Origin of the sequence: Kitasatospora sp. NPDC087861, assembly GCF_044742585.1 — a bacterium.
Classification (GTDB): Bacteria; Actinomycetota; Actinomycetes; order Streptomycetales; family Streptomycetaceae; genus Kitasatospora.
Genome location: NZ_JBIUUS010000027.1, coordinates 1 through 57671, shown reverse-complemented (window position 1 = coordinate 57671; position 57671 = coordinate 1). Strand labels below are relative to the sequence as shown.

Below are 57671 nucleotides of genomic sequence, written 5' to 3'. Positions count from 1 at the left end.
TGCCCGAGGGGGACCGGCTGGTCCTGCGTCACCTGGACCACGGCGGCGGCGACCACGAGCCGGCCGAGACCCGGACCTACGAGCTGGACGTCGCCGCCGCGGTCGAGGGCGGCCGGATGGAGCTGTCCTGCGTGCACGCGGGCGGCCGGTTCGACGACGCGGCCGTCACCGCCCTGCTCCAGGGCGTGCACGAGGCCCTGCGGGCGATCATCCGGGCCTGCGGATGACCGGCCGCACCGGTAACCCGGCCCCGCGGGGCCGACGGCAGAAAGGGACCGAGTGAACGACCAACCCTGGCTGGTGATCCCCCGGCCGCGCCCGGAGGCGACCCGGCGGCTGGTCTGCCTGCCGCACGCCGGCGGCAGCGCCGGCTTCTACCGGCCCTGGGCCAACCACCTCTCGGCGGCCGTCGAGCTCCAACTCGTCCAGTACCCGGGGCGGGAGGAGCGGATCGAGGACCCCTTCGTCGACGACGCCGAGACCCTGGTGGCCGAGCTGACGCAGGCGCTGCTGGAGACCGACCGCCCCGGCGTCGAGACGGTCGTCTTCGGCCACAGCATGGGTGCGCTGCTCGCGTACGAGACCGTGCAGTCGCTGCACGCGCACGGCCTCCCGGTGGCCCGGCTGGTGCTCTCCGGGTACCCGCCGCCGCAGGCGCCGAGCGGAACCGGTGACGCGGCGGCCGGGCGGGCGCCCGCCCGGCCGCGCGGCGACGACGACCTGCTCGCCACCGTCGCGGGCCACGGCGGGACCCAGATGTCGATCTTCGACGACCCGGACATCCGGGAGATGGTCCTGCCGATCCTGCGCAACGACTACCTGCTGATCGACTCCTACCGGCCCACCGCGCTGCGCCCGGTGGACTGCGGGGTCGTGGTGTTCACCGGGGACTCCGACGTCACGGTGAGCGTCGAGCGGGCCCGGGGCTGGGAGGCGCTGGCCGGCAAGGAGTTCGCCTTCCACGTGCTGCCCGGCGGGCACTTCTACCTGACCGCGCAGCGGGCCCGGGTGATCTCGCTGCTGCACGACTACCTGCTGGACGGGGACTGAGCGCCGGCCCGTCCGGGCCCGCGCCACCCCGCCGAATTCCGGCGACTTCCGCCGAACAGTTGGCATCCCCGACCATCGGGTGCCAGCTGTTCGGCATGTCGGAAAACTCTCGGCGAAGGCCCGGGCGGCGCTGGAGTGCGTGTTTCCGCTGAGACTTAAAAGCCTGTTTCCGATGGCGCCGCTGTCGGAGGATTTCGAGCCATGGGACAGCCCGGTCCTCCGGGTTGAACGACCGCTGAGAGGGTCAGGAATGCTGGGCAACGTCGTCATCGTCGGTGGTGGGACATCCGGTTGGATGGCCGCCTCGTACCTGCGCGCCGCATTCGGCGATCGCATTTCCGTCACGCTGGTGGAATCCAAGCGAATCAAGTCCATCGGGGTCGGTGAGGCGACCTTCAGTACCGTCCGGCATTTCTTCAACTACCTGGGCCTGCCGGAGCACGTCTGGATGCCCAAGTGCAATGCCACCTACAAGCTGGGCATCCGATTCGAGAACTGGCGGCGCAAGGGCCACTACTTCTACCACCCCTTCGAGCGTCTCCGGGTCGTCGACGGCCTCCCGCTCACCGACTGGTGGCTGAACAGCCGCTCCGGCGACCGCTTCGACCAGGACGTGTTCCTGATGGCCGCGATCTGCGACGCCGAGAAGTCCCCGCGCTACCTCGACGGCACCCTCTTCGAGCAGGACTTCAAGGAGGGCGGCGACTCGGCCGAGCGCGACACCCTCACCGAGCAGGACACCCAGTTCCCGTACGCCTACCAGTTCGACGCCTCGCTGCTGGCCGACTTCCTCTCCGAGTACGCCACCGAGCGCGGCGCCAAGCACATCGAGGACGACGTCGTCGAGGTCGTCCAGGACGAGCGCGGCTGGATCAGCGGCGTCCGCACCAAGGAGCACGGCCTGATCGAGGGCGACCTGTTCCTCGACTGCACCGGCTTCCGCGGCCTGCTGATCAACCAGACCCTGGAGGAGCCGTTCACCTCCTTCCAGGACACCCTGCCCAACAACCGCGCGGTGGCGCTGCGCGTCCCGGTCGACATGGAGAAGCGCGGCCTGCGCCCGTGCACCACCGCCACCGCCTCGGACGCCGGCTGGATCTGGACCATCCCGCTGTTCGGCCGCATCGGCACCGGCTACGTCTACTCCGACGAGTACACGACGCCCGAGCAGGCCGAGGCCACGCTGCGCGCCCAGATCGGCCCGGATGCGGAGGGCCTGGAGGCCAACCACATCAAGATGCGGATCGGCCGCACCCGCAACGCCTGGGTCAACAACTGCGTCGCGATCGGCCTGTCCAGCGGCTTCGTCGAGCCCCTGGAGTCGACCGGCATCTTCTTCATCCAGCAGGGCATCGAGGAGCTGGTCAAGCACTTCCCGGACGCCACCTGGGACCCGGGGCTGCGCCGCTCCTACAACCGCATCGTCGGCAACACCATCGACGGCGTACGGGAGTTCCTCGTCCTGCACTACAAGGCCGCGGCCCGCGAGGACAACGCCTACTGGCGGGACGCCAAGACCCGGGTGATGCCCGACGGCCTGGCCGAGCGGATCGAGCTGTGGAAGGCCAAGCCGCCGACGGAGGCCACCATCTTCCCGCACTTCCACGGGTTCGAGTCCTACTCCTACCTGGCCATGCTGCTCGGTCTCGGCGGCATCGAGCTCAAGGCCCCGCCCGCGCTCGCCCTGCAGGACTCCACCCGCGCGGAGAAGGAGTTCCAGCTGCTGAGCGACCAGTCGGCCGAGCTCCTGAAGCGCCTGCCCAGCCAGTACGAGTACCTCGCCCAGATGCACTGACCCGTCCGCGCCCCGAGAAAGGAGGCACCATGGACAGTCTTCCGTACGTACCGGCCGCGGTGACGCTCGCTCTGCTCGTCCCCGTGGCACTGCTCGGACGCCGCCTGGCCAAGCTGCTGCGACAGCCTGAGATCGTCGGCGAGATCATGGCCTGCCTCCTGCTCGGTGCGCTGCTGGCGAGCCAGTGGCACTGGAAGCCGGCCACCATGGACGGCGGGGCCGTCCTGGAGAAGGCGGGCCACCTCGGCCTCGCGCTCTTCCTGGTGGGCGCCGTCCACGAGATCCGGGCCGGCGGCAGCCGGCTCGGCGGGCGGACCATCGCCCTGACCGCCACCGGTTCGCTGCTGCTGCCGCTCGGCTGCGGCGTGGCGTTCGCCGCGTGGGTCCTGGCCGACGGCTCCCCGGCCCTGCGCGGCGGCGCACCGGCCGGGGTGCTGGTCCTGATGCTGGCGATCGCCCTGGCCGTCACCGCCGTCCCGGTGCTGGCCGGCATCCTGGACGACCGCGGCATGCTCAACACCGCGATCGGCCGGCTCTGCATGGCGGTCGCGGTCTCCATCGACGCCGTCACCTGGTCGCTGCTGGCGATCGCGGTCGGCCTCTCGCACGGTGGCGGGAAGATCACCCCGTACCTGGTGTTCGTCGTCGGCCTGCTGGGCGCGTGGGCGATCCGCCGGGCCGGCGGCCTCCCCGGGCCCCGGGCCTGGGCCGAGCGGATCCCGGTGGCGGTGCCGATCGGGCTGACCACCGCCGCGGCGGTGGCCGCCGCCCTGACCACCTCGCGGCTGGGCCTGACCGACGTGCTCGGGGCCGTCCTGGTCGCACTCGCCCTCCCGGGCGACAGCGGGACCGGGCCCTGGACCAGGGCCGCCAACACCGTCGGCGGCTGGGGCCGGTTCGTGCTGCCGCTGCTGTTCACGGTGACCGGCATGGGCCTCGCCTCGGCGCCGCTCAGCGTGTTCTCCTGGCAGGCCGTCGTCCTGTCGGTCGTGCTCGCGATCTTCGGCAAGCTGGTCGGCAGCTACTTCGGCGCGCGGGCGGCCGGCCGGCCCCGGGTGGAGTGCATGCGGATCGCGGTGTTCCTCAACGCCCGCGGCCTGACCGAGCTCGCCGTCCTCCAGACGGGCTACCAGGCCGGGATCCTCACCCCGGCGCTCTTCCTCGCCCTCGTCGTGATGGCCCTGTTCACGACGGTGCTCAGCGGCCCGCTGCTGTGGGTCATCGACCGGCGCACGGCGGACGCGGACGCGCCCCGGACCGCGTCGCCGGTCCCCTACCCAGTCGAGCGGTGAATCACGTGGAACTCGTCACCTCAACCCCCTCCGACTTCCGGACCTTCATGGCCGGCTTCCCGAGCGGCGTCTCCATCGTCACCTCGCTGGACGACACGGCCCGGCCCTGGGGCATGACCTGCTCCGCACTGTGCAGCGTCACCGTCGAGCCGCCCACGCTGCTGGTCGGCATGCGGGCGGAGAGCCCGACCCTGAAGGCCGTGCTGCAGAGCGGCGCGTTCGCGGTGAACCTGCTGCACGCCGACGGCCGCGGCACCGCCGAACTGTTCGCCTCCGGTGACCCGGACCGGTTCGACACCACCACCTGGCGGCTGCCCCCCGGCGCCGGCGGACCCCACCTGGTCCGCGACGCCCACGCGGTGGCCGACTGCCGGGTCGGCCAGGTGGTCCCGGTCGGCGGCCAGCGGATGGTCTTCGGCGAGGTCGTCCGGATCACCGAGCTCAGCGACGCACCGCCGCTGCTCTACGGGAGGAGACAGTTCAGCACCTGGCCCGCCTGACCGAGCGTCCCCACAAGCCCCCCCAGACCACCGTTGCGGAGGAGAGATGACCGCTCAACCCACTGACGCGGACACACCGCAGGGCATACCCGCCCGCGACCAGGGCATCCAGCGCCACAGCGCGATGCCGGTCCGGAAGTACCGGCCCTACGAGGCGGTCGGCCTGCCCGACCGCGGCTGGCCGGGCCGCCGCGCGGAACAGGCCCCGCTGTGGTGCAGCGTCGACCTGCGCGACGGCAACCAGGCCCTGACGGACCCGATGGACATCGCCCGCAAGCGGCGGATGTTCGACCTGCTGGTCGACATGGGGTTCAAGGAGATCGAGGTCGGCTTCCCCACCGCCTCCCAGGACGACCACGCCTTCCTGCGCCACCTCGTGGACGCCGACGCGATCCCGGACGACGTCGTCGTCCAGGTCATGACGCCGATCCGCGGCGACTTCATCGAACGCACCGTCAAGGCCCTGGAGGGCGTGCCGCGTGCCGTCCTGCAGATCTTCCACCCCACCTCGGAGGTCCAGCGCCGCCTGGTCTTCCGCAAGGACCGCCGGCAGACCACCGCCATGGCGCTCGACGGCGCCGAACAGGCCCTCAAGCTCCAGGACTCGATCCCCGGCACGGAGATCTACCTGCAGTACGCGCCGGAGTCCTACACCCAGACCGAGCCGGACTACGCGCTCGAACTCTGCAACGCCGTCCTCGACTTCTGGGCCCCGCGGGCCGCGCACACGCTGCGGATCAACCTGCCCTCCACCGTCGAGGTGTTCCCGCCGCAGGAGTTCGCCGACCGGATCGAGTACACCCACCGCAACCTGCTGCACCGCGAGCGCACCATCCTCGGCGTGCACCCGCACAACGACCGCGGCAGCGGCGTCGCCGCCGCCGAACTCGCGGTCCTCGCCGGGGCCGACCGGGTCGAGGGCACCCTCTTCGGCAACGGCGAGCGCTCCGGCAACGTCTGCCTGGTCACCCTGGCCATGAACCTGTTCTCCCAGGGCGTCGACCCGATGCTGGACCTGCGCGACATCGACGGCATCCGCCGGATCGTCGAGAGCTGCAACCAACTGCCCGTCCACGCCCGCCACCCGTGGGCCGGCGACTTCGTCTACACCTCCTTCGCCGGCTCCCACCAGGACGCCATCGCCAAGGGCCTGCGCGCCCGCGAGGAGTCCGGCCAGGACGTCTGGGACGTGCCGTACCTGCCCATCGACCCGCGCGACATCGGCCGCGACTACCAGGCGTTGATCCGGATCAACACCCAGTCCGGCAAGGGCGGCATCGCCCACCTGCTGCGCACCGAGCACGGCATCGAACTGCCGCGCCGGCTCCAGATCGACTTCGCCGCCGAGATGCAGGCGGTCTGCGAGGAGCTCGGCGGCGAGATCACCGGCGAGCAGCTGTGGGAGCACTTCGTCGAGCGGTACGTGGCGCTGGGCACCGAGGTCGCGCCCGGCCTGCCGGAGGCGGAGCCACTCGTGGCGACGCCCGGGGCGGCCGCCGGGGCGGTGGCCGGCTACGGGCTCGACGCCGTCGTCCAGGGCCTCGCCGTGGCCCGGGCCGGCGCACCGCTGGACGCCGTCACCGCCGCCCTCGAAGTCGTCGTGGACTCCCGCTCGTACTGGGGGGTCGGCATCGCCGACGAGGAGGGCGAGGCCGTCGGCCGGGCCGTCCGCGCCGCGTGCCTGCGGGCGCTGCTGGACGCCGAGCCGACCGGACTGTCCTAGCACGAGCCGGGGGCGGGGGAGGAGGAGCCAAGCATGCCCTGGAACACCTTGATCGACGTGGCGCGGGAGGACGTGCTCCCGCTGACCGCCCAGATCCGGGACGGCATCAAGCGGGAGATCGCCGAGGGGGCGCTGCACCCCGGCACCCGGCTGCCGTCCAGCCGTCAGCTCGCCGAGGACCTGCGGGTCTCCCGCAGCGTCGTCGTCGAGGCCTACGGGCAGCTCGTCGCCGGCGGCTACCTGGAGGCGACCCGGGGGTCGGGCACCCGGGTCGCCACCCACCTGGACCGGGGCACCCGGATGCCGACCCTGCTCAGCGACGCCCGCCCCGCCCCGGTGGTCCGCTGGGACCTGCGGGCCGGCGGCGCCGACGCCTCCGCCTTCCCGCAGCGCGAGTGGCTGGCCGCCTACCAGCGGGCCGTGCGCCGGCTCGGCCCGCGCGACCTCGGCTACCCGCCGGTGTCCGGGGTCCCGGCACTGCGCGGCGAACTCGCCCGCTACCTCGGGCGGGCGCGCGGCGTGCACACCACCCCCGAGCACGTCATGGTGGTCTCCGGCTTCGCCCAGACGCTCGGCCTGGTCTGCGCCACGCTGCCGCGCACCGGCCTCACCGCGCTCGCGGTCGAGGACCCGTGCCACCCGCAACAGCGCCAGTTCATCGTCGAGTCGGGCCTGGACTGCCCCTCCGTGCCGGTCGACGAGCACGGCATCGACGTGGCCGCGCTGGCCCGCACCGGCGCCCGCGCGGTGCTGGTCACCCCCGCCCACCAGTTCCCCACCGGGGCCGTCCTCAGCGCCGAGCGGCGGGCCGCCCTGGTCCGCTGGGCGGAGGACGTCGACGGCTGGATCATCGAGGACGACTACGACGGCGACCTCTGGCTGGACCACGGCCGCCGGCCCACCGCACTGCAGCGGCTGGCCCCGTCCCGGGTGCTCTACGCGGGCACCGCGAGCAAGTCGCTGGCTCCGGGGATGCGGCTGGGCTGGCTGGTCGCCCCGCCCCGGCTGCGCCGCCGGCTGGAGGAGGTCCGCGCCCAACGGGACCTCGGCTGCGACGTGTTCACCCAGCACGCGTTCGCCGAGGTGCTGGACAGCGGCGAGCTCGACCGGCACCTGCGGCGCCAGCGCGAACGGCTGCGGGCCCGCCGCGAGGTCTTCCACGAGGCCGTCCGCCGCCGGCTGCCCGGGGCCCGGATCATCGGCGCCTTCGCCGGCCTGCACGCCTACGTCCAGCTCCCGCACCGGGTGGACGAGGCCGCGCTGGTGGCCCGGGCGCTGCGCCGCTCGGTGCTGGTGCGCGGCGCCCGCTCGTACCACCACCGGTCCTGGCAGTCCGGGCCGGCCCTGGTGGTGGGCTACGCCGGGGTGCCCCGCAGCGGCGTCGCCGAGGCGGTGCGCGAACTGGGGGAGGCCTACGCCGAGTCGGCGGCGGACGGCTGCCTGCGCAGCGCCTGAGCCGCGGTCCCGGACGGAGCGCGGCCCCGGACGGAGCGCGGCGGAGTGGTCGGAGTGGTTCGAGAGACACCGGAAAGTGAGGACACGTCATGGTGACGACGAGGACGGGGGGCGCCCCCGCGCCGCTCGCGGTCCGGGCGGCGGCCTGGCACCTCCCGGAGCACCGGGTGCCGGTCGGCGAGCTGCCGGAAGTGGAGGGCCTGGACGCCGAGCACAGGACCGTCCTGGCCGGCCTCGGGATCGACACCGTGGCCGTCGACCGCGACCTCGGGCCGACCGGGCTGGCCGAGCGGGCGGCCCGCAGCGCGCTCGCCCGCGCGGGGCTCGCCGCGCAGGACCTGTCCGCCCTGATCGTCGTCGACTCCCGGGCCCCCGAGACCCTGCTCAGCTCCGAGGCGACCCGGCTGCAGGCCCGGCTCGGCGCCGAACAGGCCGTCACCTTCGGGGTGGGCGGCCTGGGCTGCGTCTCGATCGGCCCGGCCCTGCTCGCCGCCCGCGGGCTGCTCGCCGCCGACCCGGACGTCCGGCACGTCCTGGTCGCCCACGCGTCCACCCCGGCCACCCCCGGCCGCTACCGGCACCCGGTCACCGTCAACGGCGACGCCGGGCAGGCCCTGCTACTCGCCCGCACCGGCCCGGCGCGGGTGCTGGACCTGGTCCAGGAGACCAACGGCGCGTACTGGGACCTCTTCCGGGTGGACTACCGGGACCGTCCCTGGGAGAGCTGGCAGGAGGAGTGCCGGGACCTGCCCGGCTACTCCTTCCGGCTCGCGGTGGAGACCAGGAACCGGCTCACCGCGCTCCTGGACCGCCTGCTGAAGCGGCACGGCCTGGACCGCGCCGACATCGCCGGATACGCCAGCCAGAACCTCTCGGCGGGCGGACTCCGCTTCCTGGCGGAGTCGCTGGGCGTCGAACTCCTGCCGGAGTGCCGGGAGAACCTGGCCCGGTACGGCCACCTGGGGCCGAACGACGTCTTCCTCAACCTCTGGACGGCGCTGGCGAACGGGCGGCTGGCCGAGGGCGACCGGGTCGTCCTGGTCAACGTCAGCCCGGTGGCGGCCTGGAACCTGCTGCTGGTGGAAATCGGACCCTGGGAGAGCACCGCGTGACCGACACGGCTATCGAGATACGGGAGTTCCTGACCGTCGCGCTGCGCCGGCCGGTGGCACCGGACGAGGACTACTTCGCGCTGGGGCTCGCGGACTCGCTGTTCGCGCTGGAACTGGTGGTCTTCGTCGAGGAGCGGTTCGACATCCGGATCGAGGTCGACGACCTCGACCTGGACTCCTTCCGCACCGCCGAGCGGATCGCCGCGCTGGTCGAGCGCAAGCGGGCCGGCCTGGCCACCGGCGGGGAGACGGGGGCCGGCCGTGCCACCCGCGGCTAGCGCCACCCGGCCCCCCACCCAGGACGCCCCGGCCGCCGCCCGGGTCGACGCCGCGGCCGAACTCGCCGCCGCCGTCCGGGGCGAGGCCGGCCGCTGGGACGAACACGGCGCGCTCCCGGACGAGGCCGTCCGCGCGGTGGCCGCCGCCGGGCTGCTCGGCCTCGACCTGCCCGCACGCCACGGCGGCGCCGGCGCCACCCCGGCCCAGCTGGGCGAGGCCGTGGCGCACCTGGGTGGCGTCTGCGGCGCCCTGCGCGCGCTGCTCACCGTCCAGGGCATGACGGCCGCGGCGCTGCTGCGCTGGGGCGGGGAGGCGCAGCGTGCCCACTGGCTGCCCGCCCTGGCGTCCGGCGACCGCCTGGCCGGCTTCGCCGCCACCGAACGGGAGGCCGGCAGCGCGCTCGCCGAGGTCGGCACGAGGATCGAGGACGACGGCGAGCAGGTGGTCGTCACCGGCGCCAAGCGGTGGGTGACCTTCGGGCAGAGCGCCGACGTGTTCCTGGTGCTGGGGCGCACCGACGCCGGCCCGACGGCCGTCCTGGTGGAGGGCGACCGGCCCGGGATCGTCCGCGAGCCGGTCACCGGCCAACTGGGCCTGCGCGCCGCGCGGATCGCCCACCTCACCTTCGACCGGGTGCGGGTGCCCCGGGAGAACCTGGTGGCGCCGCCCGGGCTGGGCCTGACCCACACCGCGGCGGTGGCGCTGGACCACGGCAGGTTCACCGTGGCCTGGGGCTGCGTCGGCATGGCCGAGGCCTGTCTGGCGGACGCCGCCGAGCACGCCGCGCGGCGGGTCCAGGGCGGCGCGCCGCTGGCCGACCACCAGCTGGTGCGCTCGCTGCTCGCCCGCTCGGCCGTCGACGCGGCGGGCGCCCGGGCGCTGGCCGAGCGGGCCGCCGAGGCCCGGGCCGGTTCGCCGCTGGGCGCCGCCACCGAGACGGTGGTCGCCAAGTACGCGGCGGCCGGCGCGGCGAAGGCGGTCGCCGACCGGGCCGTCCAGGTCCTCGGCTCGGCGGGCTGCGAACCCGGCAGCCGGGCGGGCCGGTTCTACCGGGACGCCAAGGTGCTGGAGATCATCGAGGGCAGCCCGCAGGTCGCCGAACTGCACATCGCGGAGCGCCTGTTGCGCCAGGGGGTGCGCGGATGACCGGGCCGGACCGGCCGACGGTCAAGATCCTGGTCTGGGACCTCGACGACACCCTCTGGGACGGCACTGTGCTGGAGGGCGACGACCCCGCGCCGTTCCCCGCCGCGACCGCCGCGCTGCGGGCGCTGGACGAGCGCGGCGTCCTGCATGCCGTCGCCAGCCGCAGCGATCCGGCGATCGCCGCCGCCCACCTGGAGCGGCTCGGACTGCACGAGCTGTTCACCGTGCTGGAGATCGGCTGGGGGCCCAAGTCGGGCGCGGTGCGGCGGATCGCCGAGGCCATCGGCATCGGACTGGACACCGTCGCCTTCGTCGACAACGACCCGGTCGAGCGCGCCGAGGTGGCCGCCGCCCACCCGGTGGTGCGCTGCTACCCGGCCGAGGAGGTCGCCGCCCTGGCCGAACGGCCGGAGTTCCGGCCGGAGTTCGTCACGGCCGACGCCCGGCTGCGCCGCCTGCGCTACCGCGGCGAGGCCCGCCGCGGGCAGGCCCGGGAGGAGCACCAGGGCACCCCCGAGGAGTTCCTGGCATCGCTGGGCCTGGAGTTGACGATCCGTCAGGCCGAGCCGGACGACCTCGCCCGGGCCCACGAACTCACCGTCCGCACCCACCAGCTCAACACCACCGGCCGGACCTACGGCCTGGCGGAGCTGCGCGCGCTGTGCGACTCGCCCGACCACCGGGTGCTGGTCGCCGAACTGACCGACCGGTTCGGCGAGTACGGCACCATCGGCCTCGCGCTGAGCGAGCGGACCCGGCACCGGGAGGGCGACGGGCCGGACGGGCCGGCCGAGGTCCTGCGCCTGCTGCTGCTGTCCTGCCGGGTGATGTCCCGGGGCATCGGGCCGGCGCTGATCGGCCACGTCGTGCGCGCCGCCCTCGCCGAAGGACGCCGCCCGCTGGCCGAGTTCGTCCCCACCGACGTCAACCGGGTGATGCTGGTGAACCTCCGGTTCGCCGGGTTCACCGTGGTCGGCCAGGAGGAGGGCGGCCGGCTGCTGCTCGGCTACCCGGCCGCCGCCCCGCCGCCCCCGGCGCCGGGCCACCTTCGGCTACTCACCCCGGGCCCGGGGGCGACCCCCGGCCCCCGCGATCCGCGCACCATGCCGTGACCAGGAAGGACGCCGTGCACCCGCAAGACAGTCAGGGCCCCGAGACCGCCGCGACCCCCTCGACCGCCGGGGCGGCCTCGCCCGACTCGACGGCCGGGGCCGCCGAGCGGATCCCGGTCGGGGTCGTCGGCGCCGGGACGATGGGCACCGCCGTCGCCCAGGTCTTCGCCTCGGCCGGGCACCCCGTGGTGGTGGTCGACCGGCACCGCGCCGCCCTCGACGCCGGTCCCCGCCGGCTGAACGACGGCCTGCGCGCCGCCCGACTGCTCGGCCGCCGACCGGCCCCGGGCGAGGACCGCCCGTCGGCGGAGCGGACGGCCGAACTGATCGACTGGACGGAGGAGTTCGATCGGCTCGCGGAGGTCGGATTCGTCGTCGAGTGCACCTCCGAGCGGCTCGCCGTCAAGGAGCAGGTGCTCGGGGAGCTCGACCGGGTCTGCGCCCCCGCCACGGTGTTCGCCTCCTGCACCTCGGCCATCCCGGTCGCGCGGCTCGCCTCCTACACCGACCGGGCCGACCGGGTGCTCGCCACCCACTTCATGAACCCCGCCTACCTCAAGGAGACCGTCGAGGTCGTCCGCGGCCCCGCCACCACCGCCCGGACCCTGGAGACCACCCTCGCGCTGCTCGCCGGGGTCGGCCGCAGCGCCCACGTCGTCCTCGACGCGCCGGGGTTCGTCTCCAACCGGGTGCTGATGCCGATGGTCAACGACGCGGCCGCCCGGGTGCAGGAGGGCGTCGCCAGCGCGGAGACCGTCGACCTGATCTTCCAGGAGTGCTTCGGCCACGCCATGGGCCCGCTGCGCACCGCCGACCTGATCGGGCTGGACACCATCGTGGACACCCTCGACGTCCTGCTGGAGACCACCGGCGACGAGCGCTACCGGCCCTGCGAGCTGCTGCTCGACCTGGTGCGGCGCGGACACCTCGGCCGCAAGACCGGGCTGGGCTTCCACGCCTACGGGGCGCGCCCGTGACCGCCGGCCGGCCGGCCCCGGACGTGCTCGACCTGATCCGGGAGCGGTTCCGCGCGGTGCCCGACGGGATCGCCGTCGTGGTCGGCGGGGATCGACGGACGTACCGTCAACTCGACGTCGGGAGCCGGGTGCTGGCCGACCGGCTGGCCGCCGCCGGGGCCGCCCCCGGCCAGGTCGTCCTGGTGTACCGGCGCCAGGGCGTGCGCACCGTCGTCGGCATGCTGGCCGCGCTGCGGCTGGGCGCGGCCTGGTGCGTCCTGGAGCCCGAGCGGCCCGCCGCGATGGTCCGCGGGCTGCTGCGCGACAGCGGCTGCGCCGTCCTGGTGTACGACGACGGTGACCCGGCCACCCCGCCCGCCGCCGTCCGGGAGCTCACGGCCGGCTGCGGGCAGCCGGTCACGGCAGTGGCGGAGGCGGCGCAGGCGGGTGCCGTCGCGGTGGCCGGGCGGCCGGACGCCGCGGTGCCCCCGAACGCGCCCGCCTACGCCGTCACCACCTCGGGGACCACCGGGGAGCCCAAGTCCGTCCTGGTCTCCCGGGGCGCGCTGGCCCAGCTGGTCGCCTCCCGCGACGAGGACCCCGCCGCGACCACCTTCACGGCCTCCCGGCTCTCCTGGGACGGGCCGCTGCTGATGCTGTTCCACACCCTCTGCGGCGGCGGCACCGCGGTGCTGCCGGACGAGCGGGCGCTGCCCGACCCGGAGGCGGCCGCCGGGCTGGTCCGGCGCCACCGGGTCGAGGTGGCGGTCTGCCCGCCCTCCTTCCACCGGCTGATGCTGCCGCACCTGGCCGGCGCCGACGCCCACCTGCGCCGGTGGATCCTCGGCGGGGAGGCGCTGCCGGCCGCGCAGGCCGAACGGCACCGGGCTGCCCTGCCGGGCACCCGGCTGCTCAACGAGTACGGCGCCACCGAGACCACCGTGACCGTGGTCGCCCACCCCGTCCCGCCCGCACCGGCCGACCCCGTCCCGATCGGACGGCCCACCGCGGGGGCCCGGATCCACCTGCTGGACGAGCGGCTGGCCCCGGTGCCGCCCGGGCGGGCCGGCGAGCTGTACGTGGCGGGCCCGCAGGTCGCCGAGGGGTACGCCGGGCGCGCAGGGGAGACCGCGCTGCGGTTCGTCCCGGACCCGTTCGCCACCGCCCCCGGCGCCCGGATGTACCGCACCGGCGACCTCGCCGCCGCCGACGCCACCGGGGCCCTGGTGTTCCGGGGCCGGGCCGACGGGCAGCTCAAGGTGCGCGGCGTCCGGGTCGAGCGGGAGGCGGTGGAGGCGGCGCTGGAACGCCACCCCGCCGTCCGGCAGGCCGCCGTGCTCGCCGTCGCCGCGCCGGACGGCGGCACCGCGCTGGCCGCCTTCTGGGCCCCGGCCGATCCCGGCGCGCCCGCTCCGGCCACCGGCGACCTGATCGCGCACTGTGCGGCCCTGGTCGGCGGGCCGGCCGTGCCGGAGCGGTTCGTCCGGGTCGCCGCCTTCCCGCTCGCGCCGTCCGGCAAGGCCGACCTCAGGGCGCTGCGCGCGCTGCTGCCCGAGGAGCCGGCGCCGGTGGCGGCGGCAGGCGACGGCGGCGCCCGGCAGGTGGTGACGGGCTTCTGGACCGAGGTCCTCGGACACGGCGACTTCGGCCCCGAGGACGACTTCTTCGCCGTGGGCGGCAACTCGCACCGGGTGGTCGACCTGCACCTGCGCCTCGAACGCGCCTGGCCCGGCGCCGTCCGGGTCGGCCGGCTCTTCGACCTGCGCACCGTCGCCGACCAGGCCGCGGCCGTCGACACCGCCACCGCCACCGCCCCGACCCCCGGCCCGCCGCACGGCGCCCCCGTGCCCGGCGCCGCGTACGAAGTCTGACGACCGGACGAACGGACGACCGTGCACCGAGCCCGACGAACCGGAGCAGTGACCGTGACCAGGACCCCCGCGACGGAGCCCCGCGACACCGACATCGCCATCGTCGGCATCGGGGCCCGCTTCCCCGACGCCGACGACCTGGCGGCCTTCCGGGCCAACCTGGCGGCCGGGCGCGACTCGGTCGGCGACATGCCTGCCGAGCGGGCCGCCGCCACCGGACTCGACCCGGACGCGCGCTACCTGCCGATGGGCCACCTCGCCGACGTCCACACCTTCGACCACGCCTTCTTCGGCCTCTCCCGGCGCGAGGCCGCCCTGATGGACCCCCAGCAGCGGATCGCGCTGGTCCTCGCCCACCAGGCCGTCGAGGACGCCGGCTACGCGGCGAACGCCCTGCGCGCCCACCCGGTCGCCGTGGTGCTCAGCGCCGCCGCCTCCGGCTACCAGGCCGCCGCCACCGAGCCCGGCCCGCTCAGCGCACTCGGGAACGTCCCCTTCGCGCTGCCTGCCCGGATCGCCCACGTGCTCGGCTTCGAAGGTCCCTGCTACGCCGTCGACACCGGGTGCAACAGCTCGCTCGTCGCCGTCCACCAGGCCTGCCGCGAACTGCGCGACGGCGAGGCCGAGTACGCGCTCGCCGGCGGCTTCAGCGTGCGCCCCGGCGGCCTGCCCGCCCGGCTGACCGAGGGCATGACCGAACTCGTCTCCCCGAGCGGGCGTTGCCGGGCCTTCGACGCCGACGCCGACGGCACCGCCAACGGCGAGGGCGGCGCCGTCCTGCTGCTCACCACCCTCGGCCGGGCCCGCGCGGACGGCGCTCCCGTGCACGCGGTGATCCGTGGCAGCGCCGTCCGGCACAACGGCCGGGCGGCCGCCACCATCAGCACCCCGAGCGCGCCCGCGCACGCGGCGGTGATCGGCGCCGCCTGGCGTGCCGCCGGGCTCGACCCCGCCCTGGCCGGCTACCTGGAGGCGCACGGCTCCGGCACCCGGCTCGGCGACGCGGTCGAACTGGAAGGCCTGGCCCAGGTGTTCGGCCCGCTCGGCTTCGGCGCGCACGGCCGGCGGCTGCCGATCGGTTCGGTGAAGACCAACGTCGGCCACCTCGACCACGCGGCCGGGATCGCCGGCCTGGTGAAGGCCGTCCTCGCGGTCGGCCACGGCGAGCTCTACCCCTCGCTGCACTTCCGCCGCCCCGTCGACGAGGCCGCCCTGGAGCCGGTCGAGGTGGTCACCGGCCTGCGGCCCTGGGAGGGCGAGGAGCGGATCGCCGGGGTCAGCTCGTACAGCCTGGGCGGGATCAACGCTCACTGCGTGGTCCAGCGGCCGCCCGCCCCGCCCGCCCCGCCTGCGCCGGCGGCCGCGACCGCCCCGCGCCCGGCCCGGCTGGTCGGCGTCTCGGCGCGCAGCCGCTCCGCGCTGGCCCGGCTCTGTGCGGACCTGGGCGCCGCGCTGGCCGCCTCGACCGCCGAGCTCGACGACGTGGCGTTCACCCTCAACTCCGGGCGCAACCGCCACGAGCACCGGGTGGCCGTGCCGGCCCGGGACACCGCCGACCTCGGTCGCAAGCTCGCCGAGCGGGCCACCCGGCCGGGCGGGTCGGCCGACGACGCCCCGTACGGCAGCCGGACCAGGCCGCCCGCCGTCTGCCTGCTGCTCTCGCCGGACGCCGCCCCCGACGCCCCCGCCCCGGCGCCGCTGCCCGCCGAACTCCCCGCCGCCGGGCCGCAGGCCGCGCTGCTGGCGGGCCAACTGGCCGTCCATCGAGAGCTGGTGCGCAGCGGCGTCCCGGTCGACACGGTGCTGAGTAGCGGCGTCTCCCGCTACGCGGCCCGGCACCTGCTCGGCACCCTCACCGCCGAGGACAGCCGGGAGCTCGCGGCCGGGGCCGAGGCCGCGCCGCCGGACCGGGAACGGCTCGTCGCGGCCGCCGAGCGGCTCGCCGCCGCCGGACCGGTGGTGTTCGTCGACCCGGGCCCCGACGGCGTCCTCGGGCGGCTGCTCGCCGAGCGGTTCGGCCCGCAGGGGCAGGACGGCGCACGGCTGGTGACGGCGACCGCGTCGGACGGCGGCTTCGCGGCGCTGCTCGGGCGGTTGTACGAGGCCGGCGTCGACCTGGACTGGTCCGCGCTCGGCCCCGCCCCCGGCAGCGCCCGTCGCCTGCGTCTGCCGGGGCACCCGCTGGCCGCGACCCCGTGCTGGATCCGGCCGCCGGCCGTACCGGCGGCGCCCGCCGTACCTGCTGCGCCGACCGCTCCCGCCGGGCCCGTCCCGGCGCCGAGCGGGTCCGGCGGCGACGAGGACCCGGAGCCCTGGCTCGCCGGGGTCCTGGGCGAACTGCTGCACAGCGACCGGCCGTTGGGTCCGGACGCCGACTACTTCGAGCTCGGCGGCAACTCCATCATCGCCCTCCAGCTCGCCGACCGGATCCAGACCCGGTACGGCTTCCGGCCCCGGCTGCTCGACGTCTACGAGCACCCCGCCGTCGGCGCGTTCGCCCGGCTCATCCGCCGCCGGGCCGGAGCCCCGGCGGCGGACGTCCTGCCGCCGATCGTCCCGCGCGGCACCCCCGTCACCTCCTTCGGCCAGGACCGCATCTGGTTCCACCACCAGCTCGACCCGGACACCACGCTCTACAACCTGCCGATGGTCAGCCAGGTCAGCGGCCCGTTCCACGTCGACGCCGTCCGCGGCATGTGGCACGACCTGATAGCGCGCCACGAGGTGCTGCGCTCCAACTTCGCCGAGGAGGACGACGAGCCGGTGCTGCACGTCCGCCCGGAGCCCGGGGACTTCTTCGTCTTCCGGGACGTCTCGGGGGAGCCGGACCCGCTCGCCGCCGCCCGGGAGCTGGTCCGGCAGGCCGCCGAGTACCGCTTCGACCTCGCCCACGACCCCCTGGTGCGGGTGCTCGTGGTCCGGATGGCACCCGAGGAGCACGTGCTCCAGGTGACCATGCACCACGCGGTCAACGACGGCGCCTCGCCGCGGATCTTCGAGCGCGAGCTGCCCGAGCTGTACGCCGCCCGCCGGGAGGGCCGCCCGCACCGCCTCGCGCCGCTGCCGATCCAGTTCGCCGACTACGCGGCCTGGCAGCGCGAGCTGGTGGCCGGCCCGGCCCTGGAGCGCGAACTCGCCTACTGGTGCGAGACCCTGAGCGCCGCCCCGGTGCTGCGACTGCCCACCGACCAGCCGCGCCCGGCCCGCCGGGACTACGCCGGCGACCTGGTGGTGTTCACCGTGGACGCGGCACTGATGCGCGAGCTGCGCCGGCTCGCGGCGGACCACTCGGTGACCCTCTTCGTGGTCCTGCTCGCCGGCTTCTACCTCCTGCTGGCCCGCCGCAGCGGGCAGGACGACCTGGTCGTCGGCACCCCGACCACCGGGCGCAACCGGCCCGAACTGGAGGGCCTGATCGGCTTCTTCAACAGCACCGTGGCGCTGCGCGCCGACCTGTCCGGCGCCCCGTCGGTGGCCGGCTTCCTGCACCGGGTGCGCGCCGTGGTGCTGGAGGCCCTGGAGCACCAGGAGGTGCCCTTCGACCGGGTCGTCCAGGCCCTGACGGACGAGCGCGATCCGGGCCGGAGCCCGCTGTTCGACGTGTTCTACGTGCACCAGGACCTGCCGCCGATCCAGCAGATCCTGGGCACCTCGACCGGGTACTTCGACATCGGGCACAACGCCGGCAACCTGTTCGGCGGACTGCCGGCGGGCACCGCCAAGTTCGACCTCACCCTGATCACCTCCGACCGGATCGGCGACGAGGCCATGGACGCCTGCCTGGAGTTCAGCACCCAGCTGTTCACCGCGGCGACGGCGCGCGGGTTCGTCGAGGAGTACACGGCGCTGCTCCGCGAACTCACCGCCGCCGACGGCGAGTCGCCGCTCTCCCCGCTGTGGGCCGGGGCGCCGGCGGCCGACCCCGCCGACGCGGTTCCGGCCGGTCTCCCCGGTCCGGTCCGGCTCGACATCCCCACCGACCGCCCCCGCCCGGACCGCGCCGACCACACCGAACGCAGCGTCACCGTCCCGGTCGACGAGCCGCTGCGCGCCGCGATCGCCCGGTTCGGCCCGCACCCGGACCGGGTGCTGCGGGCCGGCTGGCTGGTGCTGCTCTCGTGGATCTCCGGACAGGACGAGGTGGCCGTCGGCCTGCCCGGCGGCTCCCTGCTGCGGGCCGACCTCGCCGACGAGCCCGGCTTCGCCGACCTGGTCGGGCGGACCGCCGTCGAGGGGACGACCGGCGCCGCAGCCCAGCTCCCGGTCCGCTCCCGGGGCGCCGACGGCAGCGGGCCGGGCGGGGCCGAACTCGACCTGGGCTGGCGGGAGGGGACCGGCCCCGGCCCCGCCGCCCTGACCGTCCACTACGCCCCGGAACTCTTCGACCCGGCGACCGCGACCGGCTTCGCCACCGGGCTGCGCGAGCTGCTGCGCGGCCTGCTGGCCGAGCCCGACCGCCCGGTCCACGACGTGGCGGCCGAACATGCCGACCCTACGGCCGAGCCGACCGACGCCGACGCGCCCGAGGCCGTGACCCCGCAGACCGACGACGACACCGTGAGGGCCCGATGAGCAGCTCCGCCGCCACCCCGCTCGACGCCGCCCGGCGAGCCGTCCTGCGGGACACCCCGTCCCTGCCCGCCGACTGCGTGGCGCGCCTGGTCCGGTTCGAGGGCCGGGTCGAGCCGGAGCGGCTGCGCCGCGCGGTGGCCGGGTCCCTGGCCGAACGGCCCGGTCTGTACGCCACCTTCCGGGCCTCCGGCGAGGCCGGCCGGCTGCGTCCGGCGGGCGCGGGCCCGGCGCCCGTGGTCGAGGTGCTGGACCTCGGCCCGGAGGAGCCGGACGGCTGGCTCGCGGCCGAACTCGTCCGCCCGCTGGACCTGGTGGGCGGGCCGTTGGTGCGCCACGTGCTGATCCGCGAGCCCGGCGGCGCCCTCGCCTGGTTCCTGCGCCACCACCGGCTGGTCGACGACGACGCGGGCCTGGCCGCGGTGGTCCGCCGGGCCGCGGAGCTGTACGCGGACGGGGGTGACCCCCTCCCGCCGAAGGCCGAGAACCGCACCGCCGAGAACCGCACCGCCGAGAACCGCCCCGCCGACCGTGCCTACTGGCAGGAGGTGGTGGCCGGGCTGTCCGCGCCCGAGCCCGCCGCCGCCCGGCCCGCCGGCGCGCTCGCGCCGCCGGCCGATCTGCCCTGGCTGCCGGTGGCCGGCCCGGCCGCGTTGGCCCGGGTGGCCCGGGCCGGTGGCGCGGGGCCCGGGGCCGTGCTGCTCGGCGCCGCCGCCGTGGCCGCGCACCGGCTGACCGGCGTACCGGAGTTGCTGCTCGGGCACTGGCTGGAGGCGCCCGGCCCCGGCGGCCGCGGTCTGGTCGTGCCGGTGCGCCTCGCCGTGACCCCGGAGCTGACCTTCACCGAGGTGGTCCGGCGGGCCGGCCGCGCGCTGCGCGGGGCCCGTCGGCACGGCCACCGTCCGGACCTGGACCTGCCCTGGTCCGCCGCGTCCGGGTACGGCCTGGTCACCGGCCTCGCCGACAGCGCCGAGCGGGTGGCGTTCGGCGCCGAGGCCGTGGCCGTCCTGGCCCGCGCCTGGGGCGAGCCGGTGGACGGCCGGTTCCTGCGCGCGGACCCGGCCCCGGGGGCGTGGCGGGTCGCCGTCGGCGGCCACGGCGCCGATGCCGCGGAGCACCGCCGGATCGTCCGGCTGCTGGAGCGGCTGGCGGCCCGGCCGGACGAGCCGGTGCACTCCTTCGACGTGGCGGGCCCGGACGAGCTCGCCGTGGTGGGGAAGGCCAACGCCACCGACCGGGCGGTGCCCGAGACCACCGTGCCCGAGGCCTTCGCCGCCCAGCTGGCGCGGACCCCCGACGCCGTCGCGGTGCGTGGCCGTGGCGCGGTGCTGGACTACGCGGCGCTGGACGAACGGTCCGAGCGGATCGCCCGGCGGCTCGCCGGCCTCGGCGTCGGCCGCGAGGACGTCGTCGCGGTGCTGCTGCCCCGCACCCCCACCCTGGTCGCGGCCGTGCTGGGCGTGCTGAAGGCCGGCGCCGCCTACCTGCCGGTGGATCCGGGCCACCCGCAGGGCCGGGTGGCGTTCCTGCTCGCGGACACCCGCCCCCGGGCGGTGCTGACCACGGCGGAGCTCGCCGCCGCCCTCCCGGCGCCGACCGCCGACGGCCCGACCGTCGTCCTGCTCGACGACGAGGGCACGCGGAACGGCACGTTCGCCGAGGCCGCACCCGCCCGCCCGCTGCCCGGCAACGCGGCGTACGTCATCCACACCTCCGGCTCCACCGGGACGCCCAAGGGCGTGGTGGTCACCCACCGCGCCGTGGCCAACCTCGCCGCGTGGGCGGCGGCCGAGCTCGGCCCCGAGGCCTTCTCCCGGGTGCTCGGCGCCACCTCGCTCTCCTTCGACCTGTCCGTCTTCGAGCTCCTGGTGCCGCTGTTCGTCGGTGGCAGCGTCGACCTGGTCGACAACCTGCTGGCGCTGCTGGAACGCCCGGACTGGTCCGGCAGCCTGGTCAACACCGTGCCGTCGGTGTACCAGCAGGTCGCCCGGGCCGAGTGGGTACGCGAGCGGGCGCAGACCTACGTGTTCGCCGGCGAGCCGCTGCCCGCCGCACTGGTCCGCCTGGTGCACGCCCGCAACCCGCAGGCCCGGGTGCTCAACCTCTACGGGCCCACCGAGGCCGTCGTGTACGCCACGGCCGGGGCGTGTCCGCCCGGTGTGCCCGGGGAGCCGTCGATCGGCGTGCCGGTCGGCAACGTGCGGGCCCACGTCCTCGACCCGGCCCTGCGGCCCGCGCCGCTGGGCGTCGCCGGCGAGCTCTACCTGGCCGGCGACTACCTGGCCCGGGGCTACGCCCACCGGCCCGGTGCCACCGCCGTGCGCTTCCTCCCCGATCCGTTCGGCCCGCCCGGCGCCCGGATGTACCGCACCGGGGACCTGGCCCGCTGGAGCGCCGCCGGGGAGCTGGAGTACCTCGGCCGGACCGACCACCAGGTGAAGGTCCGCGGCCACCGGATCGAACTCGGCGAGATCGAGGCCCGGTTGACGGCCCTGGCCGGTGTCCGGCAGGCGGTGGTGGTCGCCACCGACGACGGCGAGGGCGACCGTCGGACCACGGCCTTCCTGGTGGCCGACGAGGGCCACCCGGCCGATCCGGAGGGTGTCCGGGCCGCGTTGCGCGCGGAACTGCCCGCACCGGTCGTGCCGGCCGCACTGGTCTTCCTCGACGCCCTTCCGACCAACACCAGCGGCAAGACCGACCGGACCGCGCTCGCTGCCCTGGCGGCCGCGCCCGAGACCCGGTCGGAGACCCGCGCGGTCGCAGGCGCTACGCGTACCCAGGTGCTGCGTGAGCTCTTCGCCGGCGTGCTCGGCCTGCCCGACGTCGGCCCGGACGACAGCTTCTTCGTCCTCGGCGGCGACAGCATCCGCTCCATCAAGCTGCTCCGCCGGGCCCGCCGGGCCGGGCTGGCGCTCGCCCCGGAGGACGTGTTCGCGCACCCGACCCCGGCCGGACTCGCGGCGGTCGCCACCCCGCTCAACCCGGCCGCCCCCGGCCGGCCCGCCGAAGGCGAGCTGCTCCCGCTGGACGCCGCCGAACGCGCCTGGCTGCAGGCCCGGTTCCCGGGCCACCGGGACGTGCTGCCGCTGACCCCGCTCCAGGAGCGGCTGCTCTTCTCCCCGTACGGCCACGGCCACGGCGGCGGCGACGCCTACGTGATGCGGCTGTGGATGGACCTCGACGGGCGGCTCGACCCGGTGGCACTGCGCGGGGCCGTCGAGGCGTTCTGCCGCCGCCACCCGAACCTGTCGGCCGGGTTCGTCCGCCTCCCCGGCGGCCGCCCGGTCCAGGTCGTGCCGGACCGCCTCCCGCCGTTCACGGAGGTGGACCTCAGCGGTCTGGCGCCGGCCGAACAGGAGGCGGAGACCGAGCGGTTGGCCGCCGAGGACCGCACCACCCGCTTCGACCCGGCCGACCCGCCGCTGATCCGCTTCACCCTGCTGCGGCTCGGACCGGAGCGGTACCGCCTGGTGCTGGTCGCCCACCACACCCTGATCGACGGCTGGTCCAACCAGCTCCTCCTGCCGGAGCTGTTCACGCTGTACCGCGACCCGGCCGGGCTGGCCGAGCCGGTGCCGCTGCGCGACCACCTGGCCTGGCTGGCGGGCCGGGACCACGAGGCCGCCCGCCGCGCGTGGCGCGAAGCCCTGGCCGAGCCGCTCGAACCCACCCTGGTGGTGCCGGCCGGGCTGCCGCCCGCCACCGGCTGGCCGGGCCGCCGCCACCGGCTCCTGGGCGGGCCGCGCACCGAGCGGCTCGGCGCCCTCGCGGCCCGACTGGGTGTCACCCTCAACACCGTGCTGCAGGCCACCTGGGCGCTGATGCTGGCCGAGCGGACCGGCCGCCCCGACGTGGTGTTCGGGATCATCGTCTCCGGCCGCTCGCCCGAGCTACCGGGTTCCGAGTCCGTCATGGGGTTCCTGATCAACACCCTGCCGCTGCGGATCACCCTGCGGGAGGACGAGTCGCTGGCCGGGCTGCTGACCCGGGTCCAGCGCGAGCAGGCCCGGATGATCGCCCACCAGCACCTGGGAATCCCCGAGATCCAGCGGGCGACCGGGCTCGGCGAGATCTTCGACACCGTCATGGTGTACGAGAACTTCCCGCAGTCCGGCGACCAGAGCGACGCGCTCCCGGGGGTGCGGATCTCCGCCTCCGGCAGCGAGACGGCCGCGCACTACCCGCTGACGCTGATGGCGATACCGCGCGACGGCGGGCTGGAGCTCGACGTCCTGCACCGCGAGGACGTCGTCGACGTCGAGGGTGCCGACGCCCTGCTGGCCCGGGCGCTGGAGCTGCTCGACACCCTCACCGCCGAACCCGGCACCGCCGTCGGCGCCCTCGGCCTGCTCAGCCCCTGGCCCGCGGCCGCCGGGCCCGCCCCGGTGCGCACGGCCGACCCCGCCCCGGCGCGCACGGCCGACCCCGCCGAGGCGGCCGACGGCCCGGAGCCCATGCTGGCCCCCCTGCTGGCGCTGCGCTCGACCGGCACCGGGGCACCGCTGTTCTGCGTGCACGCGGCCGCCGGGATCGGCTGGACGTACGGGGCACTGCTGGGGCCGCTCGGCGATCGGCCGCTCTACGCCCTGCAGTCCCGCGGCCTCGACGGCCGGGGCCCGCTGCCGGCCAGCGTGGAGGAGGTGGCCGAGGACTGCCTGCGGGAGATCCGCGCCGTCCAGCCCGAGGGGCCCTACCACCTGCTCGGCTGGTCGTTCGGCGGCCTGGTCGCCTACGCCGTGGCCACCCGGCTGCAGGAGCAGGGTGCGGAGGTGGGGCTGCTCGCCCTGCTCGACAGCTACGTGCTCGCCGACCTGCCCGCCCGGACGGCGGCCGAGGTCCTGGAGGAACAGGGCCAGGTCCGCAACGCCCTGCTGCGGCTGGCCGGCGTCGACCGCCCCGCCGACGCGCCCGCGCCGACCGCCGAGGAGTTCCTCGCACTCGCCGGGAAGTCCGAGTCCCCGCTCTCCGTCTTCTCCGAACGCCACCTGACCGCGCTCGCCGAGGTCTACGACAACAACGTCCGGCTCGGCCGGGCCTACCGTCCCGGCCGGTTCCACGGCGACCTGCTCCTGATCGAGGCCGTCCCCGAGACCAGCGGGCCCGTCCAGGACCCGGAGAGCTGGCTGCCCTACCTGGGCGGGCGGCTGCTGCGGCACCGGACCGACCACGGCCACCAGGACCTCGGCGGCCCGGCCGCCCTGGTCGACCTCGCCCCGGCGCTGCTCGACCGGCTCGGCGATCCGGCCGGGCCGCGCGGCCCGGAAAGGAACTGACGCATGCCCACCCGACGCCACCCGCTCACGGCGCCGCAGACGGGGATCTGGTTCGGCCACGAGGCCGACCCCACCCGGCGGCGGTACACCGCCGGTCAGTACGTCCAGATCCACGGCGCGATCGACGAGGAGCTGTTCGAACGCGCGCTGCGCGGCGTGGTGGCCGGCAGCGAGAGCATGCGGGTGCGCTTCGAGCCCACCGCCGACGGCGCCGTCCAGATCGTCGAGGACGCCGCCGACTGGCCGCTGCACCGGCTCGACCTGCGCCACCACGAGGACCCGGCCGCCGCCGCCCGGGAGTTCACCACCGCCGGGCTCGCCCACGCGTACGACCTGACCGCAGGCCCGCCCTTCGACTTCCACCTCCTGCGGACCGGCGAGGCGGAGTACCTGTGGTACCTGCGGATGCACCACATCCTGTGCGACGGGGTGGGCGCGGCCGGGCTGATGCGCCGGGTGGCGGCCGAGTACACGGCGCTGCGCGCGGGCGAGCCGGCCGGCACCGGCGTGCACGACCCGCTCTCGGCCCTGCTCGACGACGACGCCGCGTACCGGGCCTCCGCCCGGTTCCGCACCGACGCCGAGTTCTGGGCCGAGGAGTTGGCCGGCCTCGCCGACCCGCCCCGCCTCGCGGGCGGGCGCGGCGGCCTGACCGGCTCCGGCGCGACCGGCTCCGGCGCGCGCCCGCCGGTCGCCGTCCGGACGGAGTTGTCCGCCGAGCGCTGGGCCGCCGTCCGGGAACGGGCCGGGGCGGGCTGGACCACGCTGTTCCCGGCCGCGCTGGCCGTCGCGCTGCACGCCGACACCGGCGAGCGCGCGGCGGCGATCGGCCTCGGCGTCCGCGGCCGGGACGCCGCGCTGGCCCGGCGGGCCTTCGGCATGACCGCGAACGTCGTCCCGCTGCGGCTCGCCGTCGACCCGGCCGGCACAGTCGCGGACCTGGTGTCGGCCACGGCGGACCGGGTCCGCGCCGCGCTGCGCCGCCAGCGCTACCGCTTCGAGGACATGCTCCGTGACACCGCCGCCGTCCGGGGTGACCGGCCGCTGGTCGGCCCCACCCTGAACCTGCTGCCCCTCGACCTAGGCCTGCGGTTCGACGGGATCCCGGCCACCGTGCACGAGGTCTCGCCGGGCCTGCCCGAGGACTTCGCCCTCGGCGTCTACGACAACGGCCGGGACACCCTGCCGGTGTTCGCCGACGCCGTCGGCGCGTACGGCGAGGACACCGTCCGGGCCCACCTGGACCGGCTGCTCGACCTCGTCACGGCGCTGGCCGAGGCCCCGGACGGCCTCCCGGTCGGCCGGCTGTGCGCCGGCGGCGGGGGAGCCCTGCCCGTACCCGCACCCGTACCCGTACCCGCGCCCGCCGGGGCCGACCAGGACGGCGACACCCTGGTGTCGCTGTTCGAACGGCAGGCCGCCGCCCGCCCGGACGCGCCCGCCGTGGTGCTAGGCGAGACCGTCCTGAGCTACCGCGAACTCGACCGGCGCGCCGACCGGTTGGCCCGCCGGCTCGCCGCCCGGGGCGTGCGCCGCGGCGACCTCGTCGGCGTCGCCCTGCACCGCTCGCCGGAGCTGGTGGCCGCGCTGCTCGGCGTCCAGAAGGCCGGCGCCGGCTACCTGCCGTTGGACCCGGACTACCCCGCCGAGCGGCTGCGCGCGACGATCGACGACGCCGCACCCCGGCTCGTGGTGACCGACGACTCCGCGTGGGCGGCGCTCCCGGACGGCGTCGAGAGCCTGCCCGTCGACGGCGGGGACGAGCCCGCCGACCGGGAGCAGGCGGTGCCGGAGCGCCCCGGCCCGGACAGCGTCGCCTACGTCATCCACACCTCCGGCTCGACCGGCCGGCCCAAGGGCGTCCTGGTCACCCACCGCAACGTCACCCGGCTGCTCGCCACCACCGCCGACCGGTTCGGCTTCGGACCGGACGACACCTGGACGCTGTTCCACTCCTACGCCTTCGACTTCTCGGTCTGGGAGCTGTGGGGCGCCCTGCTGCACGGCGGCCGGCTGGTCGTCGTCCCCCGGGACACCGCCCGCTCGCCCGAGGAGTTCCTGCACCTGCTCGCCGACGAGCGGGTCACGGTGGTGAACCAGACCCCCTCGGCGTTCACCCAGCTGGCCGCCGCCGACGCCGCCCACCCCGGCCCGAGCGCCCGGCTCGCCCTGCGCTACGTCGTCCTCGGCGGCGAGCAGCTCGAACCGTGGCGGCTCGCGGACTGGTACCTGCGCCACCCGGACGACGCGCCCCGGCTGGTCAACATGTACGGCATCACCGAGACCACCGTGCACGTCACGGCCGGCGACCTGGATGCCGCCGCGACCGCCGCCGGCACCGCGACCGTCGGCGAGGCGCTGCCGGACCTGCGGGTCCACCTGCTGGACGCCGCCCTGCGCCCGGTGCCCGACGGCCTGCCGGGCGAGCTGTACGTGGCCGGCCCCGGCCTCGCCCGCGGCTACCTCGGCCGCCCCGCCCTGACCGCCGGGCGCTTCGTCGCCGACCCGTTCGGCCCGCCCGGCACCCGGATGTACCGCAGCGGGGACCGCGCCCGCCGCCGCCCCGACGGCGAACTGGAACACCTCGGCCGCACCGACCGGCAGGTGAAGATCCGCGGCTACCGGATCGAGCCGGGCGAGATCGAGGCCGTGCTCGCCGCGCTGCCCGGCATCTCCGGCGCCGCCGTCCTGGCCACCGAACGGGAGCCCGGGCACCGGACGCTGACCGCCTATCTGCTCGGCACCCGGGAGGCCGTACGGGAGGCCGCCGACCGCGCGCCGCAGGTGCTCCCGCAGCACCTGGTGCCGGCCGCCCTGCACGCCGTCGACGCCTTCCCGCTGACCGCCAACGGCAAGCTGGACGAGCACCGGCTGCGGGCCCTGGCCACCGCCCCGGCGGACGGCCGCGGCGATGGCCGGGACGGTGGCCGGGGCCGGGCGCCGCGCGGGGAGCGCGAGCTGCGGCTGCACCGGCTGTTCGCCGAACTGCTCGGCGCCGACGGCTTCGGCGCGGACGAGAGCTTCTTCGCCCTCGGCGGCGACTCGCTCACGGCGAACCGGCTGGTGGTCCGCGCCCGGGCCGAACTGCCCGCCGAGCTGACCATCCGGGACGTCTTCGCGGCGCCCACGGTGGCCGGCCTGGCGGCCCGGATCGGCGCTCGGAGCGGTACCGGCCGGGGTGCTGCCGAGGCCGTGCCGCCGGCCGGCTCCGAGCGCCCGCAGGCCGGCCCCCGGCCCGAGCGGATCCCGCTCTCGTACGCCCAGCGCGGCCTGTGGTTCCTGCACCGGCTCGGCGACCAGGAGTCGACCTACCACGTCCCGCTGGCCGCCCGGCTGACCGGGCCGCTCGACCTGGCGGCGCTGCGGGCCGCCGCGGGCGACGTCCAGCGGCGGCACGAGAGCCTGCGCACGGTGTTCCCCGCCACCGACGGCCGGCCCAGCCAGCGGATCCTCGCCGACCCGCCGGTCCCGCTGACCGTCCGGCACCTCGAACCGGACGCCCTGGACGCGGCGTTCGCCGAGGAGGTGCACCGTCCGTTCGACCTCGAAGCGGGCCCGCCCTGGCGCCTGGCCGTCCTCGGCGCCGGGCCCGAGGAGCACGTCCTGCTGATCGTCCTGCACCACATCACCGCCGACGAGCAGTCGCTGCTCCCGCTGACCCGCGACCTGGCCGCCGGCTACGCCGCCCGGGCCCGCGGCCGGACCCCCGAGTGGCCCCGACTGCCGCTCCAGTACGCCGACTTCACGCTCTGGCAGCACCGCATGCTCGGCGCCGGCGACGACCCCGGCAGCCCGCTGGTGGCCGAACTGGCCCACTGGCGCGCGGTGTTGAGCGGCGCGCCGGAGCGCACCGCGCTGCCGGTGGACCACGAGCCGCCGGCTGGGGCGGCGCTGCGCGGGGCCGCCGCCGAGTTCCACTGGGACGCCGAACTGGTGTCCGCCGCATTGGAGTTGGCGGCCCGGCAGGGGGCAACCCTGTTCATGGTGCTGCACGCGGCCGTCGCCTGCCTGCTCGCCCGGTCCGGCGCGGGCACCGACCTCGTGCTCGGCACGGTCACGGCCGGCCGCGCCGAACCCGCGCTGGACGACCTGGTCGGCTACTTCGCCCAGCCGCTGGCCCTGCGCACCGACCTCTCCGGCCGCCCGGGCTTCGCGGAACTGCTCGACCGGGTCCGGCACGCCGACCTCACCGCCTTCGCCCACGACCGGGCGCCGTTCGACCGGGTGGTGGACGCGCTCGCGCCCGACCGCGAACTCGGCCGCCACCCGCTGTTCCAGGTCATGATCACCCTGCACGCCGGGCGCCGGCCCGTCGTCACCCTGCCCGGGCTGGTCGGGCGGCCGTACCGACCCGAGCGGGTGATGGCCAAGTTCCCGCTGCTCTTCGAGTTCACCGAGCAGCCGGACGGGACGGTCCACGGCGTCCTGGAGTACAGCACCGGCCACTTCCACCCGGAGACCGCCGAGCGGCTGGCGCAGGGCCTCGGCCGGTTGCTGGCGGGCGCCCTGGCCGATCCGTCGGCGCCGTTCGACGCCCTGGACGCCCCGGACGTGCTGGACGCCCTGGGCGCCTCCGGCGCGGCGGGAGCGCCCGCCGCGCCCGCCGCCGACTCCTCACGACCTGCCGCCGGGCCGGGTCCGGGACCGGACGGCGGGTCGGACGGCGGGTCGCCGGCCGAGGAGCAGCTGCGGACGCTGTTCGGGACCGTTCTGGGCCGGGAGCGCCCGGGGCCGTCGGAGGGGTTCTTCCGGCTGGGCGGAGACAGCATCCTGGCCATCCAACTGGCCACCCGGGCCCGGGCGGCGGGGGTGCCGATCACGCCGAAGGACGTGTTCACCCACCAGACCCCGCGCGCCCTCGCCACCGCGGCCGGCGGCGCCCCGGCCGCCCGGCCGGCGGTGCCCGCGCCCTCGGGCGGGAGCCTGCCGTCCGTACCTTCGGGCGGGCCGCTGGCGCCCACGCCGATCGCGGACTGGCTGGCGGCCCGCGGCGGTCCGATCCACGGCTACGCCCAGTCGCTGCTGTGCGAGGTGCCGCCCGGCGCCACCGAGCAGACCCTGCGCACCGCCCTCCACCACCTCGTCGACCACCACGACGCGCTGCGGATGCGCCTGACCGGGGCGCCGGGCGAGCCGCTCGCCTTCGAGGTCCGCCCCGCCGGATCCGTCCCGGCGGCCCCGCTGCTGCACCGGATCGACCTCGACCGCGAGGGCCTCCCCCTGGGCCCCGACGGCGACCCGGGGCCGGCCGTCCTGGAGCTGGTCGCGGAACAGCGGCGCGACGCCCGACGCCGACTCGACCCCTACCGGGGCGAGCTGCTGCGGGCGGTCTGGTTCGACGGCCGCCACAGCGGCCTCCTGCTGGTGGTGATCCATCACCTCGCCGTCGACGGGGTCTCCTGGCGGATCCTGCTCGACGACCTCGCCCAGGCCCACCAGGCCGCCACGTCCGGCCGCCCGGCCGCCCTCGCCCCGGTGCCCGTCACGGCGGCCGACTGGTCCCGCGCGCTGCGAGCCGCCGAGGTGGACCCGGCGGTGGCCGCCGACCGCACCCACTGGCACGGGCTGCTGACCGCCGGCACCGGCACGATCGGCACCCGGCCGCTGAACCGCGCCCGCGACACCACGGCCGGCGCCGAATCCCTGCGCACCACCCTGGACGGCGGCGCCACCGCCGCCCTGCTGACCGACCTGCCCGACCGACTGGGCGCCGCCGTACCGGAGATCCTGCTCGGCGCCCTGGCCGCCGCCCTGCGCGGCTGGCGGGCCCGCACCACCGGCGGCCCGCTCCTGGTGGACGTCGAGGGCCACGGCCGCGACCCGGAACTCCCCGCCCTCGACGGCCTCGACCTCTCCCGGACGCTGGGCTGGTTCACGGTGATCCACCCCGTCCTGCTGGACGTCGGCCCGGCCGAACCCGCCGCCCCGGGCCCGGTCTGCGCCGACGACCTGTCCCGCGCCGTCGCGGCCGCCCGTGAGCGGCTGCGGGCCACCCCCCACCGGGGCCTGACGTACGGTCTGCTCCGGCGCTGCGGCACCCTGCCCGCGCGTTCGGCCCCGATCGCCTTCAACTACCTGGGCCGCTTCGACACCACCCGGCGCGGCCCCTGGCAGCCGGTCCCCGGCACCCTCCGGGGCGAGTCCGACCCGGCCCTGCCGCTCGCGCACACCCTCTCGGTGGACGCCTTCGTGGAGGCCGGCCCGGACGGACCGCAGCTGCGGGTCGAGTGGGCCTGGCCGACCGGCGTGCTCGACGCCGAGTCCGTCGGCGAACTCGCCGCCCGCTGGGAGCAGGCACTCACCGCGCCCCTGCCCGGGCGGGGCGGGGGCGCCGATACCTCCGGGGGATCTGCGGCCGCCGCCGTCGCCGAGGTGCTGCCCGCCACCCCGCTCCAGAGCGGCCTGCTGTTCCACTCCCGCTACGCCGTCCGTGACGGGCACCGCGATCCGTACGTCGTGCAGCTCGCCCTCGACCTCACCGGCGCGATCGACCCGGAGCGGCTGCACGAGGCCGCCCGCCGACTGCTCGTGCGCCACCCGCAGCTCGCCGGGGCCTTCACCACCGGCGAGTCCGGGCCACCGCAGCAGGTCGTCCCTGCGGCGGTGGCCCTGCCGTGGCGAAGCCTGGACCTCGCCGACCGGCCGGAGCCGGAGCGGTCCGTCGCCGCCCGGCGGTATGCGGAGGAGGACCGCAGGCCGTTCGCCGTCGACACGCCGCCGCTGATCCGCTTCACCCTGCTCCGGCTGGCCGCCGACCGCTGGCGGCTCGTCTTCACCCACCACCACCTGCTGCTGGACGGCTGGTCGGTACCGATCGTGCTGCGCGAACTGCTCGTGCTGCACCAGGGCGCCGACCTGCCCCCGGCGCCGTCCTACCGCGCCTACCTCGACTGGCTGGCCGGGCAGGACGACGCGGCCGCCCGCGACGCCTGGCGTGCCGCCCTCGCCGGAGCCGAGCCCACCCGGGTCGGCCGACCCGGGCGCGACGGAGAGACCGGCCAGGACGGCCGCGCCGCCGCCGCCGACGAACCGTCGACGACCGTCTTCACCCTGCCCGCCGAGCTCACCGCCGGGCTGCGGGCGCGCGCCGCGCGGTGGGAGGTGACGCTCGGCTCGCTGGTGTCGACGGCGTGGGTCCTGGTGCTCTCCCACCTCACCGGCCGCGACGACGTCCTGTTCGGCACCACCGTCGCCCAGCGCCCGGCCGAACTGCCGGACGCGGAACGGCTCGTCGGCCTGCTGATCAACACCGTCCCGGTCCGGGCCCGGCTGCACCCCGGCGAGCCGCTGCGCGAGCTCGCCGTCCGGCTGCAGCGGGAGCGCACCGAGCTGCTGGACCACGAGCACCTGGGGCTTGCCGCCGTCGAGGAGGCCGTCGGCGCCGGGCGGCTCTTCGACAGTTCCCTGGTCTTCGAGAACTACCCCCTGGACGAGACCGGGTTCGCCGAGCCCGTGCCGGGCCTGCGGATCGGTGCCGTCGAGCCGTACGACGGCACCCACTACCCGCTCTCGCTGGTGGTGCTGCCGCGTCGGGACGGCCTGGACGTGCGGCTCCAGCTGCGCCCCGCCGAACTGGACCGGCACCTCGACGCGGACCGGCTGCGCACCCTGCTGACCACCGCCTGCGCCACACTGGCCGGTCCGGGCGCGGACGCCCTGACCACCGGCCGGGTGGACCTGCTGCCACCCGTCCAGCGGGCCGGGCTGCGGGCCTGGGGCACCGGCCCCTCGGCCGCCGCCGAACCGTCCTCCGTCGGCGCGCGGTTCGAGCGGCTGGCCGCCGACCACCCCGACCGGGTCGCCCTGCGGCACGGCGACGGCACCACCGTCGCCACCACCACCCCGCCGCACGCGACCCCGCCGTACGCCACCACCACCTACGGCGAGCTCAACGCCGACGCCAACCGGCTGGCCCACCACCTGGCCGGCCTCGGGGTGCGGCCCGGGACGCGGGTCGCCCTGCAACTCCCGCGTTCCCCGGAGGTGCCGGTGGCGATGCTGGCGCTGGCCAAGCTCGGCGCCGTCTGCGTCCCGCTGCACCAGGCGTTCCCGGCCGAGCGGCTGCGGGCGCTCGCCGCCGAGGCGGGCACCGAACTGCTGCTGGACGCCGCCCTGGTGGCGGCGGCCCGGCAGGCGGGCGGGAGCCCGGGCAACCCCGGCCCGGCCGTGTCGCCCGGGCAGGTCGCCCAGCTGCTGTACACCTCGGGCTCGACCGGCCGCCCCAAGGGCGTCGCCGTCACCCACCGCAACATCCTCGCCCTGGCCGACGACCCGCTCTGGTACGGCCCCGACCACGACCGGGTGCTGTTCCATTCGCCGCACGCCTGGGACCTCATGGTGTACGAGCTGCTGATGCCGCTGCTGACCGGACGCCAGGTGGTGGTGGCCCCGCCCGGCGAGCTGGCCCCGGCGGACTACGTCCGGGCCGTCGAGCAGGGCGGCGTCACCGCCGCCTGGCTGACCGCCGGTCTGTTCGACGTGCTCACCGAGCAGATCCCGGCGGCCCTCGCCCGGCTGCGCCTGATCTGCACCGGGGGCGACGTCGTCCCCCCGGCGGCGGTCGCCCGGGCCCGGCGGGCCGCCCCCGACCAGCGGCTGCTCGACCTGTACGGACCGGTGGAGAGCACCACCTTCGCCCTGGGCTACGAGATCCCGGCCGGTCCGGTCCGCGAGGACGAGGCCGTCCCGATCGGCCGCCCGCTCGCGGGCACCCGGGTGCTGCTGCTGGACGCCGCCCTGCGCCCGGTGCCGCCGGGCGTCCCCGGTGAGATCCACCTGGGCGGCGAGGGCCTGGCCGAGGGCTACCACGGTGCCCCGGCCCGTACCGCCGAGCGCTTCATCGCCGACCCGTACGGCCCGCCGGGAGGCCGGCTGTACCGCACCGGCGACCTGGGCCACTGGGACGTCGAGGGCCGGCTGCACTTCCTCGGGCGCGCCGACCGGCAGCTGAAGATCAACGGCTTCCGGATCGAGCCGGGCGAGATCGAGGCCGCGCTCTGCGCCGAACCCGGTGTGACCGCCGCCCGGGTGGTGCCGCACGGGGCCGGCCCGGCGGGCCGTTCGCTGGTGGGGTACGTGGTCGCCGACCGGCCGCTGGCCGTCGGCGAGCTGCGCCGCCGGCTGGCCGAGCGCCTGCCGCGCCATCTGGTGCCCGCCGTGCTCGTCCCGGTCGACGCGCTGCCGCTGGACGCCAACGGCAAGGTCGACACGGCCGCGCTGCGGCCGCCGCCGGAGCAGCCGGCCCCCGCGCCGGCCCGCACACCCCGCCGGGAGGTCCTGGCGGCGCTGTTCGCGGAGGTGCTGCGGGTGCCCTCGGTCGCGCCGGAGGACGACTTCTTCGCCCTCGGCGGCAACTCGATCGCCGCGATGCGGCTGGCCGGGCGGATCCGGTCCACCCTGGGCGTCGACGTGCCGCTCAGCGAGCTGTTCGACGAGCCCACCGTGGCCGGGCTGGACCACCGGCTCGACCGCGCGGCCCGCACCGACCGCCGGGGCCCCGCCGCCCCGGTGCTCGGCGACCGCACGACCCGGCCCGAGCGGCTGCCGCTGGCCCCCGCCCAACTGCGCCTGTGGACCGCCAACTACCTGGGCGAGCACCGCCCGGACTACCTCACCACCCTGGCCCTCGACCTCACCGGCGGGCTCGACCCCGCCGCCCTGCGGGCCGCCCTCGGCGACCTGGTGGCCCGGCACGAGGCGCTGCGGACCGTGCTGCCGTACGGTCCGGACGGCCCCGAGCAGCGCGTCCTCGACCCGGCCGACGCCCTGGTCGAGGCCGCCGCCGAGCCCCGCCCCGCCGACGTCCCACCGGAGCGGCTGGACGCCTGGATCGCCGCCGAACTCGACCGCGGCTTCGACCTGTTGACCGAGCCGCCGCTGCGCACCGCCCTGCTGCGCAGCGCCCCGGACCGGCACACCCTGCTGCTGGTGCTGCACCACGTGGCGGTCGACGGACACGCGCTCGAACCGCTGCTGGCCGATCTGCGCTCCGCCTACGAGGCCCGGGCGGCGGGCCGGGCTCCGGTGTGGCCGGCGCCGGCCGTGCAGTACGCCGACTGTGCGCTGTGGCTGCGGGAGCGGCTCGGTGACGAGACCCACCCCGACAGCCCGGCCGCCCGGCAAGCGGCGTACTGGAGCGGCGAGTTGGCCGCCCTGCCGCCGTGGCGGGGCCTGCCGGGCGCCACCGGAGACCCGGCGGCCGGGCCGGGCGCGGCCGGCACCGTCCGGTTCGCCCTCGACCCGGCGGCGCACCGCCGGCTGGCGGCCGCCGCGCGGGCCTGCTCGGCCGGTACGGGGATGCTGCTGCAGGCGGCGTTCGCGGCCGCGCTGGGCGACCTCGGCGCGGGGCACGACCTCGCGATCGGGGTGCCGCTGGCCGGCCGGGACGACGAGGCCGTGGACGGCGTGGTCGGCTGCCTGGTCAACACCGTGGTGCTGCGGGTGGACACGTCCCCCCGCTCCGCCGGGGACGCCGCCACCGGCACCCCGAGCGCCCGCACCCTGGTCGGGCGGGTCCGGGAGCGGCTGCTGGCCGCCCACGCCCACCAGGACCTGCCGTTCGACCGGGTGGTGGAGCTGGTCAACCCGGCCCGGGAGGCCGGGCGCCAGCCGCTGTTCGGGGCGGCCGTCTCCCATCTGGTGCGGGCCGACCCGGCCGGTGACCGGCGGTGGGCCGGCGCCGTGACGGTCGCCGAGCGGGCCGTCCCGGCCGCCCGTACCGCCGTCGACCTGCTGCTGCAGCTGGTGGAGCGGCGGACCGCGGCCGGCGCGCCCGGCGGGCTGGAGTGCGCCCTGGTGCACGCGCTGGACGGCTGCGACGAGCCGACCGCCCGGCGGGTGGTGGCCGCCTTCCGGCGGCGGGTCACCGAGTTCTGTGACGAGTTGAACGACGCCCCTGTGAACGACGTTTCCAGTAACCACGAGATGAGGTCCCGATGAGCAGCACCAACCCCTTCGACGACGAGCAGGGCGCGTTCCTGGTCCTGGTGAACGAGGAGAACCAGCACGCCCTGTGGCCCGCCTTCGTCGACGTGCCCGCGGGCTGGCGCAGCGTGTTCGGCGAGGAGACCAGGCAGGCCTGCCTGGACTACGTCGAGAAGAACTGGACCGACCTGCGTCCGCGCAGCCTGGCGGACGCGCTGGACGCCCGGGTCGACTGAGCCCAACCGGCCGATCCATCAGGGCTGTTCCGCCCTGACTTAAGGATCTTCCGTCCCCCGCCCGACAGCTGACAGCATGTCAGAGACGGGCGCGGGGCCGGCCCGCAGGAAGAGCCGCGGCACGGCCGGGTCCCCCACGCCCGGCCGTGCCGGCGGCGCGCCGGCCCCGGAGCCCCGCAGGCACCCGAATGCCGCCCGTCCGGATCGCAGAGCCACCGCCTGTCGTTTGCAGCCCTCACGAGGAGTCACCCATGAACGCTGTCACACCGCGCCCTGCCGAGCGCACGGCCCGGCCCCGGCACTACCTGATGTGCCGCCCCAGCCACTTCGAGGTCACCTATGCGATCAACCCGTGGATGGACCCGGCGAAGCCGGTCGACACCGGGCTCGCCGTCGCGCAGTGGGAGCGGCTGTACGCCCTCTACGGCGAGCTCGGCCACCGGGTGGAGCTGATCGACCCGATCCCGGGCCTGCCCGACATGGTCTACGCGGCCAACGGCGCCACCGTGGTGGACGGCAAGGTGCTCGGCGCGCGCTTCCGCAACGCGGAGCGGGCCGCCGAGGGCCCCGCCTACCTGGAGTGGTTCCGCTCCCACGGCTACCCCGAGCTGCACGACCCGGAGCACGTCAACGAGGGCGAGGGGGACTTCCTGGTCACCGCCGAGTACGTGCTCGCCGGGCGGGGCTTCCGCAGCACGCCGGCCGGCCACGCCGAGGCGCAGGAGTTCTTCGGCCGCCCGGTGATCGGCCTCCAGCTGGTCGACCCGCGCTACTACCACCTGGACACCGCGCTGGCCGTCCTGGACGGCGACGAGGTGATGTACCACCCGGAGGCCTTCTCCGAGGGCAGCCGCGAGGTGCTGCGCCGGCTCTTCCCGGACGCGGTGCTCGCCGACGCCGCCGACGCCGCGGTGTTCGGCCTCAACGCCGTCAGCGACGGTCGGCACGTGCTCCTGCCGGAGGCGGCCACCGGCCTCGCCGACAAGCTGCGCGAGCGGGGCTTCGAGCCGATCGGCGTCGACCTGTCCGAGCTGCTCAAGGGCGGCGGCAGCGTCAAGTGCTGCACGCTGGAGCTGCGCCACCGCGACTGACCGCCGTCCGCCCCCGGCGTCCGCTACGGCGACGCCGGGGGCGGACGAACGCAACGGGCCGCGCGGGCCTCCCCCCGAGGAGGTCCGCGCGGCCCGGCGCCGTCCTGGCCCGCCGCGGCGGTGCCACGCCGAACCGGCCCTAGACGGACGGCCCCGCGTGCGGCCGCCCGCTCTCGGCCCAGCGCTTCAGCAGGGCCGCCGCGGCGCCCGAGTCGACCGCCTCGGCGGCCCGGGGCAGCGCGGCCGCCAGCCGTTCGACGACCGGCAGGTCCGAGGGCGCGAGCGCCGCCAGGCCGGCCGCCGCGGAGAGCAGGACGGCGTCCCGGACGGGGCCCTGCTCGCCGTCCAGGACGGCATGGACCACACCCGCGTTGTGGGCCGCGTCGCCGCCGCGCAGCGCGTCCGGCGCCGCCGCCGCGATCCCCAGCTCGCGCGGGTCGAGCCGCTCCCGTACGACCCGGCCGCCGGCCGCCGACCAGATGGTCGAGGTGGTCGCGACGGACAGCTCGTCGAGGCCGTCGTCGCCCCGGAAGACCAGCGCGTCCACGCCCTCGCGGGCGAACACGGCGGCGATCAGCGGGCCGAGCCGGGGGTCGGCGACGCCGACCGCCATGGCCGTGGGCGACGCCGGGTTGGTCATCGGGCCCAGCGCGTTGAACACCGTCGGTACGCCCAACTCCTTGCGGGCGACGGCCGCGTGGCGAAACGCCGGGTGGAACGCCGGGGCGAAGCAGAAGCCGATCCCGACCTCGCGCACCGACCGGGAGACCTCCTCGGCGGAGAGCTCCAGCGCGATGCCGAGCCGCTCCAGTACGTCGGCCGAGCCGGAGGCGGAGGAGGCCGAGCGGTTCCCGTGCTTCACCACCCGGGCCCCGGCGGCGGCCGCCACGATCGCCGCCATGGTGGAGACGTTGACGGTTCGCGCGCCGTCCCCGCCGGTGCCGACGATGTCCAGCGCCGGCCCGGGCACGTCGACCCGCACCGTGTGCTCGCGCGCGGCCCGGACCAGGCCGGTGACCTCCTCGGCGGTCTCGCCCTTCGCCCGCAGCGCCACCAGGAAGCCGGCCAACTGCGCCGGGGCCGCCTCGCCGCGCATCACCTCGTCCATCGCCCAGGCGGTGTCGGCGGCACTCAGATCCGTACCGGCGATCAGCGCCGCGAGCAGCTGCGGCCAGGTTCGCGTTTCACAATTCCCAGTCACGGGGCACCCATTCCGCTCGTCGATTCCGATGTGTCCGGGTATCCGTCAGCGCCCGGCGCCGACCGCGAGGAAGTTCTCCAGCAGCTGCATGCCGCCGGTGGTGGTGATGCTCTCGGGGTGGAACTGCACCGACTCGACCGGCAGGCTGCGGTGCCGCATCCCCATGACGTAGCCGTCGTCGTCGGCGGTCGCGGTCAGCTCCAGCTCCTCGGGCAGGGGCCGGCTGACGATCAGCGAGTGGTACCGGGTCGCGGTCAGGCTGTTGCCGAGGCCCGCGAACAGGCCGCGCCCGTCGTGCGTCACCGTGCTGGTGCGCCCGTGCATCAGCCGGTCGGCGACCTGGACCCGGCCGCCGAACGCCAGGCCGATCGCCTGGTGCCCCAGGCAGACGCCGAGCAGCGGGACCTTCCCGGCGAAGTGGTGGACCAGTTCGACGTGGCCGGAGGCCGCCGGGTGTCCGGGGCCGGGGCCGAGCACGATCGCGTCCGGTGCGGACGCGGCCAGCTGCTCCGGGGTGCGGGTGTGCGAGCGGACCACCTCGGTGTCCGCGCCGAGCGCCCGCAGGTACTGGTCGATGATGTGGACGAAGCTGTCCCGCGCGTCCACCAGCAGAACCTTCACGCCGTCAACTCCTCACCCGTCAGCGCCCAGTAGGCGGCGCCCAGCTTCGCCAACGTCTCGTTCCACTCGCCCTCGGGGGTCGAGTCGGCCACGATGCCCGCGGAACTCTGCACGGAGTACACCGCGCCGTCGTGCGCGATGGTGCGGATGCACAGGGCCAGTTCGCTCCAGCCGCCGACGTCGATCAGGCCGACGGCGCCCGCGTAGGCTCCGCGCGGCTCCCGTTCGATCTCGTGGATGATCTCCATGGCGCGCAGCTTCGGCGCGCCGGTCATGGTGCCGGCCGGGAAGGTCGCGCACAGCGACCGCCAGACGTCGGCGTCCTCCTCCAGTTCGGCGCTGACCGTCGACACCAGGTGGAAGACGTGCGAGAAGGTCTCCACGACCATCAGCTCGTCCTCGGTCAGGGTGTGCGGGCGGCAGACCCGGCTGATGTCGTTGCGCGAGAGGTCGACCAGCATCACGTGCTCGGCCTGCTCCTTGGTGCTCGCCAGCAGGGCCTTGATCCGCCGCTCGTTCTCCTCCTCGTCGTGGTCCCGGCGGGTGGTGCCGGCGATCGGGCGCATCACGATCCGGCCGTCCTCGATCCGGAACAGCAGCTCGGGGCTGGCGCCGATCAGGCTGCCGTCGCCGTTCGGGAGCAGGTACATGTGCGGGGAGGGGTTGCGCGAGCGCAGCCGCCGGTAGACCTCGACCGGCGTCAGCGCGGTGCGGACGTCGATCCGGTGGCCGACCTGGATCTGGTAGATGTCGCCGACCCCGATGTGCTCCAGGCAGCGCCGGACCCAGCCGTGGAAGGTGTCGCGGTCCACGCTGTCGTGCACCGACTGCGGGCGGCCGGCCGGCGGGCACGCGGCCTGCGGCGCCTGCCCGGCCGCCTCCCGGGCCGCGCCCGCGACGTCGTGGCGGCCCGCTTCGCCGAAGGCCGGGCTGTCGGCGGTCCGCAGCACCGGCGTGCCCGCGGTGTCGTAGTGCACGCTGTCGCGGAACAGCGTCAGCACCGCGTCCGGGCGGGCCGGCGGCAGCGCCCTGGCGGGCAGGTCCTCCATGTGCCAGGCCGCGTCGTAGCCGAACCGGGCCAGGAAGCCGAAGTGGAAGCGGTCGCCGGGCAGGCCCGGCTCCAGGCCGAACAGGCCCTGTGCGCGCCGCAGGAACTCCCAGATCCCGGCCGAACCGGGGGCCTCCAGCCGCCCGGGGGCGTCCGCGGCGGGGGACAGGCCCGCCGCCTCGGCGGTCGCCCGCAGCGCCGCGGCGATCTCCGCCGACCCGTCGATCTCCAGGTACGAGCCGTACAGCCGGATCTCGGCGAGCGGGCCGCAGCCGACCACGGCCGGCCCGCCCTGCCGGCCGGACTCGGTCAGGCTCTCCAGCAGGTACACCTGCTCCGGGCCGAGCCGCTCGCTCAGCCGGGTGTACAGCTCCAGCGGGTCGTGCGCGGGCAGCGGCTCGGTGCCGAGCCGGACGGCGAACGGAGGGTGCGATGGCGCGTCTGGCATCGGAATCCTCATCGTGAAAGGCCGGCTGGGTACGGCCGGTGAACGTATGACCCCCAGTCAATCCGTTCGTCCGGGAAGGCGGTCAGACCAGTTCCGCGGTGCGGGAGCAGGCCAATTCGCGGACGCTTGACCTTCTTTCCGCGGCCGGGCTGCAATGAGCGGGCCAGCGATTTCCGTTCCCATCCGAGGGCCGTGATGAATCGAATTCCGCAGACCGGAGCATGTGCCGCCTGGCGTTCCCTCCCGGCGGCCCAGCAACCGCAGTGGCCGGACCAGGTGGCGCTGCGCGAGGTGGTCGCCGACCTGTCGGCCGCCCCGCCCCTGGTCCTCGCCGAGGAGTGCGACCGGCTGACCGAGCGGATGGCCGCCGTCGCCGCCGGCGAGGCGTTCGTCCTGCAGGGCGGCGACTGTGCCGAGACCTTCGAGGGGCTCACCGCCGACGCGGTCACCGCCAAGCTGCGGACCCTGCTGCAGATGGCGGTGGTGCTGACCTACGCGAGCGGCGTCCCGGTGGTGAAGATCGGCCGGCTGGCCGGACAGTACGCCAAGCCCCGTTCCCAGCCGGACGAGACCCGGGACGGCCTCAGCCTGCCGTCCTACCGGGGCGACGCGGTCAACGGGCCGGACTTCACCGAGCAGGCCCGCCGCCCGGACCCGGCGCGGCTGCGGCGGATGTACGAGGCCTCGGCGGTCACCCTCAACCTGGTCCGCGGCTTCGCGGCCGGCGGCAGCGCCTCCCTCTACCAGGCCCACCAGTGGAACCGGGGCTTCCTGGCGGACTCCGCCGAGGGCCGCCGCTACGAGGAGCTGGCCGACGGCGTGGACCGCGCGCTGCGCTTCCTGCAGGCCTGCGGCTGCGACCCGGCCGGGCTGCTGGAGGCCGAGTTCTTCGCCAGCCACGAGGGGCTGCTGCTGGACTACGAGCAGGCCCTCACCCGTACCGACCCGCGCACCGGGGCGGAGTACGCCACCAGCGGGCACCTGCTCTGGGTGGGCGAGCGGACCAGGGGCCTGGACGACGCGCACATCGCCTACTTCGCCGGGATCGGCAACCCGATCGCCGTCAAGCTCGGTCCCGGGACGACCGCGGACGAGGTCCTCGGCTACGTCGACCGCCTCGACCCCGACCGCCGGCCCGGGCGGCTGACCTTCGTGGTGCGGATGGGCGCGGGCCGGGTGCGCGAGCTGCTGCCGCCGCTGGTGGAGAAGGTCACGGCGGAGGGCGCGCGGGTCGCCTGGATCTGCGACCCGATGCACGGCAACACCGTGCAGACCGAGGACGGCCGCAAGACCCGCCGCTTCGACGACATCCTGGACGAGGTCGCCGGCTTCTTCGAGGTGCACCGGGAGCTGGGCACCCACGCCGGCGGCATCCACGTCGAACTCACCGGCGACGACGTCACGGAGTGCCTCGGCGGCGGCGACCGGGTCCGCGCCGAGGACCTGCACCAGCGCTACGAGACGGCCTGCGACCCGCGGCTGAACCACCGTCAGTCCCTCGACCTCGCCTTCCGGGTGGCGGAGCTGATGAAGGCCTGAGACCGGGCGGCGGACGGCCGGGCGGCACCTGCCGATCCGGCCGTCCGGCTTTTTCCGGCCGTTCCCCCGTCGGCTACCCGGGAGTACGGGCGGCGACAAGGGTCCGTCAGGCGGCGTGTTTCGAGGAGAACTGAAAGTCATTGCCCCGTTGACGTGGCCGTCCTTAGAGTGCCTTGCGATCTGCGCCTGTTCCTCTGGGGGGAGTGGAAACGGTGGGGCACCGACCTGGTTCCGGTATTCGCCACGACGGCGGTCAATCACCCGCGCCCCGGGTCGAGTACCGCATTCTCGGCCCGTTGGAGGCGCTCGTCGGCGGCACACCGCTGAACCTCGGCGGGATCCGCCAGCAGACGGTGCTCGCCGCCCTGCTGCTCGACGTCAACCGGGTGGTCAGCGTCGACCGCCTGGTGCGCGCCCTCTACGAGGAGGCCCCGCCGGCCACCTCCCGGGCCCAGCTCCAGATCAGCGTCTCCGCGCTGCGCCGCCTGTTCGCCGCGCACGGCCTCTCCGACGTCATCACCACCCACCCGCAGGGCTACATGGTGAAGGCGGCGGACGACCAGCTCGACCTGTTGCAGGCCCGCGGCCTGCTCGGCCGGGCGCGGACGCTGCGCGACCAGGGGCGCAAGGCGGAGGCCGCCGGCCTCTTCCGCCAGGCGCTCGGGCTCCGGCGCGGCGACGCCCTCGGCGGCCTGCCCAGCGAGGTGATCCGGTCCGCCGCCGGCCAGCTCACCGAGCAGTGGGCCGGCGCCACCGAGGAGTGCATCCAGCTCGAACTCGCGCTCGGCGGGCACAGTGCGCTCGTCGGTGAACTCCTCGGTCTGGTCGAGGAGTTCCCGCTGCGGGAGCGGATGCGCGGCCAGCTCATGCTGGCGCTCTACCGCTCCGGGCGCCAGGCCGAGGCCCTCCGGGTCTACCGCGACACCCGCCAGTGGATGATCGACGAGCTGGGCGTCGAACCCGACCCCCGGCTGCAGCGGCTCGAACACGCGATCCTCGCCACCGACCCCGGGCTCGACCTCCCCGACACCCGCCCGGAAGCCGCCCCCGCCGTCCCGGCGGCCGCGCCCGTCGCCGCCGTGCCCGGCACCGCTCCGGTCGCCGCCCCCGTCGTCGTCCCGGAGATGCTCCCCGCCGACCTCGCCGACTTCACCGGCCGCGAGGACCTCCTGGCCGGCCTGCGCGAACGGCTCCTGCTCTCCTCGCACGAGCAGTCCCGGCTCGCCGTCCCGATCGTCTCCGTGGTCGGCAAGGCCGGGGTCGGCAAGACCGCCGTCGCCGTCCACGCGGCCCACCAGATCGCCGCCGAGTTCCCCGGCGGGCAGCTCTTCGCCGACCTGCACGGCGGCGCCCCCGACATGGTCGGCCCGGCCCAGGTCCTGGAACGCTTCCTGCGCGCCCTCGGCGTGAACGGCACCGCCATCCCCGACGGCCTGGAGGAGCGGGCCGAGATGTACCGGGCCCTGCTCGCCGAACGCCGGGTGCTGATCGTCCTCGACAACGCCGCCACGGAGAGCCAGATCACCCCGCTGCTGCCGGGCAAGCCGACCTCGGCCGTGATCGTCACCAGCAGACGGCACATCGGCAGCCTGGCCGGAGCCGTCCGGGTGGACGTCCCCACCTTCGCCGCGGAGCAGTCGGCGGAACTGCTCGGCCGGATCGCCGGCCCCGAGCGCGTGGCGGCCGAACCGGAGGCGGCGAAGGCGCTGGCCGAACTCTGCGACCACCTGCCGCTGGCGCTGCGCATCGCGGGCGCCCGGCTCGCCGCCCGGCCGCACTGGGAGGTCACCGAGCTGGTGGAACGGCTGGAGGACGAGACCCGCCGGCTCGACGAGCTCAAGTACGCCGACGTCGGCATCCGGGCCGGCCTCTCGCTCACCTACGACAGCGTCAGCCCGGACGCGCGCCGGCTCCTGCGGCGGATCGCCCTCGTCGACGAGGGGCCGTTCTCCGCCTGGGTCGGCATGGCGCTGCTCGACCTGCCCGAGTACCAGGTCCAGGACCTGATCGACGAACTCTCCGACGCCCAGCTCCTGGACGCCGTCGGCACCGCGCCCGGACGCCACACCCAGTACCGGCTGCACAACCTGATCCGGGTCTTCGCGCGCGAGCGGCTCGCCGAGGAGGAGAGCGTCGAGGAGCGCGAGGCCGCGCTGGCCCGGGTGCTCGGCTGCTTCCTCCACCTGCTGATCGAGGCGCGCCAGCGCGAGTACGGCCGCGACGTGCTGATCCGTGGCCGCGGCACCGCCCTGCACCCGCTGCCCGCCCGGACGGTGGACCGGCTGCTGGCCGAGCCGCTGAGCTGGTTCGCCCGGGAGCGCCCGATGCTCGTGCCCCGGGTCAGACAGGCGGCCACGATGGGCCTCACCGCGCACTGCTGGGAACTCGCCGTCACCGCGGTGACCTTCCTGGAGACCCACGGCCGGCTGGACGACTGGCGCGACACCCACGAACTCGCCCTCGCCGCCGCCCGGAAGGGCGGCGACCGGCTCGGCCAGGCCGCCGCGCTGCACTCGCTCGGCTCGCTCGCCCTGACCCGGCAGAACTTCGCCGCCGCCGAGGAGCGCTTCCGCCAGGCCGCCGGGATCTTCACCGACCTCGGCGACGACCTCGGCTCCGCCCTGACCGCCCGCGGCCTCGGCTACCTCGCCCGGGTGGACGGCCGGATCGACGAGGCGACCGGCCACTACCAGGCCGCCCTGACCGTCCTGCGCGCGAGCGGCGGCTCCGTCGCCGTCGCGTACGTGCTGCACAACCTGGCCCAGCTCAAACTGGGCGAGGGCGACGAGGACGGGGCCGGAGCGCTCCTCGACGAGGCCCTGCGGCTGAGCCGGGAGGGCCGCGGCCGTCGGGTCGAGGCCCAGGTCCTGCACCGGATGGGCCAGAGCCACCTGGAGCGCGGAGGCTACGACAAGGCCCTGGAGGCCTTCTCCCGGGCCCTGGACGTGGTCCGGCTGATCGGCGACCACACCGGCGAGATCTACGCCCTGCACGGCATCGGCTCGGCCCGGCACCGGCTCGGCGAGACCGGCGAGGCCGCCCACGCCCTGCACCGCGCCCTGCTCCTCGCGGAGGGCTCCAACGAACGCCTGATCATGGGCCGGATCCTGGTCACCCTCGGCGAACTGGCGCTCGGCACCGGGGAGGCCGACCTGGCGGTGGAGCACCTGCGGCGGGCCCGACTGGTGTTCCGCCTCATGCGGACCCCCGCCGAGGAGGCCCGGACGCTCGACCTGCTGCGCACCGCCCGCCTGGCCGCCGGGCCCCCGGATTCCGCCGATCCGGGTTAGCGGGCGTCCTGAGCGGGCGCGCTGTTCAGGGTGCGGCTAGTCCGCGATGAAGGCCACCGCATAGTGGTTCAGCGACAGGGTGAGGCTCACCCGGTGTCCCGACTCGCCGTCGGCGACCCGAAAGGTGGCCGCCACCTCGGGGTGCACGGTGCACAGGCCGAGCCCGCTGAAGTACCGGTCGACGTCGAACACCAGCCGGTAGAGGCCGCGCCCGCCGTCCGTACCGCCCCACTCCTCGATCCGGCCGCTCGCGTCCGTTCTCCGCTCGACCACGGGCACCCACTCGTTGTCGACCAGCGACTCCAGTCTCGCGTCGAGACCGGCGGCGGTGCGCCCGTGGACGCTGTCCAGCGCTTCGACGATGACCCTCGCCATCACCTCACCCGCCCCGGGCGCGGTAACCGGGCCGGCGGGCGTCCCTCGGCCGCGATATCTCCCACGGAAATCACTCCTTACTTCAGTACACGATGCATCGGGAAAAGGGCGCATCAAGCCTATTGTTGGGGGTGCCGCTATCGGGCCGCCATCGAATGCTTATTTGTTCGAAAAGTCTTGACGGGCAGTGATTCCCGCCCAGTAAAGTCACCGCTGCCAGCCACCATCATCCGCTGCCGCTCACCGCGACCTCCCGTCCGGTTGCCGTCCGGCGGCGTTCCCGAAAGAGGCGGAAAGTCCATGTCTTCGAAATCCGTCCCCACCGCACGGCGGCTCCGCGTATTCGACTCGACGCTGCGCGACGGCGAACAGGCCCCCGGCAACGCGATGAACCCCGACCAGAAGCTGGAGCTGGCCCTCGCCATCGAGGCCACCGGCGTCGACACCATCGAGGCCGGCTTCCCGAGCTCCTCACCGCGCGACTTCGAGGCCACCAGACTGATCTCGGGAGCGCTCACCACCGCCAAGGTGGCGACCCTCAACCGGGCGGTCCGCTCCGACATCGAGCTGGCCGCCGAGGCCGGCGGCGTCGAGCGCCACCAGGTCCAGATCATGGCCACCGGCAGCGACGTCCACCTGGAGCACAAGCGCGGCCTCACCCGCGCCGAGGGCCTGCACGAGATCGTCGACAGCATCAAGTTCGCCCGTGAGCTGGGCTTCACCGACATCACGCTCGGCATCGAGGACGCCAGCCGGGGCAGCGACGACCTGCTGCGTCCGATGATCGAGGCCGGCCTCGCCGAGGGCGCCCGCACGGTGGCGCTCGCCGACACCACCGGCTGCCTGATCCCGGCCGAGTTCGGCGCCCAGGTCGCGCGGGTCCGCTCCTGGATCCCGGACGACATCATCCTCTCCACCCACTGCCACCAGGACCTCGGCCTCTCCCTCGCCAACGCCCTGGCCGGCGTCGCGGCGGGCGCCGACGAGGTGCAGGCCACCATCGCCGGCATCGGCGAGCGCGCGGGCAACACCCCGCTGGAGGAGCTGGCCGCGGTGCTGCTCTACAAGGGCGAGCAGCTGGGCCTGACCAGCCGGCTGCGCACCGAGAAGTTCTACGAGGCCTACCAGCTGATGGCCCGGATCATCGGAATGTCGACACCGCGCAACAAGGCCATTTTCGGCGAGAACGCCTTCGCCACCCAGGCCGGAATCCACCAGGCCGGAATGCTGCGCAATCCGGTGACCTACGAATACGTCGAACCGCACAGCTTCGGCCGGGAACGGGGAATTCTCATCGGCCGGCACTCCGGGCGCAGCGTGGTCCGCAACCTGTTCGACCAGATGGGTCTCGGCGCCGAGCGGGACCTGCTCGACGAGATCTACGACACCTACATAGCCGGCCGTGCCGACGGCACCTGCATCGAACTGGGCGAGCTGCGCGAGATCATCGCCGAGCGCCTGAGCCGCACCACCGAGATGGCGGTGGCCGGCTGATGAGCACCACCGAGCGCAACCTGATCGAGAAGGTCTGGGAGAGCCACATCGTCGACCAGGCACCGGGCGAGCCCGACCTGCTCTACATCGACCTGCACCTGATCCACGAGGCGAGTTCCCCGCAGGCCTTCGACGGCCTCCAGCTGGCCGGCCGCCGGGTCCGCCGGCCCGACCTCGCCCTCGCCCTCGAAGACCACAACGTGCCCACCAACACGCTGCTGGTCAAGGACGCGATGGGCAGCGCGCAACTGGAGCGGCTGCGCGAGAACTGCGCGGACCAGGGCATCGAGCTGTTCTCGCTCGGCGACGACCGGCAGGGCATCGTGCACGTCGTGGCGCCCGAACTGGGCTTCGTCCGCCCCGGCATGACGGTGGTGTGCGGCGACAGCCACACCTCGACGCACGGCGCCTTCGGGGCGCTCGCCTTCGGCGTCGGCACCAGCGACGTCGAGCACGTGCTCGCCACCCAGACGCTGGCGCTCCAGCGCCCCCGGACGATGTCCGTCGAGTTCGTCGGCGAGCCGCCGGCCGACGTCACCCCGAAGGACCTGATCCTCGCGCTCATCGCGCACATCGGCGCCAACGGGGCCAACGGGTACGCGATCGAGTACCGCGGCAAGGCCGTCGAGAACCTCTCCATGGAGGGGCGGATGACGGTCTGCAACATGACCATCGAGGCGGGCGCCCGGGCCGGCCTGATCGCCCCCGACGACACCACGCTGGCGTACCTGCGCGAGCGCTGGGACCCGGCCGCCGAGGCCGACTGGGACGAGGCGGTCGACTACTGGCGTTCGCTGCGCACCGACGAGGGCGCCGCCTTCGACCGGGTGGTCGAGCTGGACGTCACCGGGCTCAAGCCGTTCGTCACCTGGGGCACCAACCCCGGCCAGGCCGTCCCGCTGGACGGCGCGGTGCCGGCGCCCGAGACCTTCGAGACCCCCGCCGAGCAGCAGGCCGCGCGCCGCGCCCTGGAGTACATGGGCCTCGAACCGGACGTCGCGCTGCGCGACGTGGAGATCAACACGGTCTTCCTCGGCTCCTGCACCAACGGCCGGATCGAGGATCTTCGGGCCGCGGCCGACGTGCTGCGCGGCCGCAAGGTGGCCGACACGATCACCATGCTCGTCGTCCCCGGGTCGATGGCCGTCCGGGCCCAGGCCGAGGAGGAGGGCCTGGACCGGGTCTTCCTCGACGCCGGCGCGCAGTGGCGGCTCTCCGGCTGCTCGATGTGCATGGGCATCAACGCCGACCGCCTCCAGGGCATCCAGCGGGTCGCGTCCACCTCCAACCGCAACTACGAGGGCCGGCAGGGCACCCACGCCCGCACCCACCTGGTGTCGCCGGTCGTCGCCGCGGCCACCGCCGTGGTCGGCCGCCTGGCCGCGCCGACCGAGCTGTGACCGCGCCCACCGGGCGCACCCGCCCGGCCCGATTGACCGACCGGAACGACCGGAACGACCACCAGGGGGAAGAGGCATGAGGGAGCCGCTCACGACGCACACCGGACAGGCCGTGGCACTGTCCCGGGACGACGTCGACACCGACCAGATCATCCCGGCCGAGTTCTGCAAGCGGCTGACCAAGTCCGGCTACGCCGACACCCTGTTCGGGCACTGGCGCAAGGAGCCCGGGTTCGTCCTGAACCAGCCGGAGCACCAGGACGCGAGCGTCCTGGTGGCGGGCCACAACTTCGGCACCGGCAGCTCCCGCGAGCACGCCGTGTGGGCCCTGCGTGACTGGGGCTTCCGGGCCGTCATCGCCACCAGCTTCGGCGACATCTTCCTGCGCAACGCGCTGAAGAACGGCCTGCTGGCCGTCGCCCTGCCGGTACCCGTCGTCGCCGGGCTCGCCGAACGCGCCCAGGCCGACCCGAAGTTCGAGATCACCGTCGACCTGGAGCAGCTGACCGTCACCACCGACGGCGGGACCTGGGAGTTCGAGGCGGACCACCGCGCGCGCTGGCTGCTGCTCAACGGCCTCGACGACATCGACGTCACCCTGCGCAAGGCCGACGCGATCGCCGACTTCGAGCAGCGGCGCCCGGCCTGGATGACCAGCATCACCCGCGGCGCCTTCTCCTCCCCGGACGCGGCGAAGCAGCGCCGGGCCTCCTGACGTCGGCGCGCTCGGTGCCGAACCGAGCGCCCCCGAGCTCCCCCGAGCGCCGGGCCGAGGCGGCGACCCTGCCCGACCCCCGGCCGGCCCGGCCGGCCCGACCCACAACCGGCCGGCCCCACCCCAGAAACGGTGAGACCCATGACCAAGACAGTGACCGTCATCCCCGGTGACGGCATCGGCCCCGAGGTGACCCAGGAGGCCCTGCAGACCATCGAATCGCTGGGCCTGGACCTCACGGTCGACGTGCTCGACCACGTCAACGCCGACACCTACCTGCGGACCGGGGTATCCCTGTCCGACGAGGACTTCGAGCGGATCAAGGCGAGCGACTCGGTGCTCTTCGGCGCCATCGGCGACCCCCGGGTGAAGACCTCGGACTACGGCCGCGGCGTCCTGCTGCGCCTGCGCTTCGACCTCGACCTCTTCGTCAACCACCGCCCCGCCACGCTGCTGCAGGAGCGGCTGAGCCCGCTGCGCGACGAGCGGACCCGCGGTATCGACGCCGTGATCGTCCGCGAGAACACCGAGGGCCTCTACACCGACATCGGCGGTGTGCTGCGCGGCAACACCGTGCACGAGATGGCCATCGACGCGGACGTCAGCACCTACATGGGCGTCTCACGGGTGATGGAGTACGCGTACTCGATCGCCGAGCGCGGCGTCTGCATGGTCGACAAGTCCAACGCCGTCCGGCACGGCGGGCAGGTGTGGCAGCGGGTCTTCCAGGAGAACGCCGCGAAGCACCCCGGCATCAGCTCCACCCACCTCTACGTCGACGCCGCCGCGATGAAGCTGATCTCCGACCCGTCGCAGTTCGACGTCATCGTCACCAACAACTCCTACGGCGACATCCTCAGCGACCTGGCGGCGATGCTGGCCGGCGGCCTGGGCAACGCGGCCTCCGCCAACATCAACCCGGTCACCGGGTTCGGCCTCTACGAGCCGGTGCACGGCAGCGCGCCCGACATCGCCGGCCAGGGCATCGGCAACCCCTTCGGCGCCATCCTCAGCTCCGCGCTCATGCTGGAGCGCCTGGGCTGGCCCGCCGAGGCGAAGGCGGTCCAGCTGGCCGTCGGCACGGCCGTCGGCGACGGTGCGTGCACCCCGGACCTCGGCGGCACCCTCAGCACCCGGCAGGCCGGCGCCGCGGTCCGGGCTGCCCTCTCCGCGGGCTGACGACCACCGGCCCCCACCCTCCACCGCCGCCGTGGTCGCCCCACCGACCACGGCGGTCGGCTTTCAGCCCCAGGGGTTGTGCTCGTACGATCCGTTGACGGTGGTACGGAACGCGGTGTGCTCGGTCATCTCGTACGGACTCCAACTCCTGGACGGCGGCCGGTCGGCAGCGGCTGAAAGGATGGCTGAAGCCTGGCACCCCCGGCCATCGGCCCGCTATCGGCGCCCGCGCCCGGCCGGATAGCACCGGGTTCGAGGGCGGAGCGGCCGTTCGCCCGCGCCGTCCGCACCGCCCGCCGCCGCCCGGCCACCGGCCGGGCCTGACGGACTTCAGGCCGACTCCTCGTCGAGCCGGTACTCACGGAGGGCGGCGTCGTAGCCGAACAGCCCGGCGTGGCGGCCCCAGTCGGTGGCGGTCTCCAGCTGCCGGTCGACCTGTTCGCCGGTGTAGTGGTGGGCGAGCAGGTCGCGGAAGAAGCCGGCGCGCACGGCGGTGCCGGGCCGGCCTCCGGTGCCCGGCGCCCCGGCGCCCCGGGCGGGGGCGCGGCGCGGCGGATCGGGTGACGCGGGTTTGGCCGTCCGGCCGCCACGGAACGACTTCCCACCGCATCGGCAGCAGCACCAGGTTGCGCCCGAATCCGAGGGGTGGCATGGCCTCCGCAGGCTCCCAGGGCGGTCCCCGGCAGGCGCGGGCCCTCGTGCTCGCCCGTCGCGCGAAACTGTGGCTCGTTCCCGGCGTCCTGTGCGGCCTGGTGGCCGTGGTGCTCTCGCTGCTCTACATGGGTGGCATCCTGAACCCGACCGGGCATCTGCACCGGCTCCCGATCGCCCTGGTGAACGAGGATCAGGGCCCGCCCCCGTCGGGCCGGTCGGAGAGCCTGGGCGCGCGGCTGAGCCGGGAGGTCGTCGCCCAGACGCCCGGCGGCACCGTCGACTGGCGGCAGGTCGGCCAGGACGAGGCCATGGACCAGCTCTCCTCCGGGAAGGTCTACGGCGCGCTGCTCGTCCCGCCGGGGTTCACCGCCGACGTGGCGGCGCTGACCACCGGCCGGGCGACCGAACGGCCCACCCTGACGGTGCTGACCAACCCCGGCCTCGGCAGCCTCGGCTCCTCGCTGGCCTCCCAGATCACCCAGTCCGCCGCCCACCAGGCCTCCCTGACGATCGGCAAGGAGCTGACCGCGGCCGCGCCGCCGGCGAGCCGCCCGGGCACCGGAACGGGCGCCACCGCCACCGCCACCGCACGGCTGCTGCTGGCCGACCCGATCGCCGTCACCACCCGGGTCGGCCACCCGATCGGCACCCACAGCGGGCTCGGCCTGAGCGCCTTCTACTACACCCTGCTGGCCGTGCTGACCGGCTTCGTCGGCGGCAACATCATCCACAACGGCGTCGACACCGCGCTCGGCTACAGCGACAGCGAGATCGGCCCCTGGCACACCCGGCGCCCGACCGTCCCGATCACCCGCACCCAGACCCTGCTGCTGAAGATGGTCATGACGGCGGGGATCATGCTGCTCACCACCACCCTGGTGATGATCTGCTCGGTCGCCGTCCTCGGCATGGACGCCCCGCACCAGGTCCTGCTCTGGGTGTTCGCCTACTGCGCCAGCCTCGCCGTCGGCCTCGGGGTGCAGGCGATCAACGCGGCGCTCGGCGGGATCGGGCAGCTGGTGTCCATGTTCGTCTTCATCGCGCTGGCACTGCCCTCCTCGGGGGCGACCATCCCGCTCCAGGCGGTGCCCGGGTTCTACCGCTTCCTCGGCCTGTTCGAGCCGATGCGCCAGCTCAGCGACGGCATCCGGGCGATCCTGTTCTTCGACGCCCGGGCGGACGCGGGTCTGGCCAGGGCCTGGACCATGATCGCGATCGCCGTGGTGCTCGCGCTGGCCTTCGGCTTCGCGATGACCCGCTACTACGACCGCAAGGGCCTGCACCGCTGGACGCCGCAGCCCGAGTGAGCGCCGGGGAGCCGTTTCAGGCGGACGCGGTGACGGTGACCTTGAGGTGCTTCATGATCGGCTGGTCGCTCTGGGTGCTGTAGTCGCCGAGCGCGCACAGCACGTTCATCTCGGGCATGTAACCGGCCGCGCAGCCGCGCGGGATCTCGTACGGGATCGCCAGGTAGCCGTTCAGGGTGCGGGTGCTGCCGTCCTTCGCGGTGCTGGTGATGTCGACCGGGTCGAACTCGGCGATGCCGCGCTCGCGCATGTCGTCCGCGTTCAGGAAGACCAGCGTGCGCAGGTTCTTCACGCCCCGGTAGCGGTCGTTGTCGGAGTAGATGGTGGTGTTCCACTGGTCGTGGGAGCGCATGGTGCCCAGCGCCAGGGTGCCCGGGGCGGGGACGACGTCGGGCAGCGGGGCAGCGGAGAACTCGGCCTGCCCGGAGGGGGTGAGGAAGACCAGCTCGCGGGCCGGCTGCTTGATCCGGAACCCGAGCGGCAGCCGCACCCGGCGGTTGAAGTCCTCGAAGCCGTCCAGGGCCTGGGACATGGTGTCGCGGATGCGGTCGTAGTCCTCGATGTACCACTCCCACGGCGTCTCGCTGTCCGGCAGTGCCGCGCGCGCCATCCCGGCGACGATGGCGGGTTCGGAGAGCAGGTGCGGCGAGGCCGGGCGCTTCATGCCGACGGACAGGTGCACCATGCTCATCGAGTCCTCGACCGAGGTGCTCTGCAGCCCGCCGCGCTGGTGGTCCTTCTCGGTGCGGCCCAGACAGGGCAGGATCAGCGCCCGGCGGCCGTGCACCAGGTGGCTGCGGTTCAGCTTGGTGCTCACCTGGACGGTCAACTCGCAGCCGCGCAAAGCCTCGTAGGTGGCGGGCGTGTCGGGCGCGGCGAGCGCGAAGTTGCCGCCCATGCCGACGAAGACCTTCACCTCGCCGCGCCGCATCGCCTCGATGGCGTTCACGGTGTCCAGGCCGTGCGCGCGCGGCGGGTCGATCGCGCAGACCTCGGCGAGGCGGTCCAGGAACTCCGGGGAGGGGCGGTGGTCGATGCCGCAGGTGCGGTTGCCCTGCACGTTGCTGTGCCCGCGCACCGGCGACGGCCCGGCCCCCTCGCGGCCCAGGTTGCCGCGCAGCAGCAGGAGGTTGACGATCTCCCGCACGGTGTCCACGCCGTGCTCGTGCTGGGTGACGCCCAGGCACCAGCTGAAGATCGAACGGTCGGCGTCGCGGTAGACCCGCGCGGCCTTGAGGACCTGGGCCCGGTCGAGGCCGCTCTGCCGCTCGATCTCCTCCCACGGCGTGGCCTCGCACAGGGCGCGGTAGGCCTCGAACCCGGTGGTGTGCCGGCCGATGAACAGCTGGTCCAGCGCCTTCTCGTCGGTCGTGGACTGTTCCAGGATCGCCTTCGCCATGCCGCGCAGCAGTGCCATGTCGCCGCCGATGCGCGGCTGCAGGTTCAGCGTGCTGGTCCTGGTGGACTTGAACAGCGCCATGTCCACGAAGTCGTGCGGGACGATGGTGCGGGTGGCGGCCGCCTCGACCAGCGGGTTGATGTGCACGATCTGCGCGCCGCGGCGGTACGCCGCGGAGAGCGCGGTGAGCATCCGGGGGGCGTTGGAGGCCACGTTGACGCCCATGATGAACAGCGCGTCGGTGACCTCCCAGTCCTTGAGGTCGACGGTGCCCTTCTCGGTGCCCAGCGAGGCCTCCAGGGCGCGTCCGCTGGCCTCGTGGCACATGTTGGAGCAGTCCGGCAGGTTGTTGGTGCCCAGTTCGCGGGCCATCAGCTGGTAGAGGAACGTCGCCTCGTTGCCGAGCCGGCCGGAGGTGTAGAAGGCGGCCCGGTTCGGGTCGTCCAGGTCGCGCAGGGTGCGGCCGACCAGGTCGAAGGCGTCCCGCCAACGGATCGGGACGTAGTGGTCCGAGGCGGCGTCGTACACCATCGGCTCGGTGAGGCGGCCCTGGTCCTCCAGCGCGAAGTCGCTCCACTCGGACAGCTCGGTCACCGAGTGGGTGGCGAAGAACTCGCGGCCGACCCGCTTGCGGGTCATCTCCCAGGTGACGTGCTTGATGCCGTTCTCGCAGATGTCCAGGTGCAGGCCCTTGGTGTCGTCCGGCCAGGCGCACCCGGGGCAGTCGAAGCCGTCGTTCTCGTGGTTCATCCGCATGATCGCCCGCGGCCCGTCCACGTACGCGCCCTCGCGCACCAGGAACCGGGTCACGCTCTTCGCGGCGCCCCAGCCGGCGGCCGGGTGGTGGTACGGCGCGAACTGCGGCGGCGCGGTGGGGGCGGGGCCCACGGCCGGCTCGGTCCGGTCCGGCGCGCGGTCGTCCTGCCCGGGCTCGTTCGGCGCACGGTGGTCGGGGGAGTTCACGGCGCTCGCCTTCCGTCGCTCGGATGGGGCTCGATGGTCGGCGGACACCCGGCGCCCGGACCCGACGCTACGCCCGCCGATCACACCGTGCGAGCCGGGCCGGGCGCGCGGTCGGTGTCGCCCGGCTGGTCGGCGGTGTCGATCCGGTCGGCGCCGGTGTAGACGTTCATCGAGTCGCCGCGCAGGAAGCCGACCAGGGTCAGCCCGCTCTCCTCGGCGAGGTCCACGGCCAGCGAGGACGGCGCGGAGACCGCCGCCAGCAGCGGGATCCCCGCCATCACGGCCTTCTGGACCAGCTCGAAGGAGGCCCGGCCGCTCACCATCAGCACCGTCTCGCGCAGCGGCAGCAGGCCCTCTCGCAGCGCGTGGCCGACGACCTTGTCCACGGCGTTGTGGCGGCCGACGTCCTCGCGCAGGCAGAGCAGCCGGCCGTCCGCGTCGAACAGGCCGGCCGCGTGCAGGCCGCCGGTGCTGTCGAAGACCTTCTGGGCCGCGCGCAGCCGGTCGGGCAGGGCGGATAGCAGGTGCGGGGAGACGCGCAGCCGGTCCTCGGCGACGGTCCAGGCCGCGGTGGTGCGTACCGCGTCCAGGCTCGCCTTGCCGCAGAGGCCGCAGGAGGAGGTGGTGTAGAAGTTGCGCTCCAGCGAGGCGTCGGGGGCGGCCACCCCGGGGGCGAGCGCGACGTCCACCACGTTGTAGGTGTTGCCGCCGTCGGCCGTGGCGCCGGCGCAGTACCGGATCCCGGCCACCTCGTCGGCACGGTGCAGCACGCCCTCGCTCACCAGGAACCCGGCCGCGAGGTCGAAGTCCCCGCCGGGGGTGCGCATGGTCACCGTCAGCGGGCGCCCGCCGACCCGGATCTCCATCGGCTCCTCGGCGGCCAGGGTGTCGGGGCGGTGCGAGGGCACGCCGCCCCGCAGCCGCAGCACCCTGCGGGGTACGGTCACTCGGCCCATCGGCTGGCTCCTCGGTCGTGTCGGTCGTGCTGTTGCGGCGATGCGGACCTTACGGGTGAATCCTCGCCCCTCGCACGACCACCCCGCGCGGCAGGTGGCGGCGGCTGTGCGCGGCCGGGACGGCCGGGAAGACCAGCCCGGTCGCGAAGCCGGTGGCCGGCAGCCAGCAGCAGGACCGGCCAGCAGCAGGCCGGGCACCAGCCCGACCAGGCGGACCGAGAACATCGCGGCCGACGAGAGGGCCGGCCAGCGGGTGTGCGCGCGGGCGGTCGTGGACGACTTCAGGCGCGCCCAGGGTGAGGCCGGTGAGGATGTGGGCGGCCGCCGCCGCTACGCCGTCCGGGCACCGCCGTTGCCGACCGAGACGACGACCGCGCTCGCCGGGCCGCCGGGCGTCTCGTACCCGACCGTCTCCCCGGCGTGGCGCCCCAGCAGCGCCCGCCCGAGCGGGCTGTCGGCGGTCACCAGGGTCAGCTCGCTCTCCTCGGCGACCTCCGAGATCTCCACGGTCTCCTCCACCCCGTCCGCGAACCGCACGGCGACGGTGGAACCCACCCCCACCACCTCCGTGGACGGCGCTCCGGCGACCGCCCCCTCGCGGATCCGCCCCTCGACCTCGGCGATCCGCAGGTCCAGCCGCGCGACCTGGTCGGCCCGCTGCAGCTCGTCCGCGGCGTCGGCCCGGTCACCCACCGGTTCCTCCCCGCGCAGCGTCCCCAGCACCCTCTCCCGCTCGGCCCGCAACTGCGCCAACTCCCCCTGCAACGCCCGCAGGGCCTCGGCGCTGATGGGCTCGGGACCGTCCGTCATAGCTGCTCCCGGGATCGTCGGTCATCCGGTCAAGCACCCGTCGCCTCCATTACCCCACCGCCCCGACACCCCGGCAAATCCTCGGCTCCGCCGTCCTCCCGGGACCGGGCCGGCGGGGTGGCGGTGATCACGCTCCCGGGCCCGGCGCGGGGGGTGGCGGGGATGAAGGTGCAGGTCCGGGGGGTGGGGGTGGTCGGGCGGGGTGGGACCTGGCCGTAGGGGCGGGGGCGGGCGAAGCTACCATGTGCGCAACACCCTCAGCTCGAAAGATGGACTTGTGACTGTCAACGACGACGTGTTCACGGACTGGAAGAACCGCGAGGAGATCGCGGAGTCGATGATCCCGATCATCGGGCGACTGCACCGCGAGCGGGACGTCACCGTCCTGCTGCACAGCCGGTCCCTGGTGAACAAGTCGGTGGTCAGCATTCTGAAGACGCACCGCTTCGCCCGCCAGATAGCCGGCGAGGAGCTCTCGGTCACCGAGACGATGCCCTTCCTGAGTGCGCTGACCACCCTGGACCTCGGCCCCTCCCAGATCGACATCGGCATGCTGGCCGCGACCTACCGGGCCGACGACCGCGGCCTGTCGGTCGAGGAGTTCACCGCCCAGGCCGTCGCCGGTGCCACCGGCGAGAACAAGCTGGAGCGCCGTGACGCCCGTGACGTCGTCCTCTACGGCTTCGGCCGGATCGGCCGCCTGGTCGCCCGCCTACTGATCGAGAAGGCCTCCGGCAACGGCCTGCGCCTGAAGGCCATCGTCGTGCGCGACGGCGGCGGCGACGACCTGGTGAAGCGCGCCTCGCTGCTGCGCCGCGACTCCATCCACGGCCAGTTCCAGGGCACGATCACCGTCGACGAGGCGAACAACAAGATCATCGCCAACGGCAACGAGATCACCGTGATCTACTCCGACGACCCGACCAAGGTCGACTACACGGAGTACGGGATCAAGGACGCCATCCTGATCGACAACACCGGCCGCTGGCGCGACCGCGAGGGCCTGTCCAAGCACCTGCGCCCCGGCATCGCCAAGGTCGTGCTGACCGCGCCGGGCAAGGGCGACGTCCCGAACATCGTCCACGGCGTCAACCACGACATGATCAAGCCCGACGAGCAGATCCTGTCCTGCGCCTCCTGCACCACCAACGCCATCGTCCCGCCGCTCAAGGCGATGGAGGACGAGTACGGCGTGCTGCGCGGGCACGTGGAGACCGTCCACTCGTTCACCAACGACCAGAACCTGCTGGACAACTACCACAAGGCCGACCGTCGCGGCCGCTCGGCACCGCTCAACATGGTGATCACCGAGACCGGCGCCGCCTCGGCCGTCGCCAAGGCCCTCCCGGACCTCAAGGCGAAGATCACCGGCAGCTCGATCCGCGTCCCCGTGCCGGACGTCTCGATCGCCATCCTCAACCTGCAGCTGGCCCGCGAGACCAACCGCGAGGAGGTCCTGGACTACCTGCGCGACGTCTCGCTGACCTCGCCGCTGAAGCGCCAGATCGACTTCATCGACTCGCCCGACGCGGTCTCCAGCGACTTCATCGGCTCGCGCCACGCCTCGATCGTCGATGCCGGCGCCACCAAGGTCGAGGGCGACAACGCGATCCTCTACCTGTGGTACGACAACGAGTTCGGCTACTCCTGCCAGGTCATCCGGGTCGTCCAGTACGTCTCGGGCGTCGAGTTCCCGACGTACCCGGCCCCGGCCCCGGCGGTCTGATCCTCGGCCAGGGACTGTCCGGCGGCGGGGGGGGGGGCCCGGGGGGGGGCCCCCCCCCCCCCCCCGGCCGCCCCCCCCCCCGGCGCCCCCCCCCCCCCCCCCCCCCCCCGCCCAGCACGAGGGGGGGGGGTCCCCCCCGCAGGGGCAGGCGGGGGGGGTG

Annotated in this window: 34 protein-coding genes (1 of these 34 running past the window's edge); 26 read left to right on the top strand and 8 right to left on the bottom strand. The window is 75.1% G+C overall.

The annotated features are described in order from the left end of the window. From ACIOJE_RS30660 to ddaH, 18 genes are all read left to right on the top strand, one after another. On the top strand, positions 1-227 hold the end of the coding sequence (locus ACIOJE_RS30660) for an amino acid adenylation domain-containing protein (protein WP_400780657.1). 4429 nt of this gene lie to the left of the window's left edge; the window shows 227 of its 4656 coding nt (coding positions 4430-4656); its start codon lies off the left edge, out of view; the stop codon is at positions 225-227. 52 nt (positions 228-279) lie between these two features. Beyond that, positions 280-1050: a thioesterase II family protein gene (locus tag ACIOJE_RS30655; protein WP_400780655.1), complete on the top strand. Its 771-nt coding sequence runs from the start codon at positions 280-282 to the stop codon at positions 1048-1050. A gap of 250 nt (positions 1051-1300) precedes the next feature. Beyond that, complete coding sequence (locus ACIOJE_RS30650; protein ID WP_280684677.1) at positions 1301-2845, top strand: tryptophan 7-halogenase; 1545 nt, start codon at positions 1301-1303, stop codon at positions 2843-2845. Between the two features lie 29 nt (positions 2846-2874). Then, complete coding sequence (locus ACIOJE_RS30645) at positions 2875-4137, top strand: cation:proton antiporter (protein WP_280684676.1); 1263 nt, start codon at positions 2875-2877, stop codon at positions 4135-4137. Between the two features lie 5 nt (positions 4138-4142). Continuing rightward, positions 4143-4637: a flavin reductase family protein gene (locus ACIOJE_RS30640; RefSeq protein ID WP_280684675.1), complete on the top strand. Its 495-nt coding sequence runs from the start codon at positions 4143-4145 to the stop codon at positions 4635-4637. Between the two features lie 46 nt (positions 4638-4683). Further along, positions 4684-6360, top strand: a complete 1677-nt coding sequence (locus tag ACIOJE_RS30635) for a 2-isopropylmalate synthase (RefSeq protein ID WP_400780650.1) — start codon at positions 4684-4686, stop codon at positions 6358-6360. 33 nt (positions 6361-6393) lie between these two features. Next, on the top strand, positions 6394-7815 hold the full coding sequence (locus ACIOJE_RS30630) for a PLP-dependent aminotransferase family protein (RefSeq protein WP_280684673.1): 1422 nt from the start codon (positions 6394-6396) through the stop codon (positions 7813-7815). Positions 7816-7904: 89 nt separating this feature from the next. Continuing rightward, complete coding sequence (locus tag ACIOJE_RS30625; protein WP_280684672.1) at positions 7905-8927, top strand: 3-oxoacyl-[acyl-carrier-protein] synthase III C-terminal domain-containing protein; 1023 nt, start codon at positions 7905-7907, stop codon at positions 8925-8927. Next, positions 8924-9205: a phosphopantetheine-binding protein gene (locus ACIOJE_RS30620; RefSeq protein ID WP_400780647.1), complete on the top strand. Its 282-nt coding sequence runs from the start codon at positions 8924-8926 to the stop codon at positions 9203-9205. Before ACIOJE_RS30625 ends, ACIOJE_RS30620 begins: the two co-directional genes overlap by 4 nt. After that, positions 9189-10352 carry an acyl-CoA dehydrogenase family protein gene (locus ACIOJE_RS30615; RefSeq protein WP_400780645.1) on the top strand — a complete coding sequence of 388 codons (1164 nt, stop codon included), beginning with the start codon at positions 9189-9191 and terminating at the stop codon, positions 10350-10352. The genes ACIOJE_RS30620 and ACIOJE_RS30615 overlap by 17 nt, the downstream gene beginning before the upstream one ends. After that, positions 10349-11464, top strand: a complete 1116-nt coding sequence (locus ACIOJE_RS30610; RefSeq protein WP_400780641.1) for an HAD-IIIC family phosphatase — start codon at positions 10349-10351, stop codon at positions 11462-11464. Before ACIOJE_RS30615 ends, ACIOJE_RS30610 begins: the two co-directional genes overlap by 4 nt. Before the next feature lie 110 nt (positions 11465-11574). Then, the gene (locus tag ACIOJE_RS30605) at positions 11575-12441 is read left to right on the top strand and encodes a 3-hydroxyacyl-CoA dehydrogenase family protein (RefSeq protein ID WP_280684700.1); all 867 of its coding nucleotides are present in this window, start codon (positions 11575-11577) and stop codon (positions 12439-12441) included. After that, positions 12438-14291 (top strand): non-ribosomal peptide synthetase, encoded by a 1854-nt coding sequence (locus tag ACIOJE_RS30600; RefSeq protein ID WP_400780640.1) that lies wholly within the window; start codon positions 12438-12440, stop codon positions 14289-14291. Before ACIOJE_RS30605 ends, ACIOJE_RS30600 begins: the two co-directional genes overlap by 4 nt. Positions 14292-14345: 54 nt before the next feature. Further along, positions 14346-18863 (top strand): condensation domain-containing protein, encoded by a 4518-nt coding sequence (locus tag ACIOJE_RS30595; protein ID WP_400780637.1) that lies wholly within the window; start codon positions 14346-14348, stop codon positions 18861-18863. Next, entirely contained in the window at positions 18860-24136 is a 5277-nt protein-coding gene (locus ACIOJE_RS30590) for an amino acid adenylation domain-containing protein (RefSeq protein WP_400780635.1), read from the top strand. The genes ACIOJE_RS30595 and ACIOJE_RS30590 overlap by 4 nt, the downstream gene beginning before the upstream one ends. Before the next feature lie 3 nt (positions 24137-24139). Next, a complete protein-coding gene (locus tag ACIOJE_RS30585) occupies positions 24140-35074 on the top strand; it encodes an amino acid adenylation domain-containing protein (protein ID WP_400780632.1) in 10935 nt (3644 codons plus the stop codon). After that, on the top strand, positions 35071-35295 hold the full coding sequence (locus ACIOJE_RS30580; protein ID WP_280684664.1) for an MbtH family protein: 225 nt from the start codon (positions 35071-35073) through the stop codon (positions 35293-35295). The genes ACIOJE_RS30585 and ACIOJE_RS30580 overlap by 4 nt, the downstream gene beginning before the upstream one ends. A gap of 251 nt (positions 35296-35546) precedes the next feature. Continuing rightward, positions 35547-36386, top strand: coding sequence for a dimethylargininase (ddaH, locus tag ACIOJE_RS30575; protein WP_280684663.1), 840 nt, complete (start codon positions 35547-35549; stop codon positions 36384-36386). A 139-nt stretch (positions 36387-36525) separates the two neighbouring features. Here ddaH and trpD read toward each other — a convergent pair whose 3' ends face one another. From trpD to ACIOJE_RS30560, 3 genes are read right to left on the bottom strand one after another with little or no spacing between them, the layout of a single operon-like run. Further along, positions 36526-37587, bottom strand: a complete 1062-nt coding sequence (gene trpD / locus ACIOJE_RS30570; protein ID WP_400780626.1) for an anthranilate phosphoribosyltransferase — start codon at positions 37585-37587, stop codon at positions 36526-36528. A gap of 45 nt (positions 37588-37632) precedes the next feature. After that, positions 37633-38208, bottom strand: a complete 576-nt coding sequence (locus ACIOJE_RS30565) for an aminodeoxychorismate/anthranilate synthase component II (RefSeq protein WP_280684661.1) — start codon at positions 38206-38208, stop codon at positions 37633-37635. Beyond that, a complete protein-coding gene (locus tag ACIOJE_RS30560; protein WP_400780623.1) occupies positions 38205-39704 on the bottom strand; it encodes an anthranilate synthase component I family protein in 1500 nt (499 codons plus the stop codon). Before ACIOJE_RS30560 ends, ACIOJE_RS30565 begins: the two co-directional genes overlap by 4 nt. A gap of 195 nt (positions 39705-39899) precedes the next feature. Between ACIOJE_RS30560 and ACIOJE_RS30555 the strand changes: the two genes are divergently transcribed. Continuing rightward, complete coding sequence (locus ACIOJE_RS30555; protein WP_400780688.1) at positions 39900-41243, top strand: class II 3-deoxy-7-phosphoheptulonate synthase; 1344 nt, start codon at positions 39900-39902, stop codon at positions 41241-41243. Positions 41244-41539: 296 nt separating this feature from the next. Next, on the top strand, positions 41540-44533 hold the full coding sequence (locus ACIOJE_RS30550; protein WP_400780620.1) for an AfsR/SARP family transcriptional regulator: 2994 nt from the start codon (positions 41540-41542) through the stop codon (positions 44531-44533). Between the two features lie 36 nt (positions 44534-44569). Here the strand turns inward: ACIOJE_RS30550 and ACIOJE_RS30545 are convergent, their stop codons facing one another. Continuing rightward, positions 44570-44908 (bottom strand): hydroxyisourate hydrolase, encoded by a 339-nt coding sequence (locus tag ACIOJE_RS30545; RefSeq protein ID WP_280684658.1) that lies wholly within the window; start codon positions 44906-44908, stop codon positions 44570-44572. Between the two features lie 300 nt (positions 44909-45208). Between ACIOJE_RS30545 and ACIOJE_RS30540 the strand changes: the two genes are divergently transcribed. The 4 genes from ACIOJE_RS30540 (at position 45209) to ACIOJE_RS30525 (ending at position 49696) form a co-directional block, all read left to right on the top strand. Continuing rightward, positions 45209-46402 carry a LeuA family protein gene (locus ACIOJE_RS30540; RefSeq protein ID WP_400780617.1) on the top strand — a complete coding sequence of 398 codons (1194 nt, stop codon included), beginning with the start codon at positions 45209-45211 and terminating at the stop codon, positions 46400-46402. After that, positions 46402-47802 carry a 3-isopropylmalate dehydratase large subunit gene (leuC, locus tag ACIOJE_RS30535; protein WP_280684656.1) on the top strand — a complete coding sequence of 467 codons (1401 nt, stop codon included), beginning with the start codon at positions 46402-46404 and terminating at the stop codon, positions 47800-47802. The genes ACIOJE_RS30540 and leuC overlap by 1 nt, the downstream gene beginning before the upstream one ends. A 76-nt stretch (positions 47803-47878) precedes the next feature. After that, entirely contained in the window at positions 47879-48517 is a 639-nt protein-coding gene (gene leuD, locus ACIOJE_RS30530; protein ID WP_280684655.1) for a 3-isopropylmalate dehydratase small subunit, read from the top strand. Between the two features lie 141 nt (positions 48518-48658). After that, positions 48659-49696 (top strand): isocitrate/isopropylmalate dehydrogenase family protein, encoded by a 1038-nt coding sequence (locus ACIOJE_RS30525; RefSeq protein ID WP_280684654.1) that lies wholly within the window; start codon positions 48659-48661, stop codon positions 49694-49696. A 330-nt stretch (positions 49697-50026) separates the two neighbouring features. On the opposite strand, the gene ACIOJE_RS30520 is transcribed toward ACIOJE_RS30525, so the two are convergent. Beyond that, on the bottom strand, positions 50027-50185 hold the full coding sequence (locus tag ACIOJE_RS30520; protein WP_280684653.1) for an AAA-associated domain-containing protein: 159 nt from the start codon (positions 50183-50185) through the stop codon (positions 50027-50029). Positions 50186-50346: 161 nt separating this feature from the next. Between ACIOJE_RS30520 and ACIOJE_RS30515 the strand changes: the two genes are divergently transcribed. Further along, on the top strand, positions 50347-51657 hold the full coding sequence (locus ACIOJE_RS30515; protein WP_400780613.1) for a YhgE/Pip domain-containing protein: 1311 nt from the start codon (positions 50347-50349) through the stop codon (positions 51655-51657). Positions 51658-51673: 16 nt separating this feature from the next. Here ACIOJE_RS30515 and ACIOJE_RS30510 read toward each other — a convergent pair whose 3' ends face one another. The 3 genes from ACIOJE_RS30510 to ACIOJE_RS30500 form a co-directional block, all read right to left on the bottom strand. Then, positions 51674-53944, bottom strand: coding sequence for an FdhF/YdeP family oxidoreductase (locus ACIOJE_RS30510; protein WP_400780685.1), 2271 nt, complete (start codon positions 53942-53944; stop codon positions 51674-51676). Positions 53945-54099: 155 nt separating this feature from the next. After that, positions 54100-54975: a formate dehydrogenase accessory sulfurtransferase FdhD gene (gene fdhD / locus ACIOJE_RS30505; protein ID WP_280684651.1), complete on the bottom strand. Its 876-nt coding sequence runs from the start codon at positions 54973-54975 to the stop codon at positions 54100-54102. A gap of 330 nt (positions 54976-55305) precedes the next feature. Beyond that, positions 55306-55785: a GreA/GreB family elongation factor gene (locus tag ACIOJE_RS30500; RefSeq protein ID WP_400780609.1), complete on the bottom strand. Its 480-nt coding sequence runs from the start codon at positions 55783-55785 to the stop codon at positions 55306-55308. Positions 55786-56062: 277 nt separating this feature from the next. Here ACIOJE_RS30500 and ACIOJE_RS30495 point away from each other — a divergent pair, with 277 nt between their 5' ends. Beyond that, positions 56063-57511: a glyceraldehyde-3-phosphate dehydrogenase gene (locus ACIOJE_RS30495; protein ID WP_400780606.1), complete on the top strand. Its 1449-nt coding sequence runs from the start codon at positions 56063-56065 to the stop codon at positions 57509-57511. The last annotated feature ends 160 nt before the right edge of the window (positions 57512-57671 follow it).

Excerpts from the sequence above, each read along its gene's own strand:
- ACIOJE_RS30630 (WP_280684673.1), top strand. The coding sequence starts at position 6,394 with ATGCCCTGGAACACCTTGATCGACGTGGCGCGGGAGGACGTGCTCCCG.
- ACIOJE_RS30540 (WP_400780617.1), top strand. The coding sequence starts at position 45,209 with ATGTCTTCGAAATCCGTCCCCACCGCACGGCGGCTCCGCGTATTCGAC.
- ACIOJE_RS30585 (WP_400780632.1), top strand. The coding sequence starts at position 24,140 with ATGCCCACCCGACGCCACCCGCTCACGGCGCCGCAGACGGGGATCTGG.
- ACIOJE_RS30650 (WP_280684677.1), top strand. The coding sequence starts at position 1,301 with ATGCTGGGCAACGTCGTCATCGTCGGTGGTGGGACATCCGGTTGGATG.
- ACIOJE_RS30580 (WP_280684664.1), top strand. The coding sequence starts at position 35,071 with ATGAGCAGCACCAACCCCTTCGACGACGAGCAGGGCGCGTTCCTGGTC.
- ACIOJE_RS30635 (WP_400780650.1), top strand. The coding sequence starts at position 4,684 with ATGACCGCTCAACCCACTGACGCGGACACACCGCAGGGCATACCCGCC.
- ACIOJE_RS30645 (WP_280684676.1), top strand. The coding sequence starts at position 2,875 with ATGGACAGTCTTCCGTACGTACCGGCCGCGGTGACGCTCGCTCTGCTC.
- ACIOJE_RS30515 (WP_400780613.1), top strand. The coding sequence starts at position 50,347 with ATGGCCTCCGCAGGCTCCCAGGGCGGTCCCCGGCAGGCGCGGGCCCTC.
- ACIOJE_RS30560 (WP_400780623.1), bottom strand. The coding sequence starts at position 39,704 with ATGCCAGACGCGCCATCGCACCCTCCGTTCGCCGTCCGGCTCGGCACC.
- ddaH (WP_280684663.1), top strand. The coding sequence starts at position 35,547 with ATGAACGCTGTCACACCGCGCCCTGCCGAGCGCACGGCCCGGCCCCGG.
- leuC (WP_280684656.1), top strand. The coding sequence starts at position 46,402 with ATGAGCACCACCGAGCGCAACCTGATCGAGAAGGTCTGGGAGAGCCAC.
- ACIOJE_RS30525 (WP_280684654.1), top strand. The coding sequence starts at position 48,659 with ATGACCAAGACAGTGACCGTCATCCCCGGTGACGGCATCGGCCCCGAG.
- ACIOJE_RS30610 (WP_400780641.1), top strand. The coding sequence starts at position 10,349 with ATGACCGGGCCGGACCGGCCGACGGTCAAGATCCTGGTCTGGGACCTC.
- ACIOJE_RS30625 (WP_280684672.1), top strand. The coding sequence starts at position 7,905 with ATGGTGACGACGAGGACGGGGGGCGCCCCCGCGCCGCTCGCGGTCCGG.
- leuD (WP_280684655.1), top strand. The coding sequence starts at position 47,879 with ATGAGGGAGCCGCTCACGACGCACACCGGACAGGCCGTGGCACTGTCC.
- ACIOJE_RS30545 (WP_280684658.1), bottom strand. The coding sequence starts at position 44,908 with ATGGCGAGGGTCATCGTCGAAGCGCTGGACAGCGTCCACGGGCGCACC.
- ACIOJE_RS30555 (WP_400780688.1), top strand. The coding sequence starts at position 39,900 with ATGAATCGAATTCCGCAGACCGGAGCATGTGCCGCCTGGCGTTCCCTC.
- ACIOJE_RS30500 (WP_400780609.1), bottom strand. The coding sequence starts at position 55,785 with ATGACGGACGGTCCCGAGCCCATCAGCGCCGAGGCCCTGCGGGCGTTG.
- fdhD (WP_280684651.1), bottom strand. The coding sequence starts at position 54,975 with ATGGGCCGAGTGACCGTACCCCGCAGGGTGCTGCGGCTGCGGGGCGGC.
- ACIOJE_RS30590 (WP_400780635.1), top strand. The coding sequence starts at position 18,860 with ATGAGCAGCTCCGCCGCCACCCCGCTCGACGCCGCCCGGCGAGCCGTC.